The sequence below is a fragment of the Leifsonia sp. TF02-11 genome (assembly GCF_017565305.1).
GTDB lineage: Bacteria > Actinomycetota > Actinomycetes > Actinomycetales > Microbacteriaceae > Leifsonia.
Window position 1 is genome coordinate 668,722 of record NZ_JAGEKP010000003.1, and the last position, 57,671, is coordinate 726,392.

The following is a 57,671-nucleotide window of genomic DNA, read 5'->3' on the forward strand; positions in this document are numbered from 1 at the left end:
GAGATCCAGGTACGAACCGTACGACATGCGCTCGCGGAAGTCCGTGACGATGTCCGGGTCGAACTCTCTCGTGTTCTCGTTCGCGACCATGTTGCGATTCTGCGTCGATCGTCACGAAAGTGCAACAGTCCGGCCGGAATCGGGCATCGGCGGCGGCGGAAGGCTGCGGCGGCACCGGCGTGTTCACCTCCGTTCACCCGCCGGCTACCCGGAGTTGCCGCCTCCGTCGTCGCCGCCTCCTAGCGTGGAGGCGCTGCGTCGGGACGCGGACGGGAGACGGGCATGGGCAGGCACTACGACCTCGCGATCGTCGGCGGCGGCATCGTCGGGCTCGGCCACGCCGTCGCGGCCCTGCGCCGCGGTCTCACCGTCGCCGTGGTCGATCGGGCGTCGAGTGTGAACGGCGCCTCCGTGCGCAACTTCGGACACATCGGCATCACCGGCCAGGAGGGCGAGGCGCGCGCATACGCCGAGTTGGCGCGCGAGCTGTGGCTGACTCTGTCGGTCGAGGCGGGATTCTGGCTGCGCGAATCCGGCACGGTCGTGGTCGCCCAGGCGCCGGAAGAGCTGGCTGTGCTCGAGGAGTTCCGCGATCGGCGCGGCGGGCACGATGTGCGGCTGCTCGCGCCCGCGCAGGTGCGCGAGCGCGTCCCCGTGGGAGACGGCGTCGTGATGGGAGGCGCGTATCTCCCGGCCGACCTCCAGGTGGATCCCCGCGATGCCGCGCCCGCCATCGCCCGCTGGCTCGACGCTCACGGTGTCGACTTCTTCTGGCAGACCACGGTCACCGGGGTGGAGACCGGGCGGGTCCACACCTCCCGCGGGCGCGTCTCCGCCGACGCCGTGGTGGTCGCCGTCGACCACGATGTCGACCAGCTCTTCCCCGGCATCGCCGAGGCCAACAGCATCCAGCGCTGCGGCCTCGACATGATGCTCGTGGAGGCCGACCTGGACGAACCGCTCAGCGCGCCCGTGCTCACGGGGTGGTCGCTCCTCCGCTTCCCCGGGTTCGCGCACACCCCCAGCTCCGACCTGCTGCGCGAACGGCTGGTCGCGGACGACCCGGTGCTGGCGGCCCTCGATGCGAACCAGATGTACGTGCAGCGGCCGGACGGCGCCCTGATCGTCGGTGAAACCCGCTCGTGCGGCGACGACGTGTCGCCGTTCCAGTCGGAGGCCGCGTTCGAACTGCTGCTCGAGCGCACGCGGACACTCTTCGGCGCCTCAGGCGTGCGGATCCTCGAACGCTGGCAAGGCATCGACGCCTCGGCGCCGGACGACTTCCTCGTGTCGTCGCCCGCACCGTCCGTCCGCGTCGTCTCCGTCACCGGCGGCATCGGCATGACGACCGGGCTCGGGCTGGCCGACCGGGTCGTGGACGAGCTCTTCTCCACCGCCCCCGGCGTGCTGACCACCGCAGGCGCCGCCCGGTCGCACTGACTTCTCTCCGCCCCCGCCGATCTCCTCGTCGCACCGACCTCCTCGCCACTCCGACCTCCTCGCCACCGACCACCCCGCCCCGCCGCACCCGCCGACCAGGAAGACCGCACAGAAAGGCCTCTGCCATGTCCCCTGAAGGACTCATCACGAGTGAGTTCGACGACGCCGCGATCATCGACGGCGACGTCGACTCCGGTGCCGCTGCCGGCGACGATCCCGACGATCTCGCCGACCTGGAGGTCGTGGTGCTCGACCTGACCGGCACCACCGTCGTCGACGACCGCCTGATCGAGCGCGCCTTCGAGCGTGCGGCCGACGCCGCGGGCATCGCCGAGTCCGACGACGAGTTCGCTCGCGCGCTCGCGTTCGTCCGCGCGACGACCGGCCGCTCGACGATCGCGGTCTTCCGCGCGCTCAGCGGTGACGAAGACCAGGCCCAGCACGCCAACGCCGTCTTCGAGTCGTCCTACGCCGAACTCGCCGCCGACGGCGGCGTCCGGACCGTTCCCGGGGCGGAGGAGCTCATCCGGCGCCTGCGCGCGATCGGAGTCACGGTCGCGCTGACCACCGGGCTTTCCCGGGTCACCGCCGACGCCGTCCTCGACGCCGTCGGCTGGCGCGACCTCGCCGACTTCACGCTCACCCCCGCTGACGCGGGCCGGGGCGGGCCCTACCCCGACCTCCCGCTGACGGCGCTGCTGCGAGCGGGGGCCTCCAGCGTCGAGGGGATGGTCGTCGTCGGCGACACCACAGCGGACATTGCCAGCGGTCTCGCCGCCGGTGCCGGGCTCGTCGTCGGCGTGCTGACCGGCTCGGGCGACGAGCGGGCGCTGATCGATGCCGGCGCCGACGCCGTGGTCGGGAGCGTCTCCGACCTCGGCGAGCTGCTGGGGCTCGACGACCTGGAGAGCGTCGACAGGCTCGACGACGACTTCGACGACTTCGACGAGTTCGACGCCTTCGACGACGACGAGCCGGGTGTCGAGGGCACCGACCTCGACGGTCTGCACGACCCGGAGGACGTCGACGACCGGGAGGACGACGACGTCGACGAGGTGGACCTCCCCTCGGCAGTGCAGCAGTCCGAGCGGCGGCGGCCGGAGGGGCAGACCCTGCGGTGACGATCAAGGCAGTGACCCCACGTGTCGTCGAGCCACCGGCGAGCCTGGGGATGGGGGTGAGTGTGTATCCGTCCGCCACGGCGATGGTGTGGCCGGGGGAGGGACACGCGCACGAGGCGGTCGCGGTTCCCGGGGTGCGGCTCGGGCCGGGGGACGCGCTCGTGGAGGTGGAGCTGGCGACGGTGTGCGGATCCGACGTCGAGACGGTGCGGGGTCACCACCCGGCATCGACGCCGCTGGTGCTGGGCCACGAACAGGTCGGGCGCGTGATCGCGCTCGGGCGCGGCGGCGCGAAGACGACCGACGGCAAGCGGGTGGCGCTCGGCGAGCGCGTGGTCTGGTCGGCGGCCGTGCCGTGCGGCCGGTGCGCGCGCTGCCGCCGCGGTGTGCCGCAGCAGTGCGTGAGCCTCCAGAAGTACGGACACGAGCGGATGCGGCGCGGCTGGGAGCTGTCGGGAGGCTTCGCGACGCACACGCACATCCTCGACGGCACCCCGCTGGTGGCCGTGCCGGAACACCTCCCTGCCGAAGTGCTCGCGCCTGCGTCCTGCCCCACCGCGACGGTCGCGGCGGCACTCGAGGCGGCAGCGGCGATCGTGCCGCTCGACGGCGCCCTGGTGGTCATCGCCGGCGCCGGGATGCTCGGGCTGACGGCGGCCGCGATGGCGACGGAAGCGGGCGCCAAGGTGGTGGTGAGCGATCCGCTTCCCGAGCGCCGCGACGTCGCCCTGCAATTCGGCGCCCTCGCGGTCGCCGACCCCGCGGCTGCACCGGGATCCCGTTCCGATCTGCCGCACGTGCTGGCCAAGGTCGGGGGCCGGTCGTCCGCACCGTCGATCGCTCTCGAGCTCTCCGGCGCGGAGTCCGCCCTCCGCTCGCTGCTCTCGGTCGTCGACGTCGGCGGCGTGCTGGTGCTCGCCGGGTCGGTGTCGCCCGGCTCCGACCTGCCGGTCGTCCCCGAGGTCCTCGTGCGGCATCTGCTGACCATCCGCGGCGTCCACAACTACGCGCCGCGCCACCTGGAGGAGGCGGTGCGGTTCCTCGCGGACGCGGGCACGAAGTACCCCTTCGCACAGCAGGTCGGTGCCGTGTTCCCGCTCGCCGAGGTGGATGCGGCGCTGGCGAGCGGCGGGTTCCCCCGGGTGGCAGTGCGGCCGTAGTCGGCGCCGTTTCCTGAGCGTTCTCACATCTTCGGATTCGTATCCTGAGATCCGCACGACTGTGAGGACCCCGTGATCGAGACCCCCACCGCCCAGACCACCACCGCCCAGCCGCCTGGTGCGCAGCCGCCGCACCCCGCATCCGCCCAGCCCCCGTCGCCCGGGAGGCCGAGCCGCGTCATCAGCGCCCTGATCTTCTCCAGCCGCTGGCTGCAGGCGCCGCTGTATCTCGGGCTGATCGTCGCGCAGGCCGTCTACGTCTACGTGTTCGTCGTCGAGCTGTGGCACCTCACTGAGAAGGTGGTCTCCGACCCGAGTCACGTCGACGAGGCCTACGTGATGCTCGCCGTTCTCGGGTTGATCGACGTCGTGATGATCGCCAACCTCCTCATCATGGTCATCATCGGAGGGTACGAGACCTTCGTTTCGCGGGTGAACGTGCAGGGCCATCCCGACCAGCCCGAGTGGCTGTCGCACGTCAACGCGAACGTCCTGAAGGTCAAGTTGGCGATGGCGATCATCGGCATCTCGTCCATCCACCTGCTCAAGACCTTCATCGCCGTCGGCGACCTGGGCGCCGCGAACGGCGGGTCGATCGACGGGGAGCGGTATACCTCCGTCGGCGTGTTCTGGCAGGTCATGATCCACCTGGTGTTCATCGTGTCGGCGGTGGCGCTCGCCGCGATCGATCGCATGTCGAAACCGCGGGAGGCCGCGGCGGCGCACTGACGCACGTCGGCCTGTCGTGCCAGGCTGGTGGCGTGCCCGCCGACCCGCTCGCCCGCTTCTTCGAACTGCTGCGTGCGCTCCCCGAGCCGGCCGACGCGGAGGCGCTGTACGGGGATGACACCGAGGGGCGGCGCCGCGAGCGCAATCTCCGGCGGTACTTCGCGATGCCGCACTCCTCCGTGCTGCTGCTCGGCGAGGCACCGGGATGGCGGGGGATGACCGTGACGGGTGTGCCGTTCGTGTCCGTCCGGGAGGCCGAGGCGGGAGTGGTGCCCGGGCTCGAGCTCCCCGAGGATCCGCAGGCCCCGTGGGAGGCCTCCAGCCGGGTGGTCTGGGCGACACTGCGCGACTGGCGCGGCCCGATCCCGCTGTCGTGGCCGGTGTATCCGCTGCACCCGTTCGTCGCGGGCGATCCGCACAGCAATCGCACGCCGCGGCCCGCCGAGGTGCGGGCGGGCGCGCCGGTCGCACTGGAGCTGATCCGTGCGCTGGGCATCGAGACGGTGGTGGCCGTCGGTCGCAAGGCGCAGGGCGCGATCGCCACGGCGGGGATCGACGCGCCGGCGGTCCGGCACCCGGCGCAGGGCGGTGCCGCGCAGTTCGCGGAGCAGCTGATCGAGCTGAACCGGGCGCTGGAGCTCGGGCGCGGGTCGCCCTCCGGTCGGTTCTGAGCCGCAGACACGGGCGGCGCCTGTACCGGACCGGCCGGTCCGCACCAGAATGGTCCCGTGGTCGCAACGCTCAACACTCCCCGGGCGGGGCTCGGCGTCGCGCCGTTGCCCGCGGAGTACTCCTCCTTCCTCGGTCGGCGAAAGCCGATGGCGGCCGCCAGGGACCTGTTGGGGACCACGCGTCTGCTCACCGTCGTGGGCCCGGGTGGGGTCGGCAAGACGCGATTCGCTATCAAGCTGGCCACGACGCTGCGGGATCGCTTTCGCGGCGGGACGTGGTACATCGACCTGACCCGTGTCAGTGCCTCGGGATCGCTGATCGACGAGCTCAGCGGCGTGCTGGGCGTTGCGGCCGGCCTCGATGGAGGTACCGAGCGGATCGCGGCCTTCTTCGGCTCCAAGCGGGGCCTGCTCCTGCTCGACAATTGCGAGCACATCGTGGAGCAGTGCGGGGCACTGGTGCAGGCGCTGCTCGTCGCCTGCCCGGAACTGACGGTGCTGGCGACCAGCCGCGAGGCGCTGCGGGTCAGCGCCGAACGACTCCTGCAGCTCGAGCCGTTCGACACGCGGGGGTCCGATCCGAGCGAATCGGCCGCTGCGCTCTTCCTGGAGCGGTGCGCCGCCGTGCTCCCGAGCCCCTCCGCCCAAGACCGCACGGCGATCGAAGAGATCTGCGTGCGGCTGGACGGCCTCCCGCTCGCGATCGAGCTCGCGGCGAAGCGGATGCGCGTGCTCACCGCCCGAGGAATCCTGGCCCTGCTCACGGAGCCGTTCCCGCTGCTGACGGGAGGGCCGCGCGACGCTCCGGAGCGCCAGCGGACGATGAGCGCCGCCATCGAATGGAGCTACGGGCTGTGCACGCCGGAGGAGCAGCTCGCCTGGAGCCGCATGTCGATCTTCCAGGGCGGCTGGGATCTTCAGGCCCTCGAGTGGATGTACCCGGAGGATCCGGCGCTGGCCCTGGACATCGTGCAGTCGCTGCTCGACAAGTCGATCATCGTGCGGCGTCAGACGGGGAGCCTGGTCTACTACGACATGCTCGACACCATCCGCGCCTTCGGCACCTTGAAGTTGTCCGAGGAGGAACTGCACGACGCTCGCACGCGCCATCGCGACTGGTATCTCGATCGGATCGATGCTCTCTCGGCCGACTGGTACGGACCGCGTCAGGCGCACTGGCTGGCGTACACCCGCCGGGAGCTGCCGAACATCCGGGCGGCGATCGCCTTCAGCCTCGGCGAAGGCGATGCCACCGCTGCGGGGCGCCTGGTGGTGACGGCGGCTCGACCGGTGTGGTTGGCGAACAGCCTGGTCGTCGAGTTCGATCGATGGCTCGGCCTGGTGGTCGAGGCGGGGACGCCGCCGACGCTCGGGGCGTGCGTCGCGCTCGCATTCCGCGCGATGTCCCTGCACTTCTTCGGTAGCAGGGAGGAGGGGCAGCGGCTGCTCGTGCAGGCGAGGGAGATCGCCGATCAGATCGGTGACGCCGCCGTCTTCGCGGTCGAGGAGTTCAGGATCATGTCGCTCTATCCCGACGAAAGCGAGATCGCCGAGATGGAGGACCTGCTCGCCCGGTATGGAACCGTCCATCTGGTCCACAGTCGATCGGGCTCCGAGAGTCGGCTGGCCATGGCGTACGACCGGGCAGGCGATGTCGCTGCCGGGGATGCGTACAGGGAGCGTCTCATCGCGAGGGCGATCGAGGCGGGGGACTCGTTCGACACGATGCAGCTGCTCTTCGATGCGTCGCTCGCGGCGGTCGAGCGTGGCGACGCGGAACGGGCGACGGCGCTGGCGCGACAGGCTCTGAGCCTCGCGCTGAACCTCGACAGCCCGCGCACGATCGACCGCTGCGTGGAGGCGCTGGCCAGCGCGGCGGTCGTCGCGCGCGACGACGTGCGCGCGGCGACCCTGCTGGGCGTGAGTTTTCCCGAAGGCGATCCTGCCGGGGCCATCGTCAGTTCGGACCCCCGGCTGCCGCCGGTCCGTGCTCAGACCGAGGACGCGGCGAGACGGGCTCTCGGCCGGCGCGCCTACGATGCGGCGCTCGCGGCAGGCAGATCGATGACGCTCGATCAGGGGGCCGCCTACGCGCTCGGCGCCGAACTCCCCGCCCATGTCGCGAGCGCGAGGTCCGAGCCCGCTCAGCCGCTCTCGCCGCGCGAGAGCCAGGTCGCTGCCCTCGTCGGGCAGGGCTTGACCGACCGTCAGATCGCGGAGCGGCTCGTGATCTCCCGCCGGACCGCAGAGGGTCACGTCGCGAGCGCACTGATGAAGCTCGGCTTCGCCTCCCGTGCCCAGCTGGCCGCGTGGACGGTCAGGCCGTCGTGACGGTTGCTTGCATTCTCGTTGCCCCTCGCGTATTATTCCACGTGGAATAATCCTCTCCGATCATCCACCACAACCGAGAATCCACGATCCATGCCGCACACGCCCGCCCTGACACCCCTCGCCGTCGCAGCGCTCGCGCTCCTCGCCGAGGGACCGACGCACCCGTACGAGATGTATCAGACGCTCGTGATGCGCTCGGAGGATCGGCTCGTCAAAGTGCGCCCCGGATCGCTGTACCACACGGTCGACCGGCTGGCCCGTCAGGGCCTCGTGCGGGCGACCGGCACCGAGCGCGAGGGCAACCGCCCGGAGCGCACCACCTACGAGATAACGGAGGCTGGCACCCTGGCGCTCGGCGAACGCGTCGCGGACATCATCGCGACGCCGGTCAACGAGTTCCCGGAGTTCCCGCTCGGTCTCGGCGAGGCGCACAACCTCCCGCTCGAGACCGTGATCGACCTCCTGCGCAAGCGCATCGGCCTGCTGCGCGCCGACATGGCGCTGCTCGACCACGGCATCGACCGGGTCAGGGCGAAAGAGCTGCCCGCGAAGTACTGGCTCGACGTGCGCTACCTGCGCACGATGGCGGAGGCCGACGTGGCCGCGCTCGAAGCCCTCATCGACGACCTCGCCTCGGGAGTCATCTCCTGGGACGAGGAGAAGAAGCACTGAGAGAAAGAATCACATGGAACGCCAACTGAAGCCGTGGCCCGCCCTCTGGGCGCTCGTCATCGGGTTCTTCATGATCCTGATCGACACCACCATCGTGTCGGTCGCCAACCCGTCGATCATGAAGGGCCTCGACCTCGGAACCGACTACAACGCGGTGATCTGGGTCACCAGCGCCTACCTGCTGGCCTACGCCGTCCCGTTGCTGATCACCGGTCGCCTCGGCGACCGTTTCGGCCCCAAGAACATCTACCTGATCGGCCTCGTGATCTTCACGCTGGCCTCCGCGTGGTGCGGGTTCTCCGGCGTCATGCCAGGAGGCGGCATCGGGATGCTGATCGCTGCTCGCGTCGTGCAGGGCCTCGGGGCCGCGCTGATGACCCCGCAGACGATGGCCGTCATCACCCGCATCTTCCCGCCGGACCGCCGGGGCGCGGCCATGGGCCTCTGGGGCGCCGTTGCCGGCGTCGCGACCCTGATCGGCCCGCTGCTGGGCGGCGTGCTCGTCGACTGGCTCGGCTGGGAGTGGATCTTCTTCATCAACGTGCCCGTCGGAGTCGTGGCGTTCATCCTCGCGATGCGCCTCGTGCCCAAGCTGCCGACGCACACGCACGCCTTCGACCTCCTCGGCGTGCTGCTCTCGGCCGTCGGTATGTTCCTGCTGGTCTTCGGCATCCAGGAGGGCGGCACCTACAACTGGGGAACCATCGGCGACGGACCGTTCTCGGTGTGGGGACTGATCATCTCCGGAATCGTCGTGCTCATCGCCTTCGTGGTGTGGCAGGCGCTCAACAAGAAGGAGCCGCTGCTTCCGCTCCCGCTGTTCCGCGATCGCAATTTCTCGCTCTCCAACGGCGCGATCACCACGGTCGGATTCGCGGTCACGTGTATGGCGCTGCCGCTCGTGTTCTACTTCCAGACCGTCCGTGGCCTCACTCCGACCGAGTCGGCGCTGATGCTCGCTCCGACCGCGGTGTTCTCCGGCTTCCTCGCGCCCGTGATGGGCAAACTCATCGACAGGATCAACCCGAAGTGGGTGGCGACCCCGGGGCTGGTGCTGTTCTCGCTCTCGCTGTTCCTCTACTCGCGGATGCTCACCCCGGATGTCAGCATCTGGTGGCTGCTCGTCCCGAGCGCACTGCTCGGCATCGCGATGTCGGGGGTCTGGGGTCCGATCTCGGCCACCACGACCCGCAACCTCCCGATGAACCAGGCGGGAGCCGGGTCGGGCGTCTTCAACACGACGCGCCAGATCGGCGCGGTGCTCGGCAGCGCCTCGATCTCGGCGCTCATCACCGGGCGCCTGGCCGCTGATCTGCCGAAAGCACCGGGCGGAGCGGCACCGAGCGCCACGACCGGCACCGAGCTGCCGACCTTCCTGCACGCCGGGTTCACCCAGGCGATGTCGGAGGCGCTGCTCCTGCCCGCCGCGGTCGCCTTCCTCGGCGCGCTCATCGTGATCTGGTGGGAGAAGCCCCGTCCGCCCGCGTGGGGGCCGGGCGCTGCGGCTCCGGCCGGTGCCGGTGCTGCGGCGCAGAGTGCGGTGCAGGGCGCGCCGGAGGCGGAGCCGGCCGGCGCCGGTGCCGGGCATGGTGCGCACGCGGCCGCTGCTCCCGTCGACGCCGTGCAGCACGGCGCCCACGCAGCACCGTCGGTCGACGGGTCGCGCGACGGCGACGAGCACCACGGCATCCACGCCGCGCCGGCCACCGACTGAGCGCCGCCCGGACCACGCTGTGACGAAGGGAGGACTCCCTGGCTCATCGAGCCGGGGAGTCCTCCCTTCACTGCGTTCCGGCGGCCCGAGGTCGCGGATCTCCTCCGTTAGCGCTCGGCGACGACCCGCACGGCGTTCGCCCAGGGGTCGTCGAACGTGACCGACTGCCCATCATCGCGGGTCGGCACCCCGTAGTGCCGCATCCGCTCGGTCAGAGCGCCGAGGTCATCCGCGGCGGGGAGGCGCAGCTCCACCTGGCCGAGCCCCAGGGCGAGGCGGCGGGCGCCGGCTCCTCGGCTGTTCCAGGTGTTCATCGCCATGTGGTGGTGGTAGCCGCCGGCCGAGACGAACAGTGCGGACGAGCCGAGGGAGGCCGTGGCCTCGAACCCGAGCCGGTCGACGTAGAAGGCGCGTGCGGTCGCGACGTCGCCCACCGAGAGGTGCACGTGTCCGACGATCGCGTCGCCGAACCGCGGGTCGTCGCCCGCGGCCCCCGTCCCTGTTCCCGGCACGGCCTCGGCCAGCGCGACGCCGCGGTCGGTGAGGTGCTCGCGCAGGTAGGCGTTCGGGTCGAGGTAGAGCGTGTCCATCTCCACCTGTCCGTGCGTCCAGCTCCACTGGCTGCGGTCGCGGTCCCAGTAGAGCTCGACGCCGTTGCCCTCCGGGTCGGTGAAGTAGAAGGCCTGCGAGACCAGGTGGTCCGCGCTGCCGGTGAACGTGCCTGGCGCGTGACGGGCGACCGAATACACGGCGGCGGCGAGCGCCTCCTGGCTGTCGAAGAGGATGGCCGTGTGGAACAGCCCGGCCTCCCCGGGCGACGCGTGCTTCAACTCGGGCGCGTGCTCCAGGATGACGGAGGGCGTGGTGCCCCGGCTCAGGATGACCCGGCCGCCCTCGGCGGCCAGCACGGAGAGTGTGACGGCATCGCGGTAGTAGGCGGTCATCGCGTCGAGGTCGGCGACGCGCAGGGTCACCGCTCCCATGGCGGAGTCGGCGGGCAGGAGTTCGGGCATGCGTAGTGCAACAGCCGGGAGCCGTCCAGAATTTCCGCGGTGTGCGCGAGCTCAGGTCTCGATCGCACCGCCCGTCTCGGCGAGGTAGCGGCGCAGCGTGAGCGTCGGGTCGGCGGACTGGAGCTCGCGGTAGCGACGGAAGTCGAGCTGGGCGCGCAATGACGTTCCCGCGCGCATCCGTTCGGCCTGGGCGCCCTCGACCGACTGGATGCGCCGAGCCTCCGCGAACAGCTCGTCGTGGCGGTCGCCGCCGATGACGAGCACGCCGTCGTCGTCGGCCGCAATCCAGTCGCCGGGCCGCACGGAGACGCCGTCGAGGAACGCGCTGCGCATGGCAGTGCCAGCCGGCGGCACGCGTCGGGGACCGAACGGGTGCGCTCCCAGGCTGAACAGCGGGAGGCCGATCTCGCGCAGCTGGGCGGTGTCGCGATGGAGTCCCCAGATCACGGCGCCGGCCATTCCCGCCAGTGCCGCTTCGAGCAGCATGAGGTCGCCGACGCACGCCTCGTCGCGGCGCCCGCCGTTGTCGACGACGAGCACAGCGCCCGGCGCAGCGTCGTCGATGGTCTCGAGGAGCACATCCACGCTGCCGAGATGGGTCACCGGCGCCGCGGGACCGTGGAAGGGAAGCCCGGGGAGGAGCGCGCTGAGCGAGACGGGAGCGACGGCGACGGGGATGCCGAGGCGCACGGCGGCGTCGGCCAACGCGGCGGTGGCGACGGGCGTGCTGGGCGGAGGTGCGGCGTTCGTGTCCATAGGCGCGACGCTACCGCTGGGCGCATGCGCGCGGGGGAATGCGGTCGGGTGCACGCTTCCTCCACAGCGACCGGGGTGCGCGAGTTGTCCACGGATTCCTGGCGGGTCTTCTCCCCGGCGACCGACTGCTCAAGGATGGAGGCGGGAGGTGCGATGAGACGGATCGTGAGGTTGGCCCGCAGGTACTGGGTCGTGACCCTGACGCTGGGCATCGGCGTCGTCGGCATCGTGCTCGCGCTCGCCGGGGCGGGCTGGCTGGTGCAGTGGGTGTTCAGCGTGTATGCGCTGGCGGTCGCGCTCTGGCAGGCCGTCGGCATGGTGCGTTCCATGCTGCACGGCCGGTTCGGCCTCGACATCCTCGCCATCACGGCGATCGTGGCGACGGTGCTGGTCGGCGAGTACGTCGCCGCGCTCATCGTCGTCCTCATGCTCACCGGAGGCGACGCGCTCGAGGACTACGCGAATCGCCGGGCAAAACGCGAACTCGATGCGCTCCTGACCCGGGCGCCGCAGTTCGCGCACCTGGTGGTCGACGGCGGCTACCAGGAGGTCCCGATCGACCAGGTGCGCGTCGGCGACGCCCTGCTGGTCCGGCCGTCCGAGATCGTCCCGGTCGACGGTGTGCTGGTCTCTGCGGCCGCCGACTTCGACCAGTCGTCCATCACCGGCGAGAGCATCCCCGTCGCCAAGTCGGCGGGCGACGAAGTGCTGAGCGGGTCCGTCAACGGTCAGGAGGCTGTCGAACTGCGGGCCACGTCGACGGCGGCGTCCTCCCAGTACCAGCAGATCGTCGCGCTCGTCGCACAGGCGGCGGAGAGCAAGGCGCCGGTGGTCCGGTTGGCCGATCGGTACGCGGTCCCGTTCACGGTCTTCTCGCTGGCGCTCGGCGCCGTGGCCTGGTGGCTGAGCGGAGACGCGGTCCGGTTCGCCGAGGTCCTCGTGCTCGCGACGCCGTGCCCGCTGCTGATCGCGGCGCCCGTCGCCTTCATCGGAGGGATGAGCCGCGGCGCGCGCAACAGCATCATCGTGAAGTCGGGCGGCGTGCTCGAGCAGCTCGCGCAGGCACGGACGGCCGTGTTCGACAAGACCGGCACGCTGACCTACGGGGCTCCCGAGCTCAGCGGAGTCCGGCCGGAGCCGCCCTTCGACTCCGACGAACTGCTGACCGCTGTCGCCAGTGCCGAGCAGTACTCATCGCACGTGCTCGCGGCGTCCTTCATCCGCGCCGCACGCGAGCGCGGGCTGACCCTGCACGAGGCGTCGTCCGCTCAGGAGGCCGCCACCAACGGCGTGGTCGCCGAGATCGACGGCAGGCAGATCGTGGTCGGCAAGTTCGCGTTCGTCGCCGAGCACGCGCCGGACGCCGTCCGCACGTCCATCGCGCCGGGCGAGCTCGCCGTCTACGTCGCGATCGGCGGCCACTATGCCGGGGCGCTCCTGGCCAGCGACCGGCTGCGCGAGAACGCGGCGTCCACCCTCCGTGAGCTGTCCGATCTCGGCGTCACCGACACGATGATGCTCACCGGCGACGCGCGGGAGACCGCCGAGCACATCGCCGCGGAGCTCGGCATCACGCGGGTGCGTGCCGAGTGCCTCCCCGCCGACAAGGTGGCGGAGGTGGCGGGAATCGCGGAACGCCCGGTGATCATGGTCGGCGACGGGGTGAACGACGCGCCGGTGCTGGCTGCGGCCGATGTCGGCATCGCGATGGGCGCCAAAGGGGCGACGGCCGCCAGCGAGTCCGCCGACGCGGTGATCCTCGTCGACGACATCCACGGTGTGGCCCGGGCCGTGCGAATCGGCAAGGACACCGTCCGCATCGCGCTGCAGAGCATCTGGCTCGGGATCATCGTGTCGGTCGTGCTGATGGTGATCGCCGCGTTCGGCTTCATCCCGGCCACAGCCGGCGCGCTCATCCAGGAACTCGTCGACCTGGCGACGATCCTCGCCGCACTCCGCGCCATCGGCGGTCGCCTCGACGCCCGCGAAGTGGGGAGCGGCGGCGACCCGGCGGTCGGCGTGCCCGCGGGGAGCCACTCGAGCGGCACCGCGTGAGGGAGTCCACAATTCCGGAGTCGTCGCTCGGCCCTGCGTGATCGTCCGGATCCACGGACCATCTCGGCCCTTTCCGCGGCGGAACTCCGGAATTGCCGACGGGCTACTCGCCGGTCAGTCGCTGAAGCAGTTCGCGGTAGCGGTCGGCGGTGCGGGCCACGATCTCGGCCGGGAGCTCGGGCGGAGTGCCGGTCTTGTCCCAGTTGGCGGCCAGCCAGTCGCGGACGATCTGCTTGTCGAAGCTCGCCATGCGCTCACGGGGCGAGGCAGCGGTCTCGAAGACGCGCGCGTCCCAGTACCGGCTGGAGTCGCTGGTGAGCACCTCGTCCGCGAGGGTGATCTCGCCCGACGCGCGGTCGGCGCCGAACTCGAACTTCGTGTCGGCGATGATGATGCCGCGGTCCTCCGCGATCGCCGCTCCGCGGGCGTAGACCTCGAGCGAGAGCCGGCGGAGCTCCTCGGCGATCTCGGGCCCGACCAGCTCCACGGTGCGCTCGAAGCTGATGTTCTCATCGTGCTGCCCGAGTGGGGCCTTCCACGCGGGCGTGTAGATCGGCTCGGGGAGGCGGTCGCCGTCGGTGAGTCCGGCGGGGAGGGGCACCCCGCAGACGCTCTGCGTCCGCTGGTACTCGACCCAGCCGCTGCCGGTCAGGTACCCGCGCACGACGCACTCGATCGGGAACATGTCCAGAGGCTTCACGAGCATCGCGCGCCCCGCGACCTCCGCTGGGATCCGCTCCACGATCCGGTCACCGTCGAGTTGGTGATCCGCGATCAGGTGGTTGGGCACGCCGTGCAGACGGTCGAACCACCACAGGCTCAGCGTGGTGAGGAGCTCGCCTTTGCCGGGGATCCCGGGCTCGAGCACATGGTCGAACGCGCTCACCCGGTCCGAGGCCACCACCAGCACTGCACTCGTGTCGTCAAGCCCGCCCGCGCCCTCCGGCACATACAGGTCGCGGACCTTCCCGGAGTACACGTGCTTCCAGCCTGCCAGTTCGCTCACCCGTCCATCGTAGAGGCGGCAACCGCCCGCGGCTCACCGTCTCCGCCCGCGCTCCGCCTGACCGCGCCCAGGCGCACCACCTCCCCCGGCGCACCACCTCAGACCGTGCGGCCGCCGTCCACCGCGAGGACCGTCCCCGTGACGTACGCGGCCGCGGGCGAGGCCAGCCAGGCCACGGCCGCCGCGACTTCCGTCGGCGTCCCCATGCGACCCAGCGGCACGTAGCCGCCGACGCGTTCGCGCACGGACGCATCCTGTTTCATGATCGTGCCCGATTCGATCGGTCCCGGGGCGACCGCGTTGACGCGGATGCCCGCACGCGCCTCGTCCAGTGCCGTCGTGCGGGTGAGCCCGACGATCGCGTGCTTCGCCGCGGTGTAGGCGGCCATCCCGGGGGCGCCTCGCACGCCCGCGGTCGAGGAGACGTTGACGATCGCACGCGGCCCGGACACGGCCCGCAGCGCGCGGACCTCCTCACGCACGGCGACAGCCACGCTGCGGAACGTGACAGCCATGACGGAATCGAACTCGGCGAGCGGCATGTCCGCGAGCGGGATCGGCTGGTGGCCTCGGCCGACGTTGTTGACTGCGACGGCGAGGTCGCCGAGCGTCGCCGCCTGAGCGATCGCCTGCGCCAGTGCGTCGTCGTCGGTCGCGTCGACCGCGATCGCCTGCGGACAGTCGGCTCCGGCATCGACGAGTTCGCCGCGCAGCACCTCCAGTGCGGCGCCGTCGCGTGCGCACGGAACGATCGTCAGACCGTCTGCGCCGAGCGCGTGGCAGATCGCGTTGCCGATCCGCCCGTCGGCGCCCAGAACGATGGCGACGCGGGCGCTGGATGCCGATTCCCGGTTCACGATCGCACCTCCGCCCGCGCATCGCGTGCGTCGCGCACCTCTCGCCGGTCCATCGGGAGCAGGAAGCCCGCGGCGATCAGCCACGCCATCCCGACGAACCGCCCGATCGGCAGGAGGACCTGCAACGGTTCAACGGCGAGCGACAGGAATGAGAGCTCGGCGAGGGCGGCGACGACCAGCCCGATCCAGGCCAGCCAGCGCGGGAAGAGCCGGAGGATGAGCCCGGGCACGGCGATGCCGGCGATCAGCAGCCCCAAGCCGACGACGTAGCCGACGCCGCCCGCCGCGAAGGCGAGGAACGAGAAGGCCAGTGCCAGCTGCGGGTCGGCGGTGAGTTCGGGGCGGCTGAGCAGATAGCTGCCCAGCGCCGACACCATCAGCATGATGGACGCGGTGAGGCCGCCGGCGAATCCGATCGCGGGGCCGGGAACGCGCACGCCCAGCCGCTGCAGCCGCGCGAATGCGGTTGCTCCGTAGATGCCGAGGGGGACCGCCGAGCCGAACTGCAGCATCGCGCCGATGCGGATGGCGGCCCAGTCGGAGTGCGCGTGCGCCGCGACGGCGCCCGCGCCGGCGAACGGGGAGAGGAAGGCGTCGGCGCCCGAGAGCAGCAGGCCGACGAGCAAGGCGAGCAGGAACAGCCCCGCGTGCACGATCGCGAGAACACCGAGCGGAGGCCCGCCGGAGCCGCGACGACGAGAGATCGGTCGGATATCGTTCATGTCGGTAATCATTACACTCTGTAATCATTACGCGCAAGCGCTATTCTGGATCTGTGACGAACGTCCCACTGACCGAACCCGCCGACGGCGCCGTCCCCGCGGCGTCAGCGCAGCGCGGGGCGCCGCCGCGGACGGCATTCCTGCTCGCGCAGGTCGGAGCCGACGCCGCCGACCGCTTCGCCGACCGGATCGCCGCGCTCGGCCTGACGCCGCGGGAGGCCGGGGCCATCCGTGTACTCGGCCGCCGCCAGGGCCTCAGCCAACGCGAACTCGCCGAGCTGCTCGGCACGGTGCCCAGCCGTCTCGTCGCCCTCGTCGACGAGCTCGAGACCAAGGGCTACGTGCTGCGCGAACGCAGCGAAGGGGACAGACGCAACAACGTCCTCACGCTCGCTCCGGGCGGCGAACGGATGCTCGCGCAGCTGCGGGAGGTCGCCCAAGCCCACCAGCGCGACGTCCTGTCGCCGCTCGCTCCCGACGAACAGCAGACCCTCGCCGCCCTCCTCGCGAAGCTCGCCGCGGCCTCCGACCTCACTCCGGACGGTCACCCGGGCTTCCGCCGCTGACCGGCGGCATTCGCGATCCGATGATACGCGCCGTGCTCGGCGCACCGAGGGCGTGCTGCGCCCTTTGCGCGGGAGGCGGACGGTGGCCGGTGAGGCGCGCTGACGCACGCCGAGCGGCTCGAGCCCGTAGTTCGGTCGCGATGGTCCTTCACCGGCGCAGCGTGCAGCTTCCGTCTCGCGTGTCGGCCCGCCGCGGTCGCACGCCGAACCGGCCAGCCGCGCCTCTCGAGCCCGTACCTCGGCCACGAGAGCCCTGCATTGGCGCGGCGCGCGCGTCCGTCACGCATGTCAGTCGGCCGCGAATCCACGGCAAACCGGCAAGCCGCGCCGCTCCAGCCCGCACCTCGGCCACGACAACCCTGCGGCGGCGCGGCGTGCGCCCCCTCACGCACGCGGTCGCGCCACGCACACCGTCCCGCCGGGCCCGCACGGCGAACCGGCAGAACGCGCCGACGAACGGCAGCGCCGCGCCGACACACCCCGCCGGCCTGACGAACACTCGACGCCCGCGCCAGCCCCCGCGCCCAGTCCCGCAGCCCTCAGGCGAGCAGCTTCGCCTTGGCGGCCGTGAACTCGTCGTCCGAGAGGATGCCCTGCGCGTGCAGCGTCCCCAGCTGTTGCAGTTTCGACATCATGTCGTCGGCCGGGGCTGCCGGCGCCGCGGGGATCGCCGCCTGCTGCTGCGCCGCCTGCTGCGCGGCGGCCTGCTGCGCCATCGCCTGCATCTCCATCTGCTGCTGCTGGGCCTCGTACTGCTGCTGCTCGTACTGGTCTTGCGCCTTCGCCTGTTGGTGTCGTTGGACGCTTCCGGACACTGCGGTGGCCGTCCCGGCGACGACCGCCGTGCGCGCGGCCATGCCGATGAGTCCCGGTCGTCCCATCCGTCGTAATGGCATGTCTGCTCCCCTAGCTCTCGACCGGCTGGATGTCCGGCTCGGAATCCGATTCGATGAACGCCTCGAAGTCTTCGGCGACGACGGCGTTGACCACCGGCGCCGGGATGCGTTCGCTGTGCACGACCAGCCCGCCGGCCTGGAAGAACTTGCTCGCCAGGTCCTTCGCCCAGAGGTGCTCGATCACGAGGATCGCGCCCGTCGTCCCCGGCTCGACGAGTTCGGCGATCGAGTCGACGTCCTCACTGCCGGCGAGGCCGCTCGCTTCCAGGGTGACGCCGGCCATGCCGATCTCGTCGCCGATCTCCTCCAGCTCGACGATGTCGACGCTGCCGTCCTCGTGACGAGTCACGAAGAGGAGGTCGAGCAGCCGCAGAGTGCCGCTCTCCACCAGGTCGAGGATGGCCTGGACCACGCCTGGCGAGGGTCTGTCGTTGTCGAACTGGGCGACGATGAACTCCGCCGGACCGTACTCGAATTCAGCCATCTCGCGCCTCCGTCTGCGGGCCGGTCCCGCTTTCACGGCAGACGATACACACGCGTACTCGGCCCGGCAATGACCGATTTTCCGCCCGTCCGCCAGCCGAAATGTGCACGTTCACATCCCTAGACTGAGACGCACGAGACGGCCGTGGACGGTCGGGCCGAGGCGAGGAGGACCCGGAATGGGCGAGAAGAACTGGGCGGGGAACCACGAGTACCGGGCGCAACGAATCGAGCAGCCGACGAACCTCGACGAACTGCGCGCGATCGTCACCACCGCGCCGAAGGTTCGGGCGCTCGGCAGCAGGCACTCCTTCAACGACCTCGCAGACACCGTCGCCGACGGGGTGCTCGTGAGCACCTCAGCCCTCCCGTCCGGTATCCGCATCGACGCCGACGCGCGCACGGTCAGCGTCGGAGGAGGCGTGCGCTACGGCGACCTGGCCCGCGACCTCCAGGCCGCAGGGTGGGCGCTGCACAACCTGGCCTCGCTGCCGCACATCTCGGTGGCCGGCGCGATCGCCACCGCCACCCACGGATCGGGGGACCGCAACGGCAACCTGTCCACGGCAGTGGCGGGCCTGCGCATCCTCACCGCGTCCGGGGAGCTCGTCGACCTCGTCCGCGGCGATGCCGAGTTCGCCGGTGCCGTCGTCTCTCTCGGCGCCCTCGGTGTGGTGACGGAGGTCGCCCTCGACATCCGCCCGACGTTCCGCGTGCGTCAGCGGCTGTTCGGCGGGGTGCCGTGGGCGGCCGTGCTCGACCGCTTCGACGAGGTCACGTCGGCCGCCTACAGCGTCTCGCTGTTCACGACGTGGGACGAGGACGCCGTCTCGCTCGCCTGGCTGAAGGAGCTCGATGGAGCGGTCACCGCGATCGGCGACGACTTTTTCGGCGCCCGCTCCCTCACCGAGGCGCGTCACATGATCCCGACCATGGACGTCCGCAACACCACGCAGCAGCTGGGCGTCGTCGGCCCGTGGAGCGAGCGCCTGGCGCACTTCCGGTTCGAGTTCACGCCCTCCAACGGCGAGGAGATCCAGTCGGAGTACCTCGTGCCGCGCGCCCGCGCCGTCGAGGCGATCCGGGCGGTGCGCGAGCTCGCCCCGCTGATCGCGCCGCTGCTGCTGATCAGCGAGATCCGCACGGTTGCCGCCGACGACCTCTGGTTGTCGAGCGCGTACGGCGCCGACGCGGTGGGCCTCCACTTCACGTGGCTGCGCGACCAGGCTGGTGTGGAGGCCGTCCTCCCCTCGTTGGAGGCCGCGCTTCTGCCGCTCGGCGCCCGCCCGCACTGGGGCAAGCTCTACCTCGACGCAGACGGGGTCGTCCCCGGCCTGTACCCGAAGCTCGACGCGTTCCGCGCCCTCGCCGACCGCCTCGACCCGACCGGGGTCTTCCGCAACCCGTTCCTCGAGCGCCTGCTCGGCTAGCGGCGCGCAGGCCGGCGCGAGGCGGCGCAGTCTCCGCCATCTCGGTGGCTTTCGCCTACTGTGCGCCGCGTCGCTGCCTGGACGCCGCCGGGCATGCGCGGCCGCGCGCCGGCGTGCAAGCGCGGCCCGCGGACGGCACGGCCATGCTGCTGCCTAGCCGTCGCGATGCGGCGCACTATCCGCCGTCTCGGCGGTCTTCGCCTCACTTTCCCCGCTTCGCGGGCGCGCCACCGCGCGCGGCCGCGCTCCCGCGCTCAGCCGCGCGAGACGCGGGCGGCGATGTCGGTGCGGTACTGGGCGCCGGGGAGGTCGATGCGGGCGATCGCGTCGTAGGCGCGCTCGCGCGCCTCGTCGAAGGTGGTGCCGCGGGCGACGACGGAGAGCACCCGCCCTCCGGTCGCGAGCAGGGCGCCGGTCTGCGGGTCGACGGCTGTCGCCGCGTGGGCGATCGTGACCTCGGGAACCTGTGCCGCCTCGTCGAGTCCGGTGATCGGGCGCCCGGTCTGCGGCGCCTCCGGATAACCCTCGCTGGCGAGGACGACGGTGACGGCCGTGTCGAGGGCGAACTCGGGGCGCGGCATGCCGCCCAGCTCACCCGTCGCCGCGGCGTACAGCAGCGTGGACAGCGGGGTGACCAGGCGCGGCAGAACGACCTGCGTCTCCGGGTCGCCGAAGCGGGCGTTGAACTCGATGACCCTGATGCCCTTGTCCGTCACGATCAGGCCGCAGTAGAGCAGGCCGATGAACGGCGTCTGCTCGGCGGCGAGCTGGCGGACGGTGGGCAGGGCGATCGTGTCGATGACCTCGTCGACGAAGGTCTCCGGCAGCCAGGGGAGCGGGGAGTATGCGCCCATGCCTCCGGTGTTCGGACCGGCATCGCCGTCGAGGAGGCGCTTGTAGTCCTGCGCCGGGCTCAGCGGGAGGACCGTGTGCCCGTCGCTCACGAGGAACAGCGAGACCTCCTGCCCGTCGAGGAACTCCTCGACCAGCACCCCGCCTTGGGCGAGGTAGTGGCGGGCGTGCTCGACGGCGGCGGCGCGGTCGGAGGTGACGATGACGCCCTTGCCCGCCGCCAGGCCGTCGGCCTTCACGACGTACGGCGCCCCGAACTCGTCGAGCGCGCGCTCGGCTTCCGCGAGGGTTCGTGCGCGCGAGGCCCGGCCGGTCGGGACGCCGGCCTCCTCCATGATCCGCTTCGCGAACGTCTTGGACCCTTCGAGCTGCGCCGCCGCGCGGCCGGGCCCGAACACCGCGATGCCGCGCGTGCGCAGCGGGTCGGCGACCCCGGCGACGAGCGGGGCCTCCGGGCCGATCACGACGAGCTCGATGCCGTTCTCGATCACGTACTCGGCGACCGCTGCGCCATCGAGCGGGTCGAGCCCGGACTCGACGGCGACGTCTGCGGCGATGCCGGCATTGCCAGGCGCCGCGACGATCAGGTGCTCCGCCTCCTCGGCCAGGAGCGCGGTGATGATGGCGTGCTCGCGGGCACCGGAACCGAGGACCAGAATCTTCACGCGACCAATGCTAGAGGGCACCGCCAAGCCCTGCGGAACCGCGGTGGAAAGATGGGGATATGGCCAGAGCGAAGATTTCTGTGGAGGAGGGTGGCGCAGCGGTGCGCGCCGCGCTGGGCGACGACGCCGATCGCAACACGACGGCGATGGCCGTGCGGTACCTCCTGCAGCTGCTGGCGGAGCGGGCGCCGGGCAACACGGTGGAGGTCCGCGTGCCGCCGTTCGGGGCCGTGCAGTGCATCCCGGGGCCGAGGCACACGCGCGGCACTCCGCCGAACGTGATCGAGACCGACGCCGCGACCTGGCTCGCCCTGGCCTCCGGCCGTCTCGCCTGGGGCGACGCTCTGGCCAGCGGATCCGTGCACGCGTCGGGCCAGCGCGCATCCCTGGAGGGGCTGCTCCCGCTCCGCTATTGAGACCGCCCGCGACCGCCTGCCGTGTGGGCGAGCGCTCAGGCACGGTGCGAGAGAATGGGGGTCATGAGCGAGTCCCACCCGCAACCCGAGCCGCAGCCCGAGGAGGAGCCGCGGCTCGAGGTGCACCAGCCTGCTGAGACCGGGCAGGAGGCCGCCCAGCCGACCCAGCCGACCGAGCAACCCGCCCCGGAGCAGGCCGAGGACCTCGCCGAGCAGCAGGCCACCGTCACCGAGGCCGCCGTGCGCGTCCAGCGCTCCCCGCGGTACTTCCGGTTCATGATCACCGGCGCCGTCGTCTTCGCCGTGGTCGCGCTCATCCTGACGTACGCGTTCCCTGAGAACCCCACCTACGACCGCGGTGCCGTCTTCGGGTTCCTGCTCGCGATCTGCGCCACCGTCGGCGTCGCCCTGGGCGCACTGGTCGCCCTCCTGATCGACCGGGCGGCGACCCGCCGTGCGCGCACGGTCCAGGCGGATAGAATCGACGTGCGCCTGCCCGACTCCGAGACCGACTCCCCGAGTGGATCCGAGCCGGGCGACCCGCGGCCGAGCGATCAGCGCCCGTCCGTCGACAGCTGAACATCCCGACACACCTCGAGAAAGGGGTCCGCTGTGGCCGGAGGCGACGGTCGTCTGAGTCATGATCTTCTGCCAGGGGAGAAGGGCCCGCAAGACGCCTGCGGCGTCTTCGGCGTCTGGGCTCCTGGCGAGGAGGTCGCCAAGCTCAGCTACTTCGGTCTCTATGCGCTGCAGCACCGCGGCCAGGAGTCCGCGGGCATCGCGACCAGCGACGGCAGCAAGATCCTCATCTACAAAGACATGGGACTGGTCTCCCAGGTCTTCAACGAGAACGCGCTCAACTCGCTGACCGGCCACATCGCCGTCGGCCACACGCGCTACTCCACCACCGGCGCCTCCAGCTGGCAGAACGCGCAGCCCACGCTGGGCCGCACCTCCAGCGGCACCGTCGCCCTCGGCCACAACGGCAACCTGACCAACACCGCGGAGCTCATGCAGCTCGTGCACGACCGCTACCCGCAGCTCGACGGCGAGCTGAGCCGCGGCAACACGACAGACACCGCCGTCGTCACCGCACTGCTCACCGGCGACCTCGACCACACGCTCGAGGCCACCGCCCTGGAGGTGCTGCCCCGTCTGCGCGGCGCCTTCTGCCTGGTCTTCATGGACGAGAACACCCTGTACGCGGCCCGCGACCCGCAGGGAGTTCGCCCGCTGGTGCTCGGCCGCCTCGAGCGCGGCTGGGTGGTCGCGTCCGAGACCGCGGCCCTCGACATCGTCGGTGCGAGCTTCGTTCGCGAGGTCGAGCCGGGCGAGCTGATCGTCATCGACGAGAACGGTCTGCGCACCCAGCGGTTCGCCGCAGAGAAGCGCGCGGGCTGCGTGTTCGAGTACGTCTACCTCGCCCGCCCCGACACCACCATCGCCGGCCGAGGCGTCTACGAGGCGCGCGTCGAGATGGGCCGCCAGCTCGCCCGCGAGCACGAGGTGGAGGCCGACCTCGTCATCCCGACGCCCGAGTCCGGCACCCCCGCGGCGATCGGCTACGCGCAGGCGTCCGGCATCCCGTTCGGTCAGGGCCTGGTCAAAAACTCCTACGTCGGCCGCACGTTCATCCAGCCGTCGCAGACCATCCGCCAGCGCGGTATCAAGCTCAAGCTGAACCCGCTCAAGGAGGTCATCAAGGGCAAGCGCCTCGTGGTGGTCGACGACTCGATCGTGCGCGGCAACACGCAGCGCGCGCTGGTGTCGATGCTGCGGGAGGCCGGCGCGGCCGAGGTGCACGTGCGCATCTCCAGCCCGCCGATCACCTGGCCGTGCTTCTACGGGATCGACTTCGCCTCCCGCGCCGAGCTGATCGCGACCGGCCTGGGGGTCGACGAAGTGCGCCAGTCGATCGGCGCCGACTCGCTCGGCTACCTGTCGGAGGACGGCATGATCGCCGCGACCGAGCAGCCGCGCGAGCGGCTCTGCACGGCGTGCTTCACCGGCGTGTACCCGATCGAGCTCCCGGACGCCCACCACCTGGGCAAGAACCTCTTGGAGCGCCCGGAGGCCGCGGCCGAGACGATCGCCGCGACCGACGACGGCGCGAGCGCGACCAGCGACGGCTGCGAGCCCGGGCCGGATTCGGAGTACGAGCGCCTGCTGAGCTTCGGGGATCCGGGGCGGCAGGAGTAGCAACCCCCGAACTGGGGTGATCCAGCGGGGGATCCGCCGGATCTCCCCTCCTCGCGCCCGATAGCATTTCTCCGATCGCGGCACGCCGCCCGATCGGGAAGGCGCCGGAATGCCCGCTCGTACCCTGCTCCGTTCCAGTGCTGTCACGGCTGCCGTCGCTACCGCCGTCGCCGTCGGGGCCTTCGCCTCGGCGAGCCCGGCAACGGCATTGCCCGCGGGGATGACGGCGGTCACGAAGACGATCACGGCCGTCGGAACGGGTTCGATCGAGATTCCCCCGTTCGCAACGGGGATCACGGTGAGGCTCGCCGCCGGCGCGGGCCAGAGCGGCAGCTTCGCCCCGGGTGGCGCAGGCGGTGCAGTCTCCCTCTCGCTTCCCGACAGCTTCGACGGGCAGACACTCTTGTACGTCGTGGGAGGCATGGGGAACGGCTCACCTGCGCGCACCGGGTTGCTCAACCATCAGGGCGGCGGCGGGACGGCGCTGGCGACGTCGACTTCGCTCATCGCCGTCGTCGGCGGCGGAGGCGGAGCAGCCGATGTCACCGACGGCACTGAGGTCAGCGGAGGCGCCGGTGGATCGTCGATCACACCCGGCGCCGTCGGCGACGGCGCGCCCGGCGTTCCCGCGTTCGCCGGATCCCGCGCTCCCGGCGGCGGGGGAACCGCGGTCGGCGGAACTGTCGACCCGGGGGCTGCCTACGCCGCCAGCGGGGTCTATGAAGGGCAACCCGGCGCCGACGGTCCGCCGGTCGTCGCAGGGGGTGTCGTCTCGCTCGCCGCCGGCGGCTGGGGCGCGCACACGGGCGGAGGCGGCGGCTCCGGGTACACCGGAGGCGCCGGTGGCACCGCCGATATGAATTCCTTCACTGTCATCGACGAAGGTGCGGGCGGAGGCGGCTCCGGCTACCTCGCCGCGATCGCGGGTGTGACGGCGACGGCCGCGGCCGCGAGCACCGGCTCGGGTTCCCTCACCGTGGAGTACCTCGTCCCGACCGCGACGGCAGCCTCCGTCGACTCCTCCACGGCCTTCGGAACGGCGGTGAGCATTCCGCTCCCCGTGACCTACGCCACTTCGGCCTCTGTGATCATCGCCCCGGGGTTCGGGACGGCCTCGGTCTCGGGCACGACGGTCACCTACACGCCGGCCACCGGCTTCTCGGGAACCGACAGCTTCACGTACACCGCGACGGGGCCGGGCGGGACGACTCCGTCGGCGGTCGTGACGGTGACTGTCGCGCCGCCGACCCTCACGTTCCCCGCCTCCGTTCCGACCGGCGTGGCAGGCCAGCCGTACTCGGCCTCCGTCGCAGTGACGGGCGGGACGGTCCCGTACACCTACGCGGTTGTGGGCGCGCTGCCCGCCGGCTTGACGCTCGACGCCGCAACGGGTGCGATCACAGGCACGCCGTCCGCCGCCAGCGACACGTCCTTCCGTGTCGCTGCGACCGACTCCAGCTCACCTGCCACCACGGCGACGAGCGCAGCGTTCGTCCTCCACGTCTACAGCGCGACCATCGCCGTCACGCCGACCGCGACGCCCGGCGGCACCATCACGGTGACGGGTGCGGGCCTGCAGCCGGGGACGTATACGGTCGTCCTCCACTCCGACCCCGTCGTGCTCGGAACGGCCACGGTCGGCGCCGGAGGAGCGCTGTCGTTCACTGCGACCGTGCCGTCCTCGGTGCCCGCCGGCGTGCACACGGTGCAGCTCGTCTCCGGATCGACGGTGATCGCCACCGCGTCCGTGACCGTGACGGCGGCGGTCGCTTCGACCGCGCTCGCGTCGACCGGCAGCGACCTGACCGCCGCGACCTCGTTCGCCGCGCTGCTGGTGCTCGCCGGTGCGGTGACGCTCGTACTGCGGAGGCGTCGCGCGGCACGACCCTGACGCGGCACGCCCGATACCATGGAGCAGTGACCGACCCCACCGCATCCTCGTCCTCCTCCTACGCCGCCGCCGGTGTCGACACCGCAGCGGGCGACCGCGCGGTCGAGCTGATGAAGGCGGCGGTCGCGCGCACGCAGGGGCCGCAGGTGTTGGGCGGTGTCGGCGGGTTCGCCGGGATGTTCGATGTGTCGGCGCTGAAAGACTTCCGTCGACCGCTGCTGGCGACGTCCACCGACGGCGTCGGCACCAAGGTCGCGATCGCACAGGCCCTCGACAAGCACGACACGATCGGCCAAGACCTGGTCGGCATGGTCGTCGACGACATCGTCGTCGTGGGGGCGCGCCCGCTGTTCATGACGGACTACATCGCGTGCGGCAAGGTCGTCCCCGAGCGCATCGCGGCGATCGTCGCGGGCATCGCGCGCGCCTGCGAGGCGACGGGCACGGCCTTGGTCGGCGGCGAGACCGCCGAGCACCCCGGCCTGCTCGGCCCGGACGACTACGACGTGGCCGGCGCGGCCGTCGGTGCGGTGGAGGCCGACCGGCTGCTCGGGGCCGACCGCGTGCGCGACGGCGACGTGGTGCTGGCCCTCGCGTCGTCCGGCCTGCACTCGAACGGGTTCTCGCTCGTGCGGCACATCCTCGCTCAGCGCGGCATCGGCTTCGACGACCGCTCGGACGACTTCGGCGGCGTCGTGGGGGAGGCACTGCTCGAGCCCACCCGCCTGTACACGTCCCCGCTGCTGCGGGTGCTCGACGAGCCCTCGCTGAGCGGTGCGGTGCATTCCCTCAGCCACGTGACGGGCGGCGGGATCGCGGCGAACCTGGCCCGGGTGCTCCCGGTCGGCTCGTGGGTGGAGGTCGACCGCTCGACGTGGTCGCCGACCTCCGTCTTCCGGGTGCTGAGCGACCTCGCCGGCAGCACTCTGGAGTCGTCGGAGGGCACCTGGAACCTCGGCATCGGCATGTTCGCCGTCGTCGCTCCGGAGGCGGCGTCCGCGGTCGCGTCGGCGATCACGGCGGACGGCATCCCGACCTGGCCGGTCGGCACGGTCTCCACGGCGGCCCGCGACCTCGCCGGCTTCGAGCAGGGCGCCAAAGGCGTCGACGGCGGCGCGGTGCGCCTCGTCGGCACCTACGCAAGCTGAGCGGCTCCCCGCCCACATCGCTACCCCGGAACGCCGAGGGGCACGTCGTTGTCCCTTTCGGCGCGCGAAAGGGACAACAACGTGCCCTTCGGCGCTGACCGGAGGGCGTGACCCCTTCGTGGAGGCGCGAACGGGGCCGGCCGGCCGCTAGAGTGGCCGCGTGACCCCTCCGCATGCCAGCATTCGTTTGGCATGCGCGCTCGGGATTCTCGTATCCGCCACAGCGGCGGTGCTCGGCGGGCTAGGCGGGCCGGCGTCGGCGACGCCCGCGCGCGCCGCTACCCCGGCGATCGGCGCGCTCGCAGGCCCGGCGTCGGCATCACCAGCGCCGCCCACCATGCCCGCACCCGCTCCCAGCCCCGCGCCCGTTCCGTCGCTCGCCCCCATCGTCGACTGCATCCAGGACGCACCGCTCGGCTCCGTCACCTCGCGCACGGTCGTCCTCGGCTATCGGTCGTCCGCTGCGGCAGCCGTGCAGGTTCCGGCCGGCGCGGGCGGCAACGACATCGCGCCGGGAGCGGCCGACCGCGGGCAGCCCTCGACCTTCCTCCCCGGTGAGCACCACGGGGTGTGGCTGCTCACGCTCGACGCGGCCGTGGAGCCGGTCGTCACTTGGACCCTCGACGGCGTGAAGGCCACCATCGACGCCTCGATCGCCTCCTGCACCGACGCCACCGCGGTGACCCTGAGCGCTCCCGCCACCGTCGCCGATGGCGGCCGCGCTGGCATCACGGCCGTCGTCTCGCGCTTCCTGCTCGGGCCGCCGGAGGCCGGATCCGTCGAGTTCTCGGTCGACGGAGCCGCACCGACCGTCGTCCCGGTCGCGACGGGCGGCGTCGCGCGCGTCGACCTCCCTGCCCCGGCGGTCGGCGACCACACAGTGACCGCGAAGTTCGTCCCCGCGGACGGCGCGACGTTCCGGCCGTCGACGGCCACCGCCGCGCTGACGGTCGCGCCCGCCTCCGGCCCGCTCACGATCGCCGCGGACAGCGTCGTCGCCGGAAGCCGGAGCGTCCTGGTGACGGTCACCCGACCCAACCCGGTCGGTCCGGCGACCGCCGTGTTCGCGACGAGCGACGGCACGGCCACGGCCGGGACGGACTACCGCGCGACCACGGGAACCGTCACCTTCGCCGACGGTCAGTCCAGCGCCACCGCGACCGTCCCGCTCCTCGCGCGGGGGGCCGGAGCACCCGCCTCACGGTTCTTCGTCGTGCTGACCAGTGCGTCCGTCCCGATCGCCGCGGGGGTCGCGACGGTGTCGCTCCCCGCCGTTTCGGCCGTGCCCGCCACCGCGACCGTCGGAACCGCGACGAGCGGAGGCAGCGCTGCCGGACCGTCTTCCGCTCTGCCGGAGGGCGACCCGACCACCCCCACGGCCGTGCCGGCCGGGGCGCTCGGCCAGGACATCCTGCTGATGCTCGGCGCGCTGCTCGTCACCGCCGGAGGGATCGCCGGCGTCATCGGTCTGGTGCGTGCGGTCCGCTCGCGCGACGCCTTCTCCTGACCGTTCCGCCTGATCCCCGCCGCCGGCTCAGTCCACGACGCTCAGCTCGGCCGCCGTCCACCGCACCGCGGTGACCGCGTCGGCGAGCACGACAGCGGCGAGGGCCTCCTCGATCGCCTGGTCGTCGCGTTCCGGGCTGTGCACCACGGCAGTGATGAGCACGGCCGAGTCCGGCTCGTCCGTCGCCGTGATCGAACGGACCGTGAAGCCCGGCCGGTGCACGGCGTCGAAGACCAGCGCGCGCACCTCCGCCTCGGCCTGAACGCGGCAGCGGACTTCGAACGTGTAGTCGGCCTCCGGGGTCTCCTTGCCCGCGCTGCCGGTCCTCCGGTCGAGAAGCCGGCCGAGCGGGCGGAGGAGCGTGTTCGCCAGCATGACGACGAGCGTCCCGCCGGCGGCGACCGCGTAGAGGCCGCCGCCGGCGAGCGCGCCGACCGCCGCGGACGCCCACAGGGTGGCCGCGGTGTTCAGCCCGGAGACCGATGCGCCCTGCTTCATGATGACGCCGGCGCCCAGGAAGCCGATGCCCGAGACGACCTGGGCGGCCACCCGGGTGGGGTCGGCGCCGGGACCGTGGAAACTGAACGCGCCCATCACCACGAACAGCGCGGCCCCGAGGCTCACGAGCGCGTTGGTGCGGACACCGGCGGTGCGCGACCGCCACTGGCGTTCCAGCCCGATCAGGGCTCCGCAGCCGACGGCGAGCAGCACCCGGAGTGCGATGTCGTAGGTGATGGTCACGGTTCTCTCCTCACATCCAGGTGCCGTAGCGGCGGATGAACACGGTCTTGAGCAGCTGCGTCAGCGCGCAGTAGGCGGCGAGCGTCGCGATCAGCCAGGGGAAGTAGGTCCACGGCAGCGACACGAGCCCGAGGCTGTGACCCCAGCCGGTGAACGGCAGGACGAGCCCGAACAGGCAGACCGCGCCCGTCGCCAGCAGAACGGGCAGGCTCGCCCGCGACTGCACGAACGGCAGGCGCTTGGTGCGCAGCATGTGCACGATCAGCGTCTGGGAGATGATCGACTCGATGAACCAGCCGGACTGGAAGAGTGCGGCGTGGGCCGGGCTGTTCGCCTGGAAGACGAACCACATGAGCGCGTACGTGGTGATGTCGAAGATCGAGGAGATCGGGCCGATCCGGATCATGAAGCTCGCCAGGCTCTTCGACTCCCACGCGCGCGGCGTACGGAGGTCGTCCTTGTCCACGCGGTCCCACGGCAGGGTCAGCATGGAGAGGTCGTAGGCGAGGTTCTGCACGAGCACCACGATCGGGATCATCGGGATGAACGGCAGCAGCGCGCTCGCGACCAGGACGGAGAACATGTTGCCGAAGTTCGACGACGCGGTCATCTTGATGTACTTCATCGTGTTGACGAAGGTACGACGGCCCTCGATCACTCCGCCCTCGAGAACAGTGAGGTCCTTCTCGAGCAGGATGATGTCCGCCGACTCCTTGGCGATGTCCACCGCGGTGTCGACCGAGATCCCGACGTCGGCGGCGCGCAGGGCGGCGGCGTCGTTGATGCCGTCGCCGAGGTAGCCCACGGTGTGGCCGTGCTGCCGCATGGCCTCGACGATCCGGGCCTTCTGCGCCGGTGCGACCTTGGCGAACACGGTGGTCTGCTCCGCGAGCTCGCCGAGGGCCTCGATGCTGAGCTCGTCGGTCTCGGGGCCGAGCACGATGGTTCCCGCGTCGATCCCGACCTTGGAGCACACCGCGGCGGCGACCAGGGCGTTGTCCCCGGTGATCACCTTCACATTCGTCCCGTGCTTGCGCAGGCTCGCGATCGCGGCCTCCGCGCTCGCCTTCGGCGGGTCGAGGAACGCGAGGAACCCGAGCAGGGTCAGACCGTCCTCGTCGTCGCGTGTGTACTCGTCCCGGTCGCGGCCGTCGAACTCCCGCACGGCGACCGCGAGCACGCGGAGGCCCTGCTCGTTCTGCGAGGCGACCAGCTGGTCGATCTCGGCCAGGCGGCCGGGCGTCAGCTCGACGTCGGCACCGCCGACCCGCTCGGTCCGGCAGACGGAGAGGACCTCCTCGGTCGCCCCCTTCGTGATCAGCACGTGCGCGTCCCCGCGGTCGACGACCACCGACAGGCGCCGGCGCTCGAAGTCGAACGGCAGCTCGTCCACCAGCGTCCACTCGCGGCGGATGCGGTCCAGCTCGTCCGGGCCTGCCGCCGTGATGACGGCCTCGTCCAGGAGGTTGCGCAGCCCGGTCTGGAACATCGCGTTCGCGGCCGCGTAGCCCAGCGTGGTCTCGCTGGAGCGGCCGGCGGTGTTCAGGTGCCGCTCGAGCACGATGCGGTCCTCCGTCAGCGTGCCGGTCTTGTCCGTGGCGAGGATGTCGATGGCGCCGAGGTTCTGGATGGAGTTGAGCCGCTTGACGATCACCTTCCGCTTCGCCATGAACTGCGCGCCCTTGGCGAGGTTCGCCGTCACGATCAGCGGGAGCATCTCCGGCGTCAGGCCGACGGCGGTCGTCACCCCGAACAGGAAGGCCGTCGTCCAGTCCTTCGTGATCCCGTTGATGATGAAGACGATGGGGACCATGACCAGCATGAAGCGGATGAGGGTCCTGGTGACCTTGCGGATGCCGATGTCGAACGCGGTGTCCGGCCGCGCGCCGACGATCGCCGACGAGAGGCTGCCGAACGAGGTCGAGCGGCCGGTGCCGATCACGACGCCGGTGCCCGAGCCCGAGACGACCGAGGCGCCCATGAAGCCCAGGTTCGGGGCGTCGAGCAGCGTCGGCTCGGTCACATCGACGTCGGGCGCTGCCGACTTCTCGGCGGGCAGCGCCTCCCCGGTGAGCATGGACTGGTTGATCTGGAGGTCCTTCGCCCGCACGATCCGGAGGTCGGCCGGGATCATGTCGCCGGCGGCCAGCTGCACGATGTCGCCGCGCACGATGTCCTCGACCGGGATCTCGGACGTCACCGGCGTGCCGTGCACCGAGCGGGTGACGGCCGTCGTCGTGCGCACGAGCGCCTTCAGCTCCTCGGCCGCGCGCGACGAGCGGTACTCCTGCCAGAACCGCAGGGTGGCGCTGACGAGCACCATGATGCTCACGGTGACGACACCGGTGTAGTCGGGGCCGTCCGCCGGGTCGGCGAAGACGATGTCCGTGAACACCATCACCACGACCAGGAACAGCAGGATCAGGATGAACGGGTTCGTGAACGTGCGGAGGAACTGGAGCACGGCGGGCGCGGGCTTGCCGTGGTCCACCGCGTTGTCGCCGAACCGTGCGCGGCGGCTCTTCACCGCGTCGGCGGTCAGGCCGTCCAGGTCGGTGGAGAACGACTTCAGGGTGGCCTCGGCCGGGAGCCGGGCTGCCTCCACCAGGAGGCGCTGCTGGCCCTCGGGGAGTGCGCCGCGGCGGCTGGCGTCGGTGGAGGTACGGGTGCGAGTGCTGCTGGACGCGGGCCGGGTGTCGGCGATGGCGGGGTTCAGGGTGTCCAGGTCGGTGCGGAAGAAGGGGCGCATGGGAGGTGTCTCCTCGGAATCGGGCGCGACGGATCACCGGTGCCGTGACGGCGGACCGGGTCGCGTGATGGTGCAGGGGGACGGATGCCCGCGAGGAGGAGACGCAGAGGGACCGAGGCGCAGAGCGCGCGATCAGAGGGACCGTGTCGGAGCCGGCCCGCGAGCATACAGAGATCGACTGTCGCCGTCGCTCATCGGGTCACCTCCTCACGGTCGGCACGCATTCCGCAGACGTGGAAGCATGAGGCACGGTGTCTCATCGAAGTCACTTCCACGTAAGAGTTTCGGCACTGCACGACGTGTCCCGCCGGTCCGATCGGTGGGAAGCCACTTGGGGTCACCCCTTAATCCGGGGAGACCTGTCCTGATCTTGGGCGTCTCTCGACGTCGTGAGATCAGTGGCCTGTGTTCGCGCAGGAGCCTCGCCTAACGAAGTGCTGCGGGGCAACCATAGCGAAGCCTGACATTTCATGTCAAACCGCCATGACGAATGTCACCCCCAGATCCTGACGGAGACCCTGCTCGCCGCGGCCCGCCGGCCGCCACGCTGGAGATGTGAACGAGACACCAGCCATCCGCCTCTTCGGTCTGCGCAAGACCTTCGGGTCGTTGACCGCCGTCGACGGCGTCGACCTGACGGTCCGCCCGGGCGAGGTCGTCGCCCTCCTCGGGCCCAACGGCGCGGGCAAGTCGACCACGATCGACCTCGCGCTGGGCCTCGCCCGTCCGTCCGCCGGCACCGCAGAGCTGTTCGGCGGCGACCCCCGGCGCGCGATCCGCGACGGCCGCGTCGGCGCCATGCTGCAGGGGGGCGCCCTGCTGCCCACCCTCACCGTCGCCGAGTCGGTCGCCCTGGTGGCCGCGGCGCACAAGCACCCGCTCAGCGTGGCGGAGGCGCTCGAACGGGCGCGCTGCACGGAGATCGCCAAGCAGCGCGTTGCCAGACTCTCCGGCGGTCAGATGCAGCGGGCGCGCTTCGCGGTCGCGGTCGTGTCCAACCCCGACCTGCTCTTCCTCGACGAGCCGACGGCGGCGATGGACGTGGAGGCCAGACGAACGTTCTGGGTCTCGATGCGGGAGTTCACCGCGGAGGGCAGGACGGTCGTCTTCGCCACCCACTACCTCGACGAAGCCGACGCCTACGCCGACCGTATCGTCATGCTCGCCCGCGGACGGATCGTCGCCGACGGAACGCCCACCGAGGTGAAGGCCGTCGTGTCGGGCCGCCGCATCCGCGCCACCGCAGACTTCGCCTGGACCGGCGACGCCTCAGCGGCGATCGCTGCGCTCCCCGGCGTCCGCACCGTCGAATACCGCGCCGGCCTGCTGACCATCGTCAGCGACGACTCCGACGCCACTCTGCGCGGGCTGCTGGCCGCGCACCACGACCTCCATGACATCGAAGTGACCGCGCACACGATGGACGAGGCCTTCCTCGCCCTCACCGAGCAGCGCGACCCGGAAGGAGCAGTCCGATGAGCATCGCCTACCTGGGGCGCGAGTCCCTCCGCCAGCTGAAGAACATGCGGGCCATGATCTTCACCCTCGCCGTGCCGCTGGTCATGCTGCTGGCCTTCGGCGGCACCTTCGGAGGTCAGGGCCAGGTCGACACCGTGACCCACCTGCCCTGGATCGTGGTCACGACCATCCAGGTATCCGCGTACGGCGGCATGATGGCCGCCCTGTCGCAGGCCTTCACGATCGTCACCGAACGCTCGCTCGGCTGGAACCGGCAGCTGCGGATCACCCCGCTCAGCGGAACGGGCTATCTCGTCTCCAAACTGGTCGCCGCCCTGGCGCTCGCCCTGTTCAGCATCGTCGTGATCGTGACCGTGTCGATGGTGCTCTACCACCCGGACCTGTCGATCGGGAGCTGGCTGCTCGCCTGCCTCGGCATCTGGTGCGGCGTCGTGCCGTTCGCCCTGCTCGGCATCCTGGTCGGCCAGTTCGCCAAGCCGGAGTTCGCGCAGCCGCTGTTCATGGCGGTGTTCATGGGGATGGCGGTGTTGGGCGGCCTGTGGGTCCCCCTGCAGATCTTCCCCGCCTGGGTGGCGAACGTGGCGCAGGCCGTGCCGTCGTACTGGCTCAACCGGGTCGGCCAGCTCGGGGCGCTGCAGAGCGGTGACGCGCTCACCCCGGCCCTGGTGCTGGCGGCCTGGACGGTCGCGCTCGGCGCGCTGGTCGTGTGGCGCTACCGGCGCGACGCGGCCCGCGGCTGACGAGCAGTAGCTGGCTAGGGTAGGGACGTGTTCAGCAGCGACGTCGACGACTACCGCCCCGTCGGGGTGTGGGCGCGGCTGGCGCACCGGGCCGCGTTCCGCTGGTATCCCGGCGCGGTGATCGGCCTCCTGTACCAGATCTCGGTGCTCGGCGGCCTCTGGACCTCGTCCGAGGCGCTCGCCACGAAGATCGGCGCGACCGCTCTGCTCACGCTCGTCTACCTCGCCTTCCTCGCCCTCCCTCCGCTGCTCTGGTGGGAGGGCGAGCGCACGCGACTGATCGGCGTGCTCGCCTTCTTCGCGCTGACACTCACGCTCATCCCGTTCATCGGCGTCACGGCCCTCTGGACGTGGGTCTACGTCGCCTGCGCCGCCGGGATGACGATCGCGCGCACCTGGGTGTCGACGGCCATCATCCTGGGTCTTGGGGCCGTGCAGCTGATCGTCTTCCTGCTCACGGGCACCTTCGACGACAACTGGTACATCGCGCTGGTCACCGTCTCCATCGGCATCATGATGAGCGCCTTCGCCCGCCAGATCGACGCCCTCCGGAGGCTGCGGAACGCGCAGGGCGAGATCGCCCGCCTGGCCGTCGTGGACGAGCGGGCACGGTTCTCGCGCGACATGCACGACGTGCTCGGCCACTCGCTCACCGTCGTGACCGTCAAGTCGGAGCTGGCCCGACGGCTCATCCCGGTCGACCCCGGCCGGGCGGAGGAGGAGCTCGCCGACATCGAACGGCTCACCCGGTCGGCGCTGGCCGACCTCCGCGCCGCCGTCGCCGGCTACCGCGAGATGAGCCTCTCCACCGAGCTCGCCGCGGCGCAGGCGGGACTGGCCGCTGCCGACATCCAGGCCCACCTCCCCCGCAACGGCGAGGAGGTCGCCCCCGACCTCCGCGAACTGTTCGGCTGGGTGCTGCGCGAAGGGGTCACGAACGTCATCCGGCACTCCGGATCGCGCAACTGCTGGGTCACCGTGGAGGCCGACGCGCTGCGGATCGAGGACGACGGCCGCGGTCCGGCACCCGTCGGCTCCGACCGCCGCGACCTCGTCCGAGGGTCGGGCATCGCCGGGCTCGCCGCGCGCGCGGGGGAGTCGGGTGCCGCACTCACCGTGGAGGCGGGTCCGCGCGGCGGCACCCTCCTGACCGTCCGGAGACTGCCATGACCATCCGCCTGCTGCTCGCCGACGACCAGGCACTGGTACGAGGGGCGCTCGCCGCGCTCCTCGACCTCGAGTCCGACCTGGAGGTCGTGGCCCAGGTCGGTCGAGGCGACGAGGTCATCGACGCCGCACGCTCGTCCGCCGCGGACGTCGCGCTGCTGGACGTCGAGATGCCGGGCCTCGACGGAATCCAGGTGGCGGCCCAGCTGCAGGCGGCGCTGCCGTCGTGCCGCTCGCTCATCGTCACCACGTTCGGGAGGCCGGGCTACCTGCGCAGGGCGATGGAGGCCGGCGCCGCGGGATTCATCGTCAAGGACACGCCGTCGGGCCAGCTCGCCGACGCGGTGCGGCGGGTCGCGTCGGGATTGCGGGTCGTCGACCCGGCGCTCGCCGCAGAGTCGCTGGCCTCCGGCGCCTCCCCGCTGACCGCGCGCGAAGCCGAGGTCCTCGCGGTGGCCGGGCAGGGCGGGACCATCACGGACATCGCGCGCCGCCTGCACCTCAGCGACGGCACCGTGCGCAACCACCTCTCGAGCGCGATCGGCAAGACCGGCGCGCGCAACCGCTCAGAGGCGGTCGCGATCGCCACGCGCCAGGGCTGGCTCTAGCGCGCCCGGCCGCGTCGCGATTCGTCACGAATCTGCTGATTCGTGCCACGAATGTCGCGATGCGTCACGAATCCGCCGAGCCGTGCCACCAATGCCGCGATTCGTGACGAATGTCGAGATTCGTGCCACGAATGTCGCGATTCGTCACGAATCCGCCGAGCCGTGCCACCGATGTCGATTCGTGACGAATCCGCTGATTCGTGCCACGAATGTCGCGATTCGTGACGAATGTCGCTAGGTCGCGCCGTGAGTGGAGCGATTCGTGACGAATCCATTGATTCGTGGCACGAATGTCGCGATTCGTGACGAATGTGCGCGGCTCGAGGAGCGCGCAGTGCGCCGGCGCGCTCAGGCGCGCTTCGGCGTCTCGGACTCGGTCTCTTCGTAGTCCTCGTCGGCGTCGTCGTACGCGTCGGCGCCCTCGGGTTCGTAGTCGGCCCACGCGTCGTACTGGTGCTCGTCGTCGTGGTGGGAATGCCCGGTCAGCTCGCGCTCGAGCGCGTCGTAGTTGACGTCCGGACTGAACGACTTCAACTGGCGAGCGATCTTCGTGTGCTTTGCCTTTTGACGGCCGCGCCCCATGCGTGACCCCCTTTTGGTCCTGCCCGGGGAATGGCACCCGGGGATCCAACAGAAATAGTGAAAACTAGCGTCGAGTTTAGCATGGTGACCCCCATGGACCCCGAGTCGTCGCACAGCGTCGAATGATGGAATGAGCGCGTGATCAGTGGAATGGCCGACACCCAGGTGGTGATCGTCGGCGCCGGGCAGGCCGGGCTCGCGGTCGCTTACTACCTGCGTCGGTTCGAGCTGACTCCCGGCGCGGATTTCGTCATCCTCGATCGCGGCCCGGGCACGGGTGGCGCGTGGCAGCACCGCTGGGATGCACTGCGTCTGGGCAGCGCCCACCACGTGAACGACCTCCCAGGAATGTCCGAGCTCGGACTCAGCTTCGACACGGCCGACCGCACCCTGCCGGCCAAGGACATCGTGGCCGGATACTACCGCCGCTACGAGGACCACTTCGGCCTCCAGGTGCAACGGCCGATCACCGTCTCGCGGGTCTTCGACCGCGGCGCCGACCTGGTCGTCGCGCACGATCAGGGCGAGACGCGCACCCGCATCGTCGTCAACGCGACCGGTACCTGGGGTGCGCCGTTCGTCCCGTGGTACCCGGGGATGGCCGACTTCGCCGGCCGGCACCTCCACACGTCGTCGTACTCGTCGGCAGAGGAGCTGGCCGGGCAGTCCGTCGTCGTCGTCGGCGGCGGCACGAGCGCGATCGGCTTCCTCCTCGAACTGGAGGGTGTGGCCGGCGAGCTGACCTGGGCGACCCGTCGGCCGGTGGACTTCCGCGATGAGTCGGAACTCACGATCGAGGGCGGTGTCGCCGCCGTCGCGGCGCAGGACGCCGCCGCTCGGGCCGGCCAGGCCCTCCCGAGCATCGTCAGCGGCACCGGTGTGCCGCGCACGCGGCGCATCGCCGCCGGCATCGACCGCGGGCTGCTGGTGGAGCGCGGTATGTTCGCGCGCATCGAGCGCGACGGAGTGGTCTGGGACGACGGATCGAAGACCCGCGCCGACGCGATCATCTGGGCGACGGGCTTCCGGCCGGAACTGCGGCACCTCGCCCCGCTCAAGCTGCGCGAGAAGGCGGGCGGCCTGACGGTCGCCTCCGGGGCCTCCTGGCAGGACTCGCGGATCTTCCTGGCCGGCTACGGCCCACAGGCGAGCACGATCGGCGCGAACCGCGCCGGCCGCGTGATCGCCCGCCAGATCATGGCCCAGATCTAGCCTCGCGCTTCGGCATCCCTCGATTCCCCTCGCCGAGTCTTCCGCCGGCAAGGCGCCGAGGGGCACGTTGTTGTCCCCTTCGCGCTCCCAGGGGGACAACAACGTGCCCTTCGCGACCAGCGCACAGCACTGAGGGGCACGTCGTTGTCGGTTGTGGGGGTGCAAAGTGACAACGACGTGCCCCTCGGGGATGGGGACGCGGGAGCTGCGCGCGAGCGGCCTCAGACCTCGACGGTGCGCTCGGCGCCCGCGAAGCGGAGGCCGCTCACGCGGATGCGGCCGGCGGCCGGGCTCGGGCTCACGTCGAGCGTTCCGGCCTGGGCGTCGGGCCGGAGGCCGAGGCGCGCCGAGAGCACCGCGACGGCCGCCGCGGCCGACCACGCTTGCGGACGGCAGGCCGCGGGGTAGGGCACGGGCGACGACGTCTGCGCCGCCGGGTCGCCGGAGTGCAGTTCCGGCATCCGGTAGCCGAAGCCCGAAGCGGCGGCCAGGAGGCCGTCGGCCAGCTGGTCGGCCTCGGCGACGTGACCGTCGCGGGCGAGCCCGGTGATCGCGATCGCCGTGTCGTGCGCCCAGACCGAGCCGCCGTGGTAGCTGAGCGGCCAGTAGCCTCCCGCGTCGGTCGACATGGTGCGCAGGCCGTAGCCGGACGACAGCTCCGGCGACGCCAGACGGCGCGCGATCAGCGCGGACTGCTCGGCCGTGAGGATGCCGGTGCCCAGGAGGTGGCCGATGTTGCTGGTCACCGTGTCGACCTTCCGCTTGGCCGCGTCGAGCGCGACGGCCGGGTAGGCGCCGGCCGGGTCGTCGATCCAGAACGCGTCGGCGAACCGGGTCTTGAGTTCGGCGGCCCAGCGCCTCCACTCGTCCGCGCCCTCCAGGCCGAACGCCTCCAGCAGCTCGGCGCCGCCGACAGCGGCCTCGTAGGCGTAGCCCTGCACTTCGCAGAGCGCGATCGGGCCGTCGGCGAGGGTGCCGTCCTTCCACTGGATGGAGTCGCCCGAGTCCTTCCAGCCCTGGTTCGCGAGTCCGTGGCCTGTGGTGTCGACGTACTCGAGGAACCCGTCGCCGTCGCTGTCGCCGTGGTCGCGCATCCAGGCGAGAGCGGCCCGCATCGCGGGGAGCAGTTCGCGAACCTGGTCGTCGGGCATTCCCCACTTCCACGCGTCGTGGAGGAGGCCGATCCAGAGAGCCGTCGCGTCGACGGTCCCGTAGTACAGCGGGGGCAGCACGACACCCTCGCCCGGGATGGTCAGCGCGGCCGGCCGCAGCTCGTGCATGATCTTGCCCGGCTGCTCGGCGGTCTCCGCCACGTTCTGCGTGCCCTGGAAGTGCGCGAGCACGCGCAGCGTCGAAGCCGCGATGTCGGTGCCGAGCGGGAGCAGCATGCGCGCCGCCCACAGCGAGTCCCGGCCGAACAGCGTGAAGAACCACGGGGCGCCCGCGGCGAGGAAGACATCGTCCGGGCGCGCGGTCGTCGACATCCGCAGCGACTGGAGGTCGGCCAGAGCGCGGTCGAGCCACGACGCGAGCCGGGAGTCGCCGGTGGTCGCGCGGACGGCGGCCCAGTCGGCCGAGGGTGCCGCGCCGGCGACGACGGCGGTCGGGTCGTCGACCTCCACGGTCCACTCGACCGCGACCTGCCCGTGGGCGGGGACCTCGACCTCCCAGTCCATCCAAACGTCCGCGTCGTCGAGCGCCACCCGAGCGCCGACCGCCGTAAGCCGGGCGGTCACCTGGCCAGAGCGGAACTCCACGCCGTCGTCCGCGGCCTGAGCCGTCACCGAGTGTTCGGCGCCGGTCAGTCCGGCTTTGATGGTCTGCATGGGCGTGAAGTCGCCGCGCACCGACACCGTGACCGTGGTCGCGATCGGGCTGCCCAGGGCGTTGCGGAGCTCGATGCGCTCGTGCAGCCTGCCCGCGCGCACGGTGCGCGTGCGGTCGACGCGGACGCGGGGGTCGGCTGTCGCGTCGTCGAGGCGCCGGGCCAGCGCGGTGAAGACCGCGGTCGCCGCGTCGGGTCCGGCCGTCGCGATGTGCTCGGGCTGGTCGCCTCCGACGGTCAGGAGGACGCGGTCGAGCACACGCAGGTCGGAGTGGTAGAACCCGTGGATCCCGTTGCCGTCGACGGTGCCGTCCGCGGTGGACCAGGCCTGGCTGGGGGCGGTGAGCAGAACGACGCTGTCGTGCAGCAGGGGTTGGAGCGGCTGGGTCATCGTGGCGTTCGCGCCTCCTCGATCGTGGTGGTGATGGGGGTTGTGGTCGTGGTGGTGGACGCGACGGCCGGCAGGACGCGCGGGGTGATGCGGGTCTCGGTGACGGCGGCAGCGGCGGGAGGCGCGCTGGAGGCCGGCGCGGTCGAGGCGGACGGGGAGGCCGGCACCGTGGAGCCGGCGTCGCCGGACCGCGCGACGCGCCAGACCGCCGCCCCCTCGCGCTCCGAGACGACATCGACGAGGGTCGTCCCCCGGTACACCAGCCCTGTCCCCTCCTCGAGCGCGTAGCCCTCCGGCAGCTCTCCGGATGCGACGGCCGCCTGGTGCGCCGGCCGCCGCCGTGAGTCGGAGTCGTAGTGCACCGCGAGCGATCCGGGCACCAGGCCCAGGCCGTCGGCCAGCGCCGAGATCCCCGGTCCGCGCGAGGCGGTCGTGCCGCCCTCGTGCCAGACGAGTCCTCCGGCCGAGCCGCCGGCCAACACGACGCCGCGCTGCCACGCCTCGGTCAGGATCTCGTCCAGCCCGTGCGCCCGCCAGACGGCGAGCAGGTTCAGGAGGCTGCCGCCGCTGACCCAGACGACGTCCTGCGAGAGCACATGCGCGCGGAGGTCCGGGATGTTCGGGTGCGGGAAGAACCGCACGTGACTCGCGTCGACACCGGCCGCGCGCGCGGCCTCCAGTTCGGCGCCCTCCACGTGCCGCTGGTCGCCGCCCGCGGTGTTGATGTGGGTCACGCGCGGTGCGCGCCCGACCACCTGGGCCAGCTCGATCGCGTGGTGCAGCAGCGGGCCGTACAGGGAGTCCGTCCAGTCGCCGGCGACCAGGCCGCCGCAGGTGGCGAGGATCGTGGGTGCGATCGCCGTCACTCCTTCACCGCCCCCTCGCTGGAGTTCATGATCCTGCGCTGGAAGATGAAGAACAGCACGGCGACCGGAATGGTCATGATGGCCGCAGCCGCGAGCTTGAGCGGGTATTGGCTGCCCTGGCTGAGCTGGCCGCTCGCGAGGCCGGCGACGCCCTTGGTGAGCGTGGTGAGGGCCGGGTCCTGCGTCGAGATGATGAAGTGCGCGAGCTCGTTCCACGAGCCCTGGAACGACAGGATGATGATGGTGATGAGCGCAGGCCGCGCCATCGGCAGCACGATCGACCAGAACACCCGGAAGGTGCCTGCGCCGTCGATGCGGGCCTGCTCCTCCACGCTGGCCGGGATGGACTCGAAGAAGCCCTTCATGATGAACACGCCCGCCGCGTCGGTGAGCAGCGGCAGGATCATGCCGGTGTAGGAGTCGTACATCCCGAGCTGGTTGATCACGAGGAACTTCGGGATGAGCAGCACGACCATCGGCACCGACATGACGGCCACCAGCGCGGCGAACACGAAGCTGCGCCCGCGGAAGTGCAGGCGGGCCAGCGCGTAGCCGGCGAGCGAGTCGAAGAACACCCTGCCCAGCGTGACGAACACCGTCACGATCACCGAGTTGCCGAACCAGATCGGGAAGTCCGAGTTGAGGAACAGCTTCGTGTACGCGGCCGTCGTCCACACCTGCGGGATCAGCGAGACCGGGTTGGCCGTCGCATCCGCGTCGGTCTTGAACGAGGTCGCGATCTGGATGAGGAACGGCGCGATGTACACGACCGCGAGCACGACGAGGATCGCGTAGGTGATCGACGTCCCGACGATGCTGCTCGTCGAGCGCCGGCGGCGACCGGCCGGGCGGGGCGACGCGGCGCGCGGTGAGGCCGAAGCCTCGGTGGTCACTGCGGTGGCGCTCATCGGAGGCCTCCCTTCGCGGCGGAGCCGGACGAGGTGCTCGGCGAGGTCGAGGCGATGACGGCGGCCTCGTAGGGACGCATCCGTCGCTTGGACACCTTCCGCTCGCGGAGGACCCAGCGCTGGAAGATCGTGAACAGCACGATGATGACGAAGAGGATGAACGCGATCGCCGCGCCCTGGCCCCACTCCTGGTTGCCGAACGAGGTCTGGTACGAGAGGTAGGCCGGCGTCAGCGTCGTCTTGCTCGGCGCGCCCTTGCTGCCGGTGTAGATCTGATCGAAGACCTGCCAGCAGCCGATGAGGCCGAGTGTGAGCACGGTGAAGAGCGTGGGGCGCAGCTGCGGGAGGGTGATGCGCCAGAAGCGCTGCCAGCCGTTCGCGCCGTCCATCATCGCGGCCTCGGTGACATCGCCGCCGAGGTTCTGGAGGGCCGCGATGAAGAGCAGCATGAAGGTGCCGCTCGTCGTGAACACCGCCATGACGATGTACGCGCTCATCGCGACGGACGGGCCGCCCAGCCAGTCCCACCAGGAGACGCCGAGGAGGGTGTTCTGGGTGAGCGCGGCCGGGCCCGTGGTGACGCCGAAGATGCCGAGGAAGTTGTGGATGATCCCGTTGGGGTCGTTGAACCAGTTCGGGCCGTTGATGCCGAACCAGGCGAGCACCTGGTTGACGGCGCCGGAGGTGCTGAACAGGAACAGCCAGAGCACGGTGATCGCGACGGAGCTGGTCACCGAGGGGAAGTAGAAGGCGGTGCGGAAGAAGCCGCGGCCGCGGAGGATGGCGCGGTTGACGAGCACCGCGAGGAAGAGCGAGACGGCGGTCTGGATGGGGACGACCAGCAGCACATACCAGGCGTTGTTCTTCAGCGACATCCCGAAGTCCTGCTCGGCGAGCCCGCCGCCGGCGAGGAGGGTCGAGTAGTTCTTGAACCCGACGAAGTTCACGTCGGAACCGAAGGGGCTGCCCCGGCCGCCCCAGTCGGAGAAGCTGACCCACAGCGCCATCAGCACCGGGATGACCAGGAAGACGCCGAGGAGCAGGACGACCGGGGCGGTGAACAACCACCCCGAGGCGGCCTCGCCGCGCCGGATTCCGGAACGGCGAGACCGACTCGTGGCTTGCGACATGGTGGCTGCGGTCCTTACTTCAGCAGAGCTTCGAGGTTCTTCTGCGTGGCGTCGAGGATCGCCTTGGGGTCGCCCGTCGCCAGCGTTTCGAGCTTGCTGTTGAGGTCGGTCACGACATCGGCGGAGCCCTTGGCGGTCGGGACGCCCTTGGCGTAGTCCGCTGCGGCGAGGAAGGGGACGAGGTCGGGGTTGGCCGACTTCCACTCGGACGCGGCCGACTTGATCGACGGCATCGGGCCGAACGCCTTCGAGAAGGCGAGCTGGTCGTCCTTGCTGGTCAGCTTCTCGACGAGCTTGAGCGCGGCGGCCTGGTTGGGGCTGTCGGCGGCGATGCCCCAGCAGTTGGTGAACTGCAGCGTGCCGGCGCCGGCCGGGCCCTTCGGCAGCTCGGCGACCTGGTACTTGATGTTCGGGTAGTCGGACTTCATGGCGCCCGTGATCCAGTTGCCCTCGATGGTCATCGCGGCCAGGCCCTTGCCGAACGCCTCGCCGCCCCAGCCCGCGCCGAGGTCCTTGGCGTACTTGAGGTCGCCGGCGTTCAGCATCTGCTTGACGAAGTCGAGCGCCTTGACGTTGGCGTCGCTGTTCGCGGTCGCCTTGGTGCTGTCGTCGTTCATCAGGTTGCCACCCGCCTGCACCATGAACGAGCCGACGCGGGCGTACTCGCCCGAGATGCCGAGGCCGACGTGGCCGTTCGCGGTCAGCTTCTTGGAGACGGCCTCCAGCTGGTCCCAGGTCTGGGGGATGTCGCTGTCGGTCAGGCCGGCGGCGCTCCACAGGTCCTTGTTGATGATGAGCTGCAGCGTCGAGAAGTCCTTGGGCGCGCAGTAGAACTTGCCGTCGTAGGTGAACGACTTGACGAGGCTCGGGTAGAAGTCGCTCTTGTTGGAGAGCTGGTCGCCGTACGCGAGCAGCGAGCCGTTGGAGGCGTAGCCGGCGAGCGCGTCGGTCGAGAGGTAGAACACATCGGCGGGCTTCTTGGCCGCGAAGCCCTGCGCGAGCTGCTGGTTGAGGTCGCTGGCCGCCACCACGCTGGCCTTCGTGCCCGAGCTGGCCGACCAGTCGCCGACCGCCGACTTGACGGCCGCGGTCTCGGCGTCGCCGGACGAGCCGATCATGACGGTGAGTGCCTTGTCCGACGAGGTGAGCTTGCCGGTGTCGCTGCTGCCGCTGCCTCCGCTGAAGCCGGAGCCGCAGGCGGTCAGGGCGAGGGCGGTCGCGGCGGCGACAGCGCCGCCCGCGAGCCAGCGGGATGTGATTCTTCGCATGTGTTTCTCTCCTTGGTGTGAGTGTGCCCGAGAGGACGGGCGCACGCGGTCGGTGTCGAAGAAGACCGTGGGCGGTTCGCCACGAATATCCCTTTGATCGATCAAATTCGGTGGTGCTACGCTGCAGTTTGAACGATCAAACCGGGACCCTGCCAACATAACCACGGCCTCGGAAGGTGTCAAGCGGAGCAACGGACGAGCGCCGGGGGCCAAGGAAAGCGACCGAACGGTAGGGTCTGAGGAAACCTCCCGGGTCAGCCCGGGCGTGTCGGGGAAAGGAGCAGCATGGGCGGGCAGCCGACGGTGAGCGACGTCGCCGACGCGGCCGGCGTCTCACGCCAGACCGTGTCGAACGTGCTGAACACCCCGGCGATCGTCCGGCCGGAGACCCGTGAACGGGTCGAGGCCGCCATCCGCACGCTCGGCTACCGGCCGCACGCCTCCGCCCGGCGCCTCCGCACCCAGAAGAGCTCCACGATCGGCATCCGGCTCGACCCGCTGACCCAGGACGGCATCTCGGGCAGTGTGCTCGACCGCTTCCTGCACTCGCTCACCGAACAGGCGGACCGCAAGGGCCTGCGGGTGCTGCTCTTCACGGCCGCAGGCCCGGAGGACGAGATCGAGCAGTTCCGCCGGCTCTCCGACGGAGCCGACGTAGACGCTTTCGTGCTGACCTCCACCTTCCATGGCGACCCGAGGACCGAATGGCTCATCGAGCACGGGCAGTCGTTCGTGACGTTCGGGCGGCCGTGGGGGATCGACGACATGACCGACCCGCTGCACCTCTGGGTGGATGTGGACGGCCGTGCGGGACTCCGCGATGCGACGAGGCACTTCCTCGACCTCGGGCTCCGGCGCATCGGCTACCTCGGCTGGCCGGAGGGCTCGGGAACCGGTGACGACCGCCGGGCCGGCTGGCTGGAGGCGATGCGTTCGGCCCGGGCGGTGGACGAGGCGACCCTCGCGGTGCTCGAGGAGACCGCGGAGGACGGCGTCACCTTCGGCGCGACGGCCATGCGTCGACTCGCCGACCGGACGGACGTGGACGCGGTGGTGTGCGCCTCCGACTCGCTGGCGCTCGGAGCACTCACCGCAACGGGAGGGCGCGTCCCCGTGATCGGCTACGACGACACTCCCGTCGCCGCGTCCCTGGGCTTCTCGAGCGTGCGTCAGCCGCTCGACGCCGTCGCCGCAGGCGTGCTCGACCTGCTGACCGGCGCGCACGGCGGCAGGGTGCGGCCCGAGTCGGGCATCGACGACCCGCGGCACCGGCTCGTGGCGCCCCGCCTCGTCGTGCGCGAGGGCGGCTCGCTGATCGGCGGCCGCTGAGCCCCCGCTCGCGCCGCCGCCCCGTCCTCGCGCCGTCGCGAACGGAGGACATCCGCCCTCCGTAGCCGCACAACTCCTCCGCTGGCTGCTTCCGCTGTGCGCTCAGCACCGGATCTCCTCCGTTGGCCGCATGCGGCGAAACGCGCATGTAACCCGCCGCGGCGACAATGGAGGCATGACTCCACAAGAGCCGAACCTCCCCGCGCCACAAGCGCAGAACCCGAGCAAGGCACCCCGCATCCCCGTGACCGTCTCCATCACCCGCCGCGTCGACCCCGGCCGTCTCGCGGAGGTGACGCACTGGGTGCAGGCCGGCGTGAACCTCGCGAACACCTACGAGGGCTTCCTCGGCTCCGGATGGGTGCGCGCCGCTGCCGACTCCCACGAGTGGCACATGCTGTACCGGTTCGCCGACGAGGCGTCGCTCGACGCGTGGGAGGTCTCCGACGCCCGCGCCGAATGGCTGTATGAGGGTCGTGAGCTGGTCGAGGTGTCCCGGGTGGAGCGCCGCACCGGCATCGAGGGCTGGTTCGACGAACCGCAACCGGGCGTTCCTGCGGCGCCGCCGCGCTGGAAGCAGGCGGTGACGATCTGGCTGGGTTTCTTCCCGCTGTCGCTCGCCTTCACCTACGCGACGTTCTATCTCGTGCCCGGCTGGCACCAGCTCTGGCCGCTCGCGACGGTGCTCATCACCACCCTCTGCCTCACGCCCACGATGACCTACGTCCTGCTCCCGTTCGTCACGCGCCTCCTGCACCCCTGGCTCCGCCGCTGACCAGCCATCCGTTCCTCACTTCCTCCCGCTCCCGCCCGGTGTGTCGCGCGAGAAAGTGAGGAAGCGATGGTTGGGCGGGTGGGGGATGTCCCTGAGGTGACCCTGAGATTCGGGCGGAGCGCTTGCGTGGCTCCGACTCGCGATATATCGTGAATACGTCAACATCGCGATATATCGCGAGTCACCGAGGGCTCCGCCGGAGCCTCACTGCACGAAACGACGCAAGGAGCGCGAGAACCATGGCACAGGAGAAGTGGCTGATCCAGCCGGGCGAGAGCCGCACGATCGACGTGGAGCTCGTCCGCTCCCTCAAGGTCGGGCTGCTGGGTGGCCAGATCGACATCATCGGGCACGACGAACAGGGCGCGCGGGTGGAGGTCCACTCGGTCTCGGGCCGCGACCTCAAGGTCTCGATCGAGGGCGACCAGCTCGAGATCGATCACCCGCAGCTGCGGTGGGACAACTTCATCGACGTGTTCAAGTCGATGAAGTCGAGCGCCCGCGCCGACATCAGTGTGCTGGTGCCGCGCGACGTCGCCCTCAAGTTCGGCGTCGTCTCGGCCGGCGCACTCATCTCGGGCCTGAAGACCGACGCCCGGCTCAGCACGGTCTCCGGTGATGTGGTCATCGACGGCCTGGTCGGCGACCTGGAGCTGAACTCGGTCAGCGGCGAGCTGTCGGCGCGCGGTCACACCGGCCGCATCAACGCGCACACCGTCTCGGGCGACATCACCGTGACGGGCTCCATCCCGCGCTTCAGCGCCGACGGCGTCTCCGCCGACGTCATGGTCGACATCTCCGGCACCCCGGACGAGATCCAGGTGAACACCGTCTCTGGCGACACGACGATCCGCATCCCGGAGGCGCTCGGCGCCCGCTACCGCGCCAACACCGTCTCCGGTCGAGTGCAGCTCGACAACGTCAGGGTCGTCGGCTCGGCCGGCAAGGGCTACACCGCGACCACCGGCAGCCTCGACGGCTACTGGGTGGACATCTCCGTCAACTCGGTCTCCGGTGCCGTCTCCGTGCTCCGCAGCCCCGTCGAGCAGAACCAGGCGTCGGCGTGACCCCCGCGGTCTTCGCCCACGGCAGCCTCCGCCTCTACCTGTTGAGCCTTCTCGCGGAGGAGCCCCGGCACGGCTACGAGCTGATCCAGGCGCTCAGTGACCGGTTCGGGGGCACGTATGTACCCAGCGCCGGCACGATCTACCCGCGGCTGGCCAAGCTCGAGGAGGAGGGGTTGGTCACCAAGACGACAGACGGTCGCAAGACCGTCTACTCCATCACCGACGCCGGCCGCGCGGAGCTGGCCGCGCGCGAGCACGAGCTGGACGCCATCGAGGAGGAGGTCACCGACTCCGTGCGACGGCTGGCCGACGAGGTGCGCGCCGGCGTGAACGACGCGATGCGCACGCTGCGTGCCGAGCTGGCCTCGGCCGCACGGGAGGCGAAACGCGACGCGACCCGGGTGGATCCGCGACAGGAGGCCCGCGACGCGGGTCGCGACGCCCGCGCGGCCGCCAACGCCGCAGCGCGGGAGGCCGAGGTCGCGATCAACGACTTCCGGCAGGAGCTCCGGACCGTCCTGCGTTCCCAGGCTGCGCGCGGCGCGCTCCCGGCGAACGTGGTGCCACTCCTCAAGGAGGAGTTGACGCGCGTCCGCCGCACGATCGCAGAGGCGATCGGTCGCAGTTAATCCGCCGGTGAGACCGGGTTTCGTCAACCACGTCCAGAAAGTCTCAGGCCATGCTCATCTCGCTCCCAGTGAGACCGATGACGAGCCGCCTCCCGCGAGATTCCGCGGCAACGGACCCCGTGGGGAGGGCGGATCAAGTCTTGCCAGAATCACATCCTGGTGACGACGCAACGCGCCGACTTGACAGTGTTTTGGCAGCGAGTATTCTCGACCCTCGTGACAAATGAGGGGAGATCCCCGAAGCGGTGGCTGATCGGCGACCCGCTTCCGAGCGAGAAACTCGAAGGACAGCTGCTCCCGAAGCACCTCGCGCTACCGATCTTCGCGTCCGACGCACTCTCCAGCGTCGCTTACGCTCCGCAGGAACTCCTGATGATCCTGCTGCTTGGCGGCCTGGCGTTCCTGTCGTTCGCCCCCTGGGTGGCCGCGGCGGTCGTCATCCTGCTCATCACGGTCGTGCTGAGCTACCGGCAGCTGGTCAAGGCCTACCCGTCGGGAGGCGGCGACTACGAGGTCGCTCACAAGAACCTCGGCGAGAAGGCCGGCCTGGTCGTGGCGTCCGCACTGCTGGTCGACTACGTGCTGACGGTCGCCGTGTCCGTTGCGTCCGGCGTCGACAACGTGATCTCGGCGCTGCCGTTCCTGTCGGCGTGGCGGGTCGAACTCGCCGTGATCTGCGTGGTCATCCTCGCCGCGGTCAACCTGCGCGGCGTGCGCGAGTCGAGCAAGGCGTTCGCCCTCCCGACCTACATCTTCATCGGCAGCATCTTCGTGATGATCGCCACTGCGCTCGTGCGCACGGCGCTCGGCAACCCGCCGGTCGCCGAGTCGGCGGGCTACTCGGTGCACGCGGCGAACATCGCCCAGGCGGGCGTCGTGCTGCTGCTTCTGCGCGCGTTCTCGAGCGGCTGTTCCGCGCTGACGGGCGTGGAGGCCGTGGCCAACGGCGTCCCCGCGTTCCGCACCCCCAAGATCCGCAACGCCCGCACCACGCTCGGTCTGATGGGCGGCATCGCGATCGTCCTGTTCGCCGGACTCACCGCGACCGCGCTCATCAGCGGCGTCCACTACGCAGAGAACCCGTGCGACCTGCAGGGCTGGGCGCAGTGCGCGACGTCGCCGCAGCGCTCGCTCATCGCGCAGATCGCGTCGGCGACGTTCGGCAACAACACGGTCTTCTTCTTCATCGTGCAGGCGGCGACCGCAGTCGTGCTGCTGCTGGCCGCCAACACCGCGTTCAACGGCTTCCCGCTGCTCGGCTCTGTGCTCGCGCGCGACTCCTACGCGCCGAAGGCCCTCAACACCCGCGGCGACCGCCTCGTCTACTCCAACGGCATGATCCTGCTGGCCCTGGCCGCGACGATCCTGCTGCTGGTGTACCAGGCGAACCTCACGCAGCTGATCCAGCTCTACATCATCGGCGTCTTCGTGTCGTTCACGCTCGGCCAGTCCGGCATGGTGAAGCACTGGATCTCGCTGTTGCGCGGCGCAGGCAAAGACGGCGCGGCGACGCTCAGCGCGCGCGAGCGCAGCAGCATCGTGCGCTCGCTCTGCATCAACGCCTTCGGCGCGACGCTGACGTTCATCGTGCTCATCGTCGTCACGATCACGAAGTTCACGCACGGCGCCTACCTCGTCTTCATCTTCATGCCGATCCTGTGGTTCCTGATGCTGGGCGTGAACCGCTACTACCGCGACGTCGAGAAGGAGATCGAGGTCGACCCGACCACGACCTTCGGCAGTGTGGGCGACCACGCCGTCGTGCTGATCGGCAAGATGCAGAAGCCGGCCCTCAAGGCGCTGGACTACGCCATCGCGGCCCGCCACGACTCGATCGAGGCCGTGCACGTCTCCATCGACGAGGAGGCGACCCAGAAGCTTCAGCGCCAGTGGATCGAGCAGAACATCCACGTTCCGCTCACGATCATCGAGTCGCCGTACCGCGAGTTCGGCGTGCCGCTCATCAAGTACCTCAAGCACCGCAGGGAGGAGCACGGCTCCGAGGTCGTGACCGTCTACCTGCCGCAGTACATCGTCGGGCACTGGTGGGAGTCGCTGCTGCACAACCACCGCGCCCGCCGACTGAGCAAGCAGCTCATGCTGTGCCACGGCGTCACGGTCGCGCTCGTCCCGTGGCTCCTCGACTCGTCGTCGCTGATCTACGGCCGTCGCTCGCGCCCGCTGCCGGGCCAGGACCGTCGCGGCGAGCCGACGCGCCCGATCGCGCGCCGGCCGCTCGCTCCCGCGTCGGCCGCGCGTGCGCGCATCCACATCCACTCGACGCCGATCGCGGTGGGCGAGCCGGAGGGAGCCCAGGGCGAGTTCGCAGCGCCGGGCGAGCTGGCGGTGCCGCCGGTGGGCGCGCCGGATGCGTCGGTGCAGGCTGCCGAACAGCAGAAGGTGCCGGCGAAGGCGAAGCGGTAGCGGTCGAGGCCGGGCACGTGACGGTCGAACCGATGGCGCTCGTCGCGGGCCGCCGTTGCGCTGCGGGAGTTCGCGTAGAAAGGCCTACAGCCGCACAGCCGGCCCGTGCCCCGGGAGCACCCACCGCGCGTCGCACAGGCTGAGCCTGCGCGCGCTGACCTCCGCGCCGTCAGCGTCGTGGTGGAAGAACGACGGCAGCTGCTGCAGCTCGCCGTCGTCCGCGAGGAGGGCATGCCCGGTGACCACGGCGTCCCCGGTGATCAGCACTTCGGCCTCCGGCTCGAAGTAGCAGACGTGGCCTGTCGTGTGGCCCGGAGTGGGCAGGAGCTCGAGGCGATGGCCGGTCGACAGCTCGAGCACGTCGACCGCGATCGGCTGCGCCGCGGGCACGCCGACATCGCCGAGACCTCCGGCGAGGATGGCCGCGACCGCCCAGGGGATCGTTCCGCGGCGGAGGGCGACGGGTAGCAGGTCGCCGACGGTCACCTGCTCCGTGATCTCCCTGCGCACGTTCGGCAGTTCTGTCTCGGCGGCGAGCACCTCCACGCCGCGCTCGCTGAACGCGCGGGCCGAGCCCACGTGATCGGAGTGCCCGTGGGTGACGAGGATGCGCACGAGCGCGGCGACGTCGAGGCCCGTCGCCCGGATCGACTCCTCGACCAGCGACCGGTCGGCCGGGTAGCCGCAGTCCACGAGCTCGACCCGTCCGTTGCCGTGGAACACCGTCCAGTTGGCGGCAGGGCCTTCGACGAAGAGGATGCCGGGGGCGACGGTGGTCAGGGCTCGGATCGAACGCACACGGTAGACAGTACCGTCTGGCCTTGACCTTGACGTAACGTCAACCTTTAGCGTGGTTCGCACAGCCCACGAGAGAGGGACGGACATGGTGGAGGCAGCCGCCGACTGGAGCATCCAGGACATCGCGCGCATCGCCGGCACGACGAGCAGGACGCTGCGTCACTACGACGAGCTCGGCCTGCTCGCGCCGAGCCGGATCGGCGCGAACGGTTACCGCCACTACGACCGCGACGCCCTCGTGCGGCTGCAGCGCATCCTGCTGCTGCGCGACCTCGGCCTCGGCCTCCCGGCCATCGCCCGGGTGCTCGACGACCGGCAGGATGCGGTACCCGCCCTGCGCGACCATCTCACCTGGTTGCGCGGCGAGCGGGAACGGCTGGCGCGGCAGATCGCGTCGGTCGAGGCGACGATCCACGCAGTGGAGGAAGGAGAGGAGATCGTGGCGGAAGAGATGTTCGACGGTTTCGATCACACCCAGTACAAGGAGGAGGTCGAACAGCGCTGGGGGAAGGACGCGTATGCGGCCTCCGACCGCTGGTGGCGCGGGATGACCGCAGAGGAACGCGCCGGATGGCAGCAGCGGCAGAAGCAGCTGGCCGCCGACTGGACGGCCGCCGCCGCACGCGGCGTCGACCCGGCCTCCGAGGAGGCGCAGACGCTCGCGCAGCGGCACTGGGAGTGGCTGGCCGACATCCCCGGCACCCCGGGCCACGGCGCCGGCGGCCCACCGGCCGCCTACCTGACGGGCCTCGGCGACATGTACGTCGTCGACCCGCGCTTCGCCGCCAACTACGGCGGCACCGAGGGCGCGACCTTCGTGCGCGACGCCCTCCGCGCCTACGCCGCCGCCCACCTCGTGTAGCAACCGCCAGGCAGCCATCGATTCCTCACTTTCTCCCGCAACACGCCGAGTGGAGGCGGGAGAAAGTGAGGAACGGCCGGCTAGGCGCGGCGCGTGCGTCGAGCGCGGCCGGTGACGCGGTCGTCGAGCCAGTGTGCGGCGATGAGTCGCGACGCGCGCGGCGGGGTGCGCGGCTCGGCGGGGGCGCGGTCGGGTTGCGGGCCGCGCACGAGCGGGGAGGCCGCGCGGTCGACCGCCCGAGCGCGCGCCGAGGCGTCGGACTCGAGCAGGATGCCGTCTCGCACGTCGAAACGGACGGCATCCTGCTCGCCCACGCCCTCCCCACGGAGGCCGGGGCCTTGCTCCGCCGTGCCTTCGAGTTCGCCCTCCAGCGCGGCGTCCGCTGGTGCGGGCTCCGGCAGCCGGATGGCGAAGAACGGGAGGGTGAGACTGCAGAGCGGCCCGACCAGCAGCGCGAACGCGAGCGTTCCGATGCCGACGTTGCCGCCGAGGAACCAGCCGATGATCAGCACCGTGACCTCGATGGCCGTGCGGACCGCCCAGATCGGCCGGCCGGTGCGGGCGTGGAGGCCGGTCATCAGGCCGTCGCGCGGCCCGGGTCCCAGCTTGGGTCCGATGTAGAGCCCGGTGGCGATCGCCAGCAGCACCAGGCCGGATGCGAAGAGCAGCACCTGCGCCCAGAGCTCGGTCTGCTGGGGGATGAGCCAGAGGCCGAGTTGGGCGCTCGGCCCGACCAGGAGCACGTTGAGCACGGTCCCGAGCCCCGGCTTCTGCCGCAGCGGGATCCAGAAGGCGAGCACCACGAGGCCGACGATGTTCGTCACGAGCCCGAACGGGATGCCGGTCTTGAACGAGACACCCTGCGCCAGCACGTCCCACGGCGACACGCCGATTCCGGCACGGACCATCAGCGCGATGGCGATGCCGTACAGGAAGAGGCCGACCAGGAGTTGGCCGACGCGGCGGACGAGGAGGAACGGGGACATACTGACAATCCAATCGGCAGATTGGCATTACAACAAGATGCCAATTCGGATAAAGTGGCTCGCATGGCCGACGCACACCTGACCGCCCGCTCCCTCGAGTCGCTCCTCGGAGACTGGCGCAGCGCGGCACCCGGCTATCAGTCGCTGGCCGACCGGGTGCGCCTCCTGGTGCTCGACGGCCGCATCCCGATCGGCACCCGGCTGCCGGCCGAGCGCGATCTCGCCGGCCGGCTCGAACTCAGCCGCACGACGGTCACCGCCGCCTACCGACAGCTGCGGGAGGGCGGCTTCCTCGACAGCGTGCGCGGGTCGGGCAGCGTCGCGCGGCTTCCCGGGCCGACGCTCGCCCTGCCGCTCGCCGGCGGCGAGGGGATGCTCGACTTCACGAAGGCCGCGCTGCCGGCCGCATCGTCCCTCCCGGCTGCCGCGCGCGCGGCCGCGGAGGAGCTCCCGCACTTCCTGCCCGACTCCGGCTACGACCCGGTCGGCCTGCCGCACCTGCGCCAGGCGATCGCCGACCGGTACACCGAGCGCGGCCTCCCGACCACAGCAGACCAGGTGCTGGTCACCGTCGGCGCGCAACAGGCGATCGCGCTCATCGCGCGCACCTTCCTGGCGCGCGGCGACCGGGCGCTCGTCGAGATGCCCACCTACCCGCACGCGACGGAGGCCCTGAAGCTCGCGGGGGCGCGGCTGCTCCCGATCACGGTGACCCCGCCGGAGGATGCGCCGCACGCGCTCGACGCGGAGGACGACGGTTGGGATGTCGCCGCCGCCGAGCAGGCGATCCGCAGGGCGAGCCCGGCCCTGGCCTATCTGATCCCGGACTTCCACAATCCGACCGGCGCCTCCATGTCCCCGTCGACGCGCGAGCGCCTGCTCGCGGCGGCGGCGGCGCACGGGATGATCGTGGTCGGCGACGAGACGACGGCCGAGCTCGACATCGACCGCGTCGGCGAGCACCTCCCGCTGCCCGCCTCCGCGCAGCGGAAAGCGGGCGACGCTCCCGTGCTGCTGATCGGCTCGGCCAGCAAGAGCCTGTGGGGAGGTCTCCGCATCGGCTGGATCCGCGCCGAGCCTCCGCTCATCCAGCGACTCATCTCGGCGAAGCCGTCGACCGACCTCGGCACTCCGATGCTCGAGCAGCTGGTCGTCGCGCGGATGCTGCCGCAGTCGCGGGAGATCGTGGAGGAGCGCCGGCTGCAGCTGCGGGCGGGGAGGGAGACCGTGCGCAGGCTGGCGGCGGAGATCTTCCCCGACTGGCGCATCCCCAGCCTCCACGGCGGCCTTGCGGCATGGGTCGGCATCGGCGCGCCGGTCAGCTCTGCCCTGGCGCTCGCGGCGCGCAATCACGGCCTGCTCATCGCCGCCGGACCGCGGTTCGGGCTCGACGGCGCTTTCGAGCGCTTCCTGCGGGTGCCGATCACCTACACCGAGGAGGAGACCGAGCGCGCGTTCGTCGCGCTCCGGCGCGCGTGGGCGGTGGCGTCGTCCGAGCCGGCGCCCTACTTCGAGGCCGCCGCGCTGCCGAACGTGGTCTGAGCGCCGGTGCCGGGGACCGCCTCGCCGTCCGTCAGCCCGGTCAGCTCCGCTGCGACGGCCCACAGCGACGCGGGGAGGTCGCGCCCCCGTGCACTGCGCGGGAGGCGCGCCCGGTGGGTCGGTCCGACCAGCGCCATCCTCGACGGCCCGTAGTACGCGCCCTGTGCGGCGGCGGGGTCGGCGGCGGCGAACAGCAGCGGCTCGGCTCCCTGCTCGACGCCCTGCGACGGCAGGAGGGTGCGGCTCGCGGGCTGCAACTGCTTCTCGCGACCGAGGTTGCGGCCGGCGGTCTGCAGGTTGGTACGCGTGTAGCCGGGGTGCGCCGCGGTGCTGAGCAGTCCCCAGCCGTTCGCCTCCGAGAGCTCGGCGAGGCGCAGGGTCATCAGGAGGTCGGCGAGCTTGGACTGCGCGTACGCACGGGCCGCGCTGTAGCGGTCGCGGAACTGCAGATCGCGGAAGTGGATCGACCCGAAGTCGGCCGTGCCGCTCGACATGGTCGCGACCCGCGGCGCTGTCGACTCCAGCAGGCGCGGGAGCAGCAGGTTGGTGAGCAGGAACGGGCCGAGGAAGTTGCTCTGGAACTGCAGCTCGTAGCCGTCGACGGTCTCGATGCGCGTGGGCGGGATCATCACGCCGGCGTTGTTGACGAGGGTGTCGAGTGGCTCGCCGTCCGCGAGCATCCCCTCGGCGAAGGAGCGCACGCTGGCCAGGTCGGCGAGGTCGATCCTGCGCAGCCGGAGGTCGGCTCCCGGCACACGGGTCAGGAGTTCGGCGCGGGCGGCCTCGCCTTTGTCGAGCGAGCGGACGGCCATGGTCACGCGGGCGCCGGCGGCGGCGAGCCGGGCTGTGGCCTCCTTGCCGGTGCCGCTGTTGGCGCCGGTGACGACGATGTGGCGTCCGGTCTGATCGGGAACGGTGTACACGGGATCCTCCGCTGGTCGTGGAATAATGAACCGCTGGTCTGTTAGGGATCACGGTAATAGACCGATGGTCTGTTAGCAAGAGGGAGGGACATGTCCCAGGTGACGTTCAGCCGCGCCCGGAGCGAGGAGCAGCGTGCGCAGCGCCGAGAGGCCATCCTCGCCGCCGCCGCGGAGATGCTGGCCGACACCCGCGTCGCCGATCTCAGCCTCAACGAGCTGGCGCGCCGGGTCGGCCTCGCCAAGTCGAACGTCCTCCGCTACTTCGAATCGCGGGAGGCCGTGCTGCTGGAGCTGTACGGCCGCGAGTTCGCTGCCTGGCTCGACGCGCTCGAGGCCCGGCTCGACGCGCTCACGGCCCGCACCGCCGAGTCGCTGGCCGCGGCGGTCGCGGACACCGCAGCCGAGCGTCCGGTCTTCGCCGAGCTGTGCGCAGCGGCCCCCGGTATCCTCGAGCACAACATCTCCGGACCGGTCGCGCGCGACTACAAGCGCACGCTGCTGGGGCACGTGGCCCGCCTCGGAACCCTGGCCTCCCCGTGGATCGGCGACGATCCGGAGGGCGTGCTCGTCTTCGTCGGAACCGTCACGCTCGGGATCGGCGGCATCTGGTCGACCTGCCGTCTGTCGCCGGGGATGGCGGAGGCCTACCGGCTCGACCCGGAGCTCTCCGCCTTCCGCGTGGACTTCCGCGAAAGCCTCGAGATCCTGCTGGTCACGGTGATCAGGGGACTCCGCGCCGCGTGAAGTGGTACCACGGCATGAGGAATGTGCACAGGCTGCAATGAGATACTTTGGCTGCGCCATCGCCGTCGCCTGCCAAGCACCCACTTCCGCCGAGGGGATCCTCCGTGCACTATCTCGCTGTCCTCAGCATGAGGAACCGCGCCCTGATCGCGCTCGTGACCATCGTCGCCGCCATCTTCGGCGGCGTCGCTCTCACGAGCCTCAAGCAGGAGCTCGCGCCGTCGATCTCGTTCCCGCAGCTCGTCGTGCTGTCGAGCTACCCCGGCGCCTCGCCCGAGGTCGTCAACCACGACGTCAGCACCCCGGTGGAGGCCGCCATCCAGGGCGTGCCCGGTCTGGACTCCACCTCGGCGGTCAGCAGCACCAACCAGTCGATCATCACGGTGAAGTTCACGTACGGCACCGACCTGGCGACGGCGGAGCAGAAGATCGACCAGGCCATCAACCGGATCAAGTCGACCCTGCCGTCCGGCGTCGACCCGCAGGTGCTGTCGGGCTCCATCGACGACCTCCCTGTCATCCAGCTCGCAGTCACCGGCGATACCGACCAGCGCACGCTCGGCGACGCCATCACCAAGCTCGCGCTGCCCGACATCAAGAACGTGACAGGCGTCAACGACGCCCAGCTCGTCGGCGAGGTCGGCCAGCGTGTCACGATCACACCCGACCAGGCCAAGCTGGTCGCGGCGGGCGTCACCAGTGCGTCGATCAAGAACTCGCTGCAGCAGTACGGCGTGCTCCTCCCGGGCGGATCCCTCACCGAGGACGGCAAGACGCTCACCATCCAGTCCGGGTCGCAGCTGACCTCGGTGGCCGACATCGCGTCGCTGCCGCTGGTAAAGGTGACGTCTGCCTCGGCGGGCGGCGGTTCGGCGGCCGGCGGTTCGGCGACCGGCGGCTCGGCCGGCGGCGGCTCCTCGTCCGGTCAGCAGGGCGCGACGAGCGGCGGCTCGTCGGCGAGCCAGCAGGCGGCCGCGGCGGCCTCCACCCCGGTCACCATCGGTGACGTCGCCACGGTCGCCCAGACCGACGACCCGGTTACGTCGCTCTCCCGCGTCGACGGCAAGCCGGCGCTGACGATCGCCGTGACCAAGCTCCCGTCGGCGAACACGGTGGAGGTCTCGCACAGCGTCTCCGCGCTCATCCCGAACCTGGAGACCAAGCTCGGCAACGGTGCGAAGATCACCGTCGTCTTCGACCAGGCGCCGTTCATCACCCAGTCGATCAACTCGCTCGCGGAGGAGGGCCTGCTCGGCCTCGCGATGGCGGTCATCGTGATCCTGGTCTTCCTGCTCTCGGTGCGCTCGACGCTCGTGACCGTGATCTCGATCCCGACCAGCGTCCTGATCACCTTCATCGTGATGTGGGCGAGCGGCTACACGCTCAACATCATCACGCTCGGCGCCCTCACGATCGCGATCGGCCGCGTCGTCGACGACTCGATCGTGGTCATCGAGAACATCAAACGACAACTCGTGCCAGGAGTGGACAGGGCCGTCACCATCGTGCGCGCGGTTCGCGAGGTCGCCGGCGCGATCACGGCCTCCACCATCACCACGGTCGCGGTGTTCCTGCCGTTGGCGTTCGTGGGCGATGTCACGGGCGAACTGTTCCGGCCGTTCGCGC

51 protein-coding genes and 1 riboswitch (2 of these 52 only partly in view) are annotated in these 57,671 nt (G+C 71.0%); of the genes, 31 read left to right on the top strand and 20 right to left on the bottom strand.

Features of this window, described 5'->3' with window-relative positions:
* Positions 1–90 carry the beginning of a tryptophan 2,3-dioxygenase gene (gene kynA / locus JNB50_RS05500; protein ID WP_208039074.1) on the bottom strand. Its footprint begins 771 nt before the window's first position, so the window shows 90 of its 861 coding nt (coding positions 1–90); the start codon lies at positions 88–90; its stop codon lies off the left edge, out of view.
* Positions 91–282: 192 nt separating this feature from the next.
* On the opposite strand from kynA, the gene JNB50_RS05505 reads away from it, so the two are divergent.
* From JNB50_RS05505 to JNB50_RS05540, 8 genes are all read left to right on the top strand, one after another.
* A complete protein-coding gene (locus tag JNB50_RS05505; protein ID WP_208039075.1) occupies positions 283–1,440 on the top strand; it encodes a TIGR03364 family FAD-dependent oxidoreductase in 1,158 nt (385 codons plus the stop codon).
* Between the two features lie 125 nt (positions 1,441–1,565).
* Positions 1,566–2,561 carry an HAD family phosphatase gene (locus JNB50_RS05510; RefSeq protein WP_208039076.1) on the top strand — a complete coding sequence of 332 codons (996 nt, stop codon included), beginning with the start codon at positions 1,566–1,568 and terminating at the stop codon, positions 2,559–2,561.
* 11 nt (positions 2,562–2,572) lie between these two features.
* Positions 2,573–3,721 (top strand): alcohol dehydrogenase catalytic domain-containing protein, encoded by a 1,149-nt coding sequence (locus JNB50_RS05515; RefSeq protein WP_307794607.1) that lies wholly within the window; start codon positions 2,573–2,575, stop codon positions 3,719–3,721.
* A gap of 72 nt (positions 3,722–3,793) precedes the next feature.
* Positions 3,794–4,450 carry a TIGR00645 family protein gene (locus tag JNB50_RS05520; protein ID WP_307794608.1) on the top strand — a complete coding sequence of 219 codons (657 nt, stop codon included), beginning with the start codon at positions 3,794–3,796 and terminating at the stop codon, positions 4,448–4,450.
* A gap of 32 nt (positions 4,451–4,482) precedes the next feature.
* Complete coding sequence (locus tag JNB50_RS05525) at positions 4,483–5,121, top strand: uracil-DNA glycosylase (protein ID WP_208039078.1); 639 nt, start codon at positions 4,483–4,485, stop codon at positions 5,119–5,121.
* 57 nt (positions 5,122–5,178) lie between these two features.
* Positions 5,179–7,452, top strand: coding sequence for a LuxR C-terminal-related transcriptional regulator (locus tag JNB50_RS25725; RefSeq protein WP_208039079.1), 2,274 nt, complete (start codon positions 5,179–5,181; stop codon positions 7,450–7,452).
* Between the two features lie 90 nt (positions 7,453–7,542).
* Positions 7,543–8,124 (top strand): PadR family transcriptional regulator, encoded by a 582-nt coding sequence (locus tag JNB50_RS05535; RefSeq protein WP_208039080.1) that lies wholly within the window; start codon positions 7,543–7,545, stop codon positions 8,122–8,124.
* A 13-nt stretch (positions 8,125–8,137) separates the two neighbouring features.
* On the top strand, positions 8,138–9,838 hold the full coding sequence (locus tag JNB50_RS05540; RefSeq protein WP_208039081.1) for an MFS transporter: 1,701 nt from the start codon (positions 8,138–8,140) through the stop codon (positions 9,836–9,838).
* 107 nt (positions 9,839–9,945) lie between these two features.
* On the opposite strand, the gene JNB50_RS05545 is transcribed toward JNB50_RS05540, so the two are convergent.
* Both JNB50_RS05545 and JNB50_RS05550 read right to left on the bottom strand, forming a co-directional pair.
* Positions 9,946–10,851, bottom strand: coding sequence for a VOC family protein (locus JNB50_RS05545; protein ID WP_243767962.1), 906 nt, complete (start codon positions 10,849–10,851; stop codon positions 9,946–9,948).
* 51 nt (positions 10,852–10,902) lie between these two features.
* Positions 10,903–11,607 (bottom strand): RraA family protein, encoded by a 705-nt coding sequence (locus tag JNB50_RS05550; RefSeq protein WP_208039082.1) that lies wholly within the window; start codon positions 11,605–11,607, stop codon positions 10,903–10,905.
* Positions 11,608–11,760: 153 nt separating this feature from the next.
* Between JNB50_RS05550 and JNB50_RS05555 the strand changes: the two genes are divergently transcribed.
* Positions 11,761–13,662 (top strand): heavy metal translocating P-type ATPase, encoded by a 1,902-nt coding sequence (locus JNB50_RS05555; RefSeq protein ID WP_208039083.1) that lies wholly within the window; start codon positions 11,761–11,763, stop codon positions 13,660–13,662.
* A 103-nt stretch (positions 13,663–13,765) separates the two neighbouring features.
* Here the strand turns inward: JNB50_RS05555 and JNB50_RS05560 are convergent, their stop codons facing one another.
* The 3 genes from JNB50_RS05560 to JNB50_RS05570 all read right to left on the bottom strand — a co-directional run bounded on the left by JNB50_RS05560 (position 13,766) and on the right by JNB50_RS05570 (position 16,247).
* Positions 13,766–14,668, bottom strand: a complete 903-nt coding sequence (locus JNB50_RS05560) for a phosphoribosylaminoimidazolesuccinocarboxamide synthase (RefSeq protein ID WP_208039084.1) — start codon at positions 14,666–14,668, stop codon at positions 13,766–13,768.
* 98 nt (positions 14,669–14,766) lie between these two features.
* Entirely contained in the window at positions 14,767–15,525 is a 759-nt protein-coding gene (locus JNB50_RS05565) for an SDR family NAD(P)-dependent oxidoreductase (RefSeq protein WP_208039085.1), read from the bottom strand.
* Positions 15,522–16,247, bottom strand: a complete 726-nt coding sequence (locus JNB50_RS05570) for a hypothetical protein (RefSeq protein WP_208039086.1) — start codon at positions 16,245–16,247, stop codon at positions 15,522–15,524. Before JNB50_RS05570 ends, JNB50_RS05565 begins: the two co-directional genes overlap by 4 nt.
* Positions 16,248–16,300: 53 nt before the next feature.
* Here JNB50_RS05570 and JNB50_RS05575 point away from each other — a divergent pair, with 53 nt between their 5' ends.
* A complete protein-coding gene (locus tag JNB50_RS05575; protein WP_307794609.1) occupies positions 16,301–16,813 on the top strand; it encodes a MarR family transcriptional regulator in 513 nt (170 codons plus the stop codon).
* A gap of 539 nt (positions 16,814–17,352) precedes the next feature.
* Here JNB50_RS05575 and JNB50_RS05580 read toward each other — a convergent pair.
* Both JNB50_RS05580 and JNB50_RS05585 read right to left on the bottom strand, forming a co-directional pair.
* A complete protein-coding gene (locus tag JNB50_RS05580; RefSeq protein ID WP_208039087.1) occupies positions 17,353–17,694 on the bottom strand; it encodes an SHOCT domain-containing protein in 342 nt (113 codons plus the stop codon).
* A gap of 25 nt (positions 17,695–17,719) precedes the next feature.
* Positions 17,720–18,193: a DUF6325 family protein gene (locus JNB50_RS05585; RefSeq protein WP_208039088.1), complete on the bottom strand. Its 474-nt coding sequence runs from the start codon at positions 18,191–18,193 to the stop codon at positions 17,720–17,722.
* A gap of 178 nt (positions 18,194–18,371) precedes the next feature.
* Between JNB50_RS05585 and JNB50_RS05590 the strand changes: the two genes are divergently transcribed.
* Positions 18,372–19,622, top strand: coding sequence for an FAD-binding protein (locus JNB50_RS05590; protein WP_208039089.1), 1,251 nt, complete (start codon positions 18,372–18,374; stop codon positions 19,620–19,622).
* Between the two features lie 254 nt (positions 19,623–19,876).
* Here JNB50_RS05590 and purD read toward each other — a convergent pair whose 3' ends face one another.
* Positions 19,877–21,139: a phosphoribosylamine--glycine ligase gene (purD, locus tag JNB50_RS05595; RefSeq protein WP_208039090.1), complete on the bottom strand. Its 1,263-nt coding sequence runs from the start codon at positions 21,137–21,139 to the stop codon at positions 19,877–19,879.
* A 59-nt stretch (positions 21,140–21,198) separates the two neighbouring features.
* Between purD and JNB50_RS05600 the strand changes: the two genes are divergently transcribed.
* The 6 genes from JNB50_RS05600 (at position 21,199) to JNB50_RS05625 (ending at position 28,300) form a co-directional block, all read left to right on the top strand.
* Positions 21,199–21,555 carry a sterol carrier family protein gene (locus tag JNB50_RS05600; protein WP_208039091.1) on the top strand — a complete coding sequence of 119 codons (357 nt, stop codon included), beginning with the start codon at positions 21,199–21,201 and terminating at the stop codon, positions 21,553–21,555.
* Positions 21,556–21,618: 63 nt separating this feature from the next.
* Positions 21,619–22,134, top strand: a complete 516-nt coding sequence (locus JNB50_RS24945) for an MFS transporter (protein ID WP_243767963.1) — start codon at positions 21,619–21,621, stop codon at positions 22,132–22,134.
* Positions 22,135–22,167: 33 nt separating this feature from the next.
* Complete coding sequence (purF, locus tag JNB50_RS05610) at positions 22,168–23,754, top strand: amidophosphoribosyltransferase (protein WP_208039092.1); 1,587 nt, start codon at positions 22,168–22,170, stop codon at positions 23,752–23,754.
* 109 nt (positions 23,755–23,863) lie between these two features.
* A complete protein-coding gene (locus JNB50_RS05615; protein ID WP_208039093.1) occupies positions 23,864–25,645 on the top strand; it encodes a putative Ig domain-containing protein in 1,782 nt (593 codons plus the stop codon).
* A gap of 26 nt (positions 25,646–25,671) precedes the next feature.
* On the top strand, positions 25,672–26,793 hold the full coding sequence (gene purM, locus JNB50_RS05620; protein ID WP_208039094.1) for a phosphoribosylformylglycinamidine cyclo-ligase: 1,122 nt from the start codon (positions 25,672–25,674) through the stop codon (positions 26,791–26,793).
* 160 nt (positions 26,794–26,953) lie between these two features.
* Positions 26,954–28,300, top strand: coding sequence for a Calx-beta domain-containing protein (locus JNB50_RS05625; RefSeq protein ID WP_208039095.1), 1,347 nt, complete (start codon positions 26,954–26,956; stop codon positions 28,298–28,300).
* 27 nt (positions 28,301–28,327) lie between these two features.
* Here JNB50_RS05625 and JNB50_RS05630 read toward each other — a convergent pair whose 3' ends face one another.
* On the bottom strand, positions 28,328–29,041 hold the full coding sequence (locus JNB50_RS05630; RefSeq protein ID WP_208039096.1) for an MgtC/SapB family protein: 714 nt from the start codon (positions 29,039–29,041) through the stop codon (positions 28,328–28,330).
* A gap of 10 nt (positions 29,042–29,051) precedes the next feature.
* Positions 29,052–31,790, bottom strand: coding sequence for a magnesium-translocating P-type ATPase (gene mgtA, locus JNB50_RS05635; RefSeq protein WP_208039097.1), 2,739 nt, complete (start codon positions 31,788–31,790; stop codon positions 29,052–29,054).
* Between the two features lie 262 nt (positions 31,791–32,052).
* Positions 32,053–32,231: riboswitch (M-box (ykoK) riboswitch) on the bottom strand.
* 114 nt (positions 32,232–32,345) lie between these two features.
* Between mgtA and JNB50_RS05640 the strand changes: the two genes are divergently transcribed.
* Genes JNB50_RS05640 through JNB50_RS05655 form a run of 4 tightly spaced genes read left to right on the top strand, consistent with a single transcriptional unit; the run spans position 32,346 to position 35,784 of the window.
* Positions 32,346–33,269, top strand: coding sequence for an ABC transporter ATP-binding protein (locus JNB50_RS05640; RefSeq protein WP_208039098.1), 924 nt, complete (start codon positions 32,346–32,348; stop codon positions 33,267–33,269).
* Positions 33,266–34,009 (top strand): ABC transporter permease, encoded by a 744-nt coding sequence (locus JNB50_RS05645; protein WP_208039099.1) that lies wholly within the window; start codon positions 33,266–33,268, stop codon positions 34,007–34,009. Before JNB50_RS05640 ends, JNB50_RS05645 begins: the two co-directional genes overlap by 4 nt.
* A 27-nt stretch (positions 34,010–34,036) precedes the next feature.
* On the top strand, positions 34,037–35,179 hold the full coding sequence (locus JNB50_RS05650; RefSeq protein ID WP_208039100.1) for a sensor histidine kinase: 1,143 nt from the start codon (positions 34,037–34,039) through the stop codon (positions 35,177–35,179).
* Positions 35,176–35,784 (top strand): response regulator transcription factor, encoded by a 609-nt coding sequence (locus JNB50_RS05655; protein WP_208039101.1) that lies wholly within the window; start codon positions 35,176–35,178, stop codon positions 35,782–35,784. Before JNB50_RS05650 ends, JNB50_RS05655 begins: the two co-directional genes overlap by 4 nt.
* A gap of 348 nt (positions 35,785–36,132) precedes the next feature.
* Here the strand turns inward: JNB50_RS05655 and JNB50_RS05660 are convergent, their stop codons facing one another.
* Positions 36,133–36,366 (bottom strand): DUF3073 domain-containing protein, encoded by a 234-nt coding sequence (locus tag JNB50_RS05660; RefSeq protein WP_208039102.1) that lies wholly within the window; start codon positions 36,364–36,366, stop codon positions 36,133–36,135.
* Between the two features lie 138 nt (positions 36,367–36,504).
* On the opposite strand from JNB50_RS05660, the gene JNB50_RS05665 reads away from it, so the two are divergent.
* Complete coding sequence (locus tag JNB50_RS05665; protein ID WP_307794610.1) at positions 36,505–37,578, top strand: NAD(P)-binding domain-containing protein; 1,074 nt, start codon at positions 36,505–36,507, stop codon at positions 37,576–37,578.
* A gap of 221 nt (positions 37,579–37,799) precedes the next feature.
* Here the strand turns inward: JNB50_RS05665 and JNB50_RS05670 are convergent, their stop codons facing one another.
* From JNB50_RS05670 to JNB50_RS05690, 5 genes are read right to left on the bottom strand one after another with little or no spacing between them, the layout of a single operon-like run.
* Positions 37,800–39,794 carry a glycogen debranching N-terminal domain-containing protein gene (locus JNB50_RS05670; protein ID WP_208039103.1) on the bottom strand — a complete coding sequence of 665 codons (1,995 nt, stop codon included), beginning with the start codon at positions 39,792–39,794 and terminating at the stop codon, positions 37,800–37,802.
* Positions 39,791–40,660, bottom strand: a complete 870-nt coding sequence (locus JNB50_RS05675; protein ID WP_208039104.1) for a peptidase E — start codon at positions 40,658–40,660, stop codon at positions 39,791–39,793. The genes JNB50_RS05670 and JNB50_RS05675 overlap by 4 nt, the downstream gene beginning before the upstream one ends.
* Positions 40,657–41,568: a carbohydrate ABC transporter permease gene (locus JNB50_RS05680; protein WP_208039105.1), complete on the bottom strand. Its 912-nt coding sequence runs from the start codon at positions 41,566–41,568 to the stop codon at positions 40,657–40,659. The genes JNB50_RS05675 and JNB50_RS05680 overlap by 4 nt, the downstream gene beginning before the upstream one ends.
* Complete coding sequence (locus JNB50_RS05685; RefSeq protein ID WP_208039106.1) at positions 41,565–42,698, bottom strand: carbohydrate ABC transporter permease; 1,134 nt, start codon at positions 42,696–42,698, stop codon at positions 41,565–41,567. Before JNB50_RS05685 ends, JNB50_RS05680 begins: the two co-directional genes overlap by 4 nt.
* A 14-nt stretch (positions 42,699–42,712) precedes the next feature.
* Positions 42,713–43,966, bottom strand: coding sequence for an extracellular solute-binding protein (locus JNB50_RS05690; protein WP_208039107.1), 1,254 nt, complete (start codon positions 43,964–43,966; stop codon positions 42,713–42,715).
* Between the two features lie 285 nt (positions 43,967–44,251).
* Here JNB50_RS05690 and JNB50_RS05695 point away from each other — a divergent pair, with 285 nt between their 5' ends.
* From JNB50_RS05695 to JNB50_RS05715, 5 genes are all read left to right on the top strand, one after another.
* Complete coding sequence (locus JNB50_RS05695; protein WP_208039108.1) at positions 44,252–45,295, top strand: LacI family DNA-binding transcriptional regulator; 1,044 nt, start codon at positions 44,252–44,254, stop codon at positions 45,293–45,295.
* Between the two features lie 175 nt (positions 45,296–45,470).
* Complete coding sequence (locus tag JNB50_RS05700; RefSeq protein ID WP_208039109.1) at positions 45,471–46,070, top strand: antibiotic biosynthesis monooxygenase; 600 nt, start codon at positions 45,471–45,473, stop codon at positions 46,068–46,070.
* Positions 46,071–46,309: 239 nt separating this feature from the next.
* Positions 46,310–47,137: a DUF4097 family beta strand repeat-containing protein gene (locus tag JNB50_RS05705; protein WP_208039110.1), complete on the top strand. Its 828-nt coding sequence runs from the start codon at positions 46,310–46,312 to the stop codon at positions 47,135–47,137.
* On the top strand, positions 47,134–47,766 hold the full coding sequence (locus JNB50_RS05710) for a PadR family transcriptional regulator (RefSeq protein ID WP_208039111.1): 633 nt from the start codon (positions 47,134–47,136) through the stop codon (positions 47,764–47,766). Before JNB50_RS05705 ends, JNB50_RS05710 begins: the two co-directional genes overlap by 4 nt.
* A 249-nt stretch (positions 47,767–48,015) precedes the next feature.
* Positions 48,016–50,190 carry an APC family permease gene (locus JNB50_RS05715; RefSeq protein ID WP_243768110.1) on the top strand — a complete coding sequence of 725 codons (2,175 nt, stop codon included), beginning with the start codon at positions 48,016–48,018 and terminating at the stop codon, positions 50,188–50,190.
* An 84-nt stretch (positions 50,191–50,274) separates the two neighbouring features.
* Here the strand turns inward: JNB50_RS05715 and JNB50_RS05720 are convergent, their stop codons facing one another.
* Positions 50,275–50,988: an MBL fold metallo-hydrolase gene (locus tag JNB50_RS05720; RefSeq protein ID WP_208039112.1), complete on the bottom strand. Its 714-nt coding sequence runs from the start codon at positions 50,986–50,988 to the stop codon at positions 50,275–50,277.
* 85 nt (positions 50,989–51,073) lie between these two features.
* Here JNB50_RS05720 and JNB50_RS05725 point away from each other — a divergent pair, with 85 nt between their 5' ends.
* Entirely contained in the window at positions 51,074–51,850 is a 777-nt protein-coding gene (locus tag JNB50_RS05725) for a MerR family transcriptional regulator (protein WP_208039113.1), read from the top strand.
* Between the two features lie 80 nt (positions 51,851–51,930).
* Here JNB50_RS05725 and JNB50_RS05730 read toward each other — a convergent pair whose 3' ends face one another.
* Positions 51,931–52,836, bottom strand: a complete 906-nt coding sequence (locus tag JNB50_RS05730) for a YitT family protein (protein ID WP_208039114.1) — start codon at positions 52,834–52,836, stop codon at positions 51,931–51,933.
* A gap of 63 nt (positions 52,837–52,899) precedes the next feature.
* On the opposite strand from JNB50_RS05730, the gene JNB50_RS05735 reads away from it, so the two are divergent.
* On the top strand, positions 52,900–54,378 hold the full coding sequence (locus JNB50_RS05735) for a PLP-dependent aminotransferase family protein (protein ID WP_208039115.1): 1,479 nt from the start codon (positions 52,900–52,902) through the stop codon (positions 54,376–54,378).
* Here JNB50_RS05735 and JNB50_RS05740 read toward each other — a convergent pair.
* A complete protein-coding gene (locus JNB50_RS05740) occupies positions 54,342–55,301 on the bottom strand; it encodes an SDR family oxidoreductase (protein ID WP_208039116.1) in 960 nt (319 codons plus the stop codon). The two genes, JNB50_RS05735 and JNB50_RS05740, sit on opposite strands and share 37 nt — an antisense overlap.
* A gap of 90 nt (positions 55,302–55,391) precedes the next feature.
* On the opposite strand from JNB50_RS05740, the gene JNB50_RS05745 reads away from it, so the two are divergent.
* A complete protein-coding gene (locus JNB50_RS05745) occupies positions 55,392–56,045 on the top strand; it encodes a TetR family transcriptional regulator (protein WP_208039117.1) in 654 nt (217 codons plus the stop codon).
* Positions 56,046–56,149: 104 nt separating this feature from the next.
* Positions 56,150–57,671: the beginning of an efflux RND transporter permease subunit gene (locus JNB50_RS05750; RefSeq protein WP_208039118.1), read on the top strand. Its footprint extends 1,886 nt past the window's final position; only the first 1,522 of its 3,408 coding nucleotides appear in the window; it begins with the start codon at positions 56,150–56,152; its stop codon lies beyond the right edge, outside the window.

Excerpts from the sequence above, each read along its gene's own strand:
- JNB50_RS05550 (WP_208039082.1), bottom strand. The coding sequence starts at position 11,607 with ATGGACACGAACGCCGCACCTCCGCCCAGCACGCCCGTCGCCACCGCC.
- JNB50_RS24945 (WP_243767963.1), top strand. The coding sequence starts at position 21,619 with ATGAGCGAGTCCCACCCGCAACCCGAGCCGCAGCCCGAGGAGGAGCCG.
- JNB50_RS05645 (WP_208039099.1), top strand. The coding sequence starts at position 33,266 with ATGAGCATCGCCTACCTGGGGCGCGAGTCCCTCCGCCAGCTGAAGAAC.
- JNB50_RS05685 (WP_208039106.1), bottom strand. The coding sequence starts at position 42,698 with ATGTCGCAAGCCACGAGTCGGTCTCGCCGTTCCGGAATCCGGCGCGGC.
- JNB50_RS05535 (WP_208039080.1), top strand. The coding sequence starts at position 7,543 with ATGCCGCACACGCCCGCCCTGACACCCCTCGCCGTCGCAGCGCTCGCG.
- JNB50_RS05680 (WP_208039105.1), bottom strand. The coding sequence starts at position 41,568 with ATGAGCGCCACCGCAGTGACCACCGAGGCTTCGGCCTCACCGCGCGCC.
- JNB50_RS05580 (WP_208039087.1), bottom strand. The coding sequence starts at position 17,694 with ATGGGACGACCGGGACTCATCGGCATGGCCGCGCGCACGGCGGTCGTC.
- JNB50_RS05660 (WP_208039102.1), bottom strand. The coding sequence starts at position 36,366 with ATGGGGCGCGGCCGTCAAAAGGCAAAGCACACGAAGATCGCTCGCCAG.
- JNB50_RS05555 (WP_208039083.1), top strand. The coding sequence starts at position 11,761 with ATGAGACGGATCGTGAGGTTGGCCCGCAGGTACTGGGTCGTGACCCTG.
- JNB50_RS05510 (WP_208039076.1), top strand. The coding sequence starts at position 1,566 with ATGTCCCCTGAAGGACTCATCACGAGTGAGTTCGACGACGCCGCGATC.
- JNB50_RS05585 (WP_208039088.1), bottom strand. The coding sequence starts at position 18,193 with ATGGCTGAATTCGAGTACGGTCCGGCGGAGTTCATCGTCGCCCAGTTC.
- JNB50_RS05540 (WP_208039081.1), top strand. The coding sequence starts at position 8,138 with ATGGAACGCCAACTGAAGCCGTGGCCCGCCCTCTGGGCGCTCGTCATC.
- JNB50_RS05545 (WP_243767962.1), bottom strand. The coding sequence starts at position 10,851 with ATGCCCGAACTCCTGCCCGCCGACTCCGCCATGGGAGCGGTGACCCTG.
- JNB50_RS05570 (WP_208039086.1), bottom strand. The coding sequence starts at position 16,247 with ATGAACGATATCCGACCGATCTCTCGTCGTCGCGGCTCCGGCGGGCCT.
- JNB50_RS05700 (WP_208039109.1), top strand. The coding sequence starts at position 45,471 with ATGACTCCACAAGAGCCGAACCTCCCCGCGCCACAAGCGCAGAACCCG.
- JNB50_RS05505 (WP_208039075.1), top strand. The coding sequence starts at position 283 with ATGGGCAGGCACTACGACCTCGCGATCGTCGGCGGCGGCATCGTCGGG.
- JNB50_RS05670 (WP_208039103.1), bottom strand. The coding sequence starts at position 39,794 with ATGACCCAGCCGCTCCAACCCCTGCTGCACGACAGCGTCGTTCTGCTC.
- JNB50_RS05745 (WP_208039117.1), top strand. The coding sequence starts at position 55,392 with ATGTCCCAGGTGACGTTCAGCCGCGCCCGGAGCGAGGAGCAGCGTGCG.
- JNB50_RS05690 (WP_208039107.1), bottom strand. The coding sequence starts at position 43,966 with ATGCGAAGAATCACATCCCGCTGGCTCGCGGGCGGCGCTGTCGCCGCC.
- JNB50_RS05725 (WP_208039113.1), top strand. The coding sequence starts at position 51,074 with ATGGTGGAGGCAGCCGCCGACTGGAGCATCCAGGACATCGCGCGCATC.
- JNB50_RS05705 (WP_208039110.1), top strand. The coding sequence starts at position 46,310 with ATGGCACAGGAGAAGTGGCTGATCCAGCCGGGCGAGAGCCGCACGATC.
- JNB50_RS05615 (WP_208039093.1), top strand. The coding sequence starts at position 23,864 with ATGCCCGCTCGTACCCTGCTCCGTTCCAGTGCTGTCACGGCTGCCGTC.
- JNB50_RS05600 (WP_208039091.1), top strand. The coding sequence starts at position 21,199 with ATGGCCAGAGCGAAGATTTCTGTGGAGGAGGGTGGCGCAGCGGTGCGC.
- mgtA (WP_208039097.1), bottom strand. The coding sequence starts at position 31,790 with ATGCGCCCCTTCTTCCGCACCGACCTGGACACCCTGAACCCCGCCATC.
- JNB50_RS05695 (WP_208039108.1), top strand. The coding sequence starts at position 44,252 with ATGGGCGGGCAGCCGACGGTGAGCGACGTCGCCGACGCGGCCGGCGTC.
- JNB50_RS05655 (WP_208039101.1), top strand. The coding sequence starts at position 35,176 with ATGACCATCCGCCTGCTGCTCGCCGACGACCAGGCACTGGTACGAGGG.
- JNB50_RS05590 (WP_208039089.1), top strand. The coding sequence starts at position 18,372 with ATGGGCGAGAAGAACTGGGCGGGGAACCACGAGTACCGGGCGCAACGA.
- JNB50_RS05730 (WP_208039114.1), bottom strand. The coding sequence starts at position 52,836 with ATGTCCCCGTTCCTCCTCGTCCGCCGCGTCGGCCAACTCCTGGTCGGC.
- JNB50_RS05735 (WP_208039115.1), top strand. The coding sequence starts at position 52,900 with ATGGCCGACGCACACCTGACCGCCCGCTCCCTCGAGTCGCTCCTCGGA.